Source organism: Streptomyces sp. BBFR25 (assembly GCF_044590125.1).
In the GTDB taxonomy this organism is placed as follows: domain Bacteria; phylum Actinomycetota; class Actinomycetes; order Streptomycetales; family Streptomycetaceae; genus Streptomyces; species Streptomyces canus_D.
The window spans coordinates 1,145,146-1,201,121 of the sequence record NZ_CP172447.1 but is presented as its reverse complement, the minus strand read 5'-3'; the positions used below and the strand labels follow the sequence as shown (position 1 = coordinate 1,201,121).

Here is a 55,976-nt window from a genome sequence, read left to right as displayed (position 1 = left end):
TCGTCGGAGTTCTCCGGCTCGTGCAGGGTGCGCAGCAGCAGGTCGCAGACCTCCTCCAGCGGGCGGTCCGGACCCTCCAGCAGGGCGAGGAGCGCGTCCAGCCGCTCGTCCAGCGGATGTCCGCGCGTCTCGACCAGGCCGTCCGTGTAGAAGACCAGCCGGTCGCCCGGCTCCAGGCCGACCTCGGTGGTGGAGAAGGCGACGCCGCCCACCCCGAGCGGCACCCCGGTGGGCAGGTCGAGCAGCTCGGGCGGGTGACCGGCCCGCAGGCGGACCGGGGGCAGGTGCCCGGCGTTGGCGATCAGGCAGCGCCGCCGGTGCGGGTCGTGGACGGCGTACAGGCAGGTGGCGATGGCCTGGTCGAGGCCCGCCGTGGTCCGCTCCAGGTGTCCGAGCAGCTGCGCGGGGTCCAGTTCGAGGGCGGCCAGGGTGTTCGTCGCGGTGCGCAGCCGCCCCATGGAGGCCGCCGCCGCGATGCCGCTGCCCATCACGTCGCCCACCACCAGCGCGGTCCTGCCGCCCGCCAGCTCGATCACGTCGAACCAGTCGCCGCCGACCTCGCTGGTGCCCCCGGCCGGCTGGTAGCGGGAGGCGACCTCGAGCCCGCCGGTCACCGGCGGATGGCTGGGCAGCAGGCTGCGCTGGAGGGTGAGGGCGGTGTCGCGGGCGTTCTGGTACCAGCGGGCGTTGTCGATCTGGAGCGCCGCCCGCGCCGCCAGCTCACGGGCCAGCAGCAGGTCGTCCTCGTCGAACGGCAGGGGGTTGGTGGTCCGCTTCAGGTCCAGGGCACCGAGCACCTCGCCCCGCGCGATCAGCGGCACCGCCAGGTACGAGTGGACGCCCGCCCGGCGCAGCAGCTCGGCCGCCTCCGGCGAGCGGGCGACGCGCCCCAGGTCCTCCCGTGCCACTCGCGCCATCATCACCGGCCGACCGGTGCGCACGCACTCGGTGACCAGGCGGTCCGGCCCGTACCGGGCGACCCGGCCGGGCGGGTCGGCCGCCCGCAGCGCGTCCCCGGAGTCGTCGTCGGCGCGCACGGCCAGCGCCCTGATCACCGCCGGTTCGGCGGGTCCCAGTGTGCTGGGCCGGCCCTCGACCACGGCGTCCAGCAGGTCCACGGCGGCGATGTCGGCGAGGCCCGGCACGGCCACGTCGGCCAGCTCGTACGCGGTGCGGTCCAGTCGCAGCGTGGTGCCGATCCGGGCGGAGGCGTCCGCGACGGCGGCGAGTCGGCGCCGCGCGCTCTCGGCCTCGGCCGCCGTCCGGTACTGCTCGGTGACGTCGACGACCGAGACGGCCACGCCCAGTACGGCACCCAGGGCGTCCTCCAGCCGGTACAGCGAGACCGACCAGACGTGCTCCTCGTCCGGATGGGCGGGGGTTCGCCCGGTCACGGGCCGGTCGACGACCGGCCGCCCGGTCTCCAGCACCTCGCGCGCCGCCCCCTCCATCGAGTCGGCGTCCACCTGCGGCAGCAGCTCACGGATCGTCCGGCCGAGGTGCTCCTCGGCGGGAATGCCGTTGAGCCGCTCCAGGGACGGGTTGACCGAGACGTACCGCAACTCGGGGTCCAGGACGGCCAGACCGATCGGGGACTGCATGATCACCCTGGTGGACAGGGCGACGTCCCGCTCCAGCCTGCGGACCATCGACTGGTCGGCCGCGAGCCCGAGGGCGTAGACGTCCCCGCGGTCGTCGAGCAGGCGCATGTTGCGGAACTCCACCAGCCGGGTGCCGCCGTCCTTGTGCCGGACGGGGAAGGCACCGGCCCAGCTCCGGCCGGTCCTCATGACGTCCTCGAACAGCTTCACCACCAGGTCGAGATGGCGTTCGTGGACCATGATGCGGGCGGCGTACCGCCCCAGCGCCTCCGGCGCGGTGTAGCCGAACAGCTCCTCGGCCTGCGGGCTCCACAGGACGATCCGGCCCTCGGAGTCCAGCACGATCGAGGCCACGTTCAACAGGTCGAGCAGCCCGCTGGGCCGCACCGGGCCGTGCGGCGACGGCTCGCCCTCGAACCCAGCAGACCCCGCTGCACTCATCCCACGCCCCGCCTTCGCCGTTCGACGCGGCACGCCCTGCCTTGCCGACCCCCTCGTTCTACCGCGTTCCACCGCGCACGGGGCCGGTCCGTCAGGGCGCCGCCGTCTCCTCCCAGCATCTCCCCGCGGGCCGGGGACCGCCGCACGAAGCGCGCCGAGCGGGGCCGGGGTCGTCTGGGAGGCGTCCGGCCTTGGTCTGTACATGACTCTGCGGACGGTCCAGACTGTGCGCCGAGTGCCTCACGCCCGTACGCCCTCACGCCCGCCCCTGCCGCCAGGCCACCCCCACCGAGGAGCCCCCATGCCCCTGCGTGCCCGGCAACGTTGTCACGCCGCCCTGACCGGTCTCGCCGTCCTCACCCTCTCCCTCTGCCTCGCGGGTCCGGCGACGGCGGAAACCCCGGCCCCCGCGGCCGGCGCCGCCGACACCTGGACCGAGGTGGGCTCCGACCGGGCCGACCCGCTGACCGAGAGCCAGGGCCTGGCCTCCGTGGAGGTCCCGGCGGGCAGCCCCAACCGCTACACCGGCATAGGCACCATCCCGCTCGGCCTCAGCACCCGCGGCTGGAACCACGTCGGCGACCCCGACGCCTCCTACGACGGCCACTACGTCGAGCCGTACCAGCGCGACGACGGGAACACGAAGATGTTCCGCGTGCAGGCACCGGACGGGACCTGGTCGGAGTACGTGCACACACTGAGCCCCGGCGAGGCGCTGAACAACTCGTGGTCCGCCGTCTCGCCCGACGGGCAGTGGATGCTGGCGGGGGAGTGGGGCACGATGAACCGGCTGCTGGTCTTCCCGAACCCCGGCGTCAACCCCGCCACCTCGCCCTCGGCGAACCTCCCGCAGGCGGCCACCGTCCACCTGGACCACGCCGTACGCGACGTCCAGGGCTGCGACTTCCTGGACGCCACCACGCTGCTGTGCTCCTCCGACGACCCGGAGGGCACGCTCTTCGGCATCACCAAGCCGCTCCTGCGGATCGACCTGTCGGCGGCGCCGAACGGCACCGCCGACGTCTCCGGACACGTCACCGCGCTGCGGCAGCTGCCCCTGCGCAGCGCCTGCTCCGGGAGCTTCGAGGCGGAGGGCGTCGACTACGACCGGCGTACCGGCACCCTGCGCGTGATCGTCGTGTCGCCCGGCTTCTGCGTGCTCACCGACAGCAAGACGTACCGGTTCACCAGGGGCTGACCCGGCCCCTTCGCGCCGGGCGGCCGGTGGTGCTTTTCTGGTGGTATCGGCGAGAGCGGTTTCGGCCATGACCACGAGAGGGAGCGATCACGATGGACGGTGAGCGACTGCATCCCGAGTCCGTCTCGGTGGAGCTGAGCGGATGCAGCAAGGAGGACGCCCGGACCGTGTTCGACACCCTGTGCGCGTGCTTCTCCTCCGACCGGCACGCCGGTGACGTGACCCGGGAGTACGACGAGGTGCGCCCGACCGTGTGGCTCGGCACCTTCGACGTGGCCGACGAGCAGCCGGGCGAGTGCGACCCCGCCCGGCTCGGGGCGTCCGTGGAGGCGGACGCGCAGGGCGGCTACTGGGCGGTCGAGAGGCTCCGCACCACCCTGGACTCCCTGTTCACCGTGCACGACCTGAGCCAGACCTCCGGGGACCAGGAGCGGGAACTGCACGTACGGCTCGAGAGCCGCTGAGCCGGTCCCGCCCGGTGCGGTGAGGCGTGCGCCACCCCTTTGTGCAACTAGTTGCACAAAGGGGTGGCCGTCCTCTACAACAGAGGCACGTCACCGCGCACGGAGGGGCCCGATGAGCCGTTACCCGCACCTGCTGAGCCCGCTCGACCTGGGCTTCACCACGCTCCCCAACCGGGTCCTGATGGGCTCCATGCACGTCGGCCTGGAGGAAGCGGAGCGCGGTTTCGAGCGCATGGCCGCCTTCTACGCCGCCCGGGCCCGCGGGGGAGTGGGGCTGATCGTCACCGGCGGCATCGCCCCCAACGACGAGGGCCGCCCGTACGAGGGCGGCGCCAAGCTCACCACCGCGGCGGAGGCGGACCAGCACCGGGTCGTCACGGAGGCCGTGCACCGCGAGGGCGGCCGGATCGCCCTCCAGATCCTGCACTTCGGCCGCTACGCCTACCACGCCGACCTGGTCGCCCCGAGCCCCCTCCAGGCGCCGATCAGCCCCCATGTGCCCCGCGAGCTGACCGACGCCGACATCGAGCGCACCGTCGACGACTACGTCCGCACCGCCCGCCTCGCCCGCGAGGCCGGGTACGACGGTGTCGAGATCATGGGCTCCGAGGGCTACCTCATCAACGAGTTCATCGCCGCGCGGACCAACCACCGCGCCGACCGCTGGGGCGGCTCCTACGAGAACCGCACGCGCTTCCCCGTCGAGATCGTCCGCCGGGTGCGCGAGGCGGTCGGCGAGGACTTCATCGTGATCTACCGCCTGTCCATGCTCGACCTGGTGCCCGGCGGCTCCACCCTCGACGAGGTCACCACCCTCGCCAAGGCCGTCGAGACCGCCGGAGCCACGATCATCAACACCGGCATCGGCTGGCACGAGGCCCGCATCCCCACCATCGCCACCTCCGTGCCCCGCGGCGCCTACACCTGGGTCACCAAGCGGCTGATGGGCCAGGTGTCCGTCCCGCTCGTCACCACCAACCGCATCAACACCCCCGAGGTGGCCGAGGCACTGCTCGCCGAGGGCACGGCCGACATGGTCTCCATGGCCCGCCCGATGCTCGCCGACCCCGACTTCGTCGCCAAGGCCGCGGCCGGCCGCCCCGAGGCCATCAACACCTGCATCGGCTGCAACCAGGCCTGCCTGGACCACACGTTCAGCGGCAAGATCACCTCCTGCCTGGTCAACCCGCGCGCCTGCCACGAGACCGAGCTGGTCCTGTCCCCGACCCGGCGGCGCAAGCGCGTGGCCGTCGTCGGCGCCGGACCGGCCGGGCTCGCCTGCGCGGTGAGCGCCGCCGAACGCGGCCACGAGGTCACCCTGTACGACGCCGCGAGCGAGATCGGCGGACAGCTGAACGTCGCCCGCCAGGTCCCCGGCAAGCAGGAGTTCGACGAGACGCTGCGCTACTTCCGCACCCAGCTCGCGGCACACGGCGTCGACGTGCGCCTGAACACCCGCGTCGGCGTGGACGACCTCACCGGCCACGACGAGGTCGTCGTCGCCACCGGCGTCACCCCCCGCACGCCGGACATCCCCGGCGTCGACCACCCCTCCGTCGTCGGCTACCTCGACGTCCTGCGCGACGGCGCCCCCGTCGGCGAGCGCGTCGCGATCCTCGGCGCGGGCGGGATCGGCTTCGACGTCGCCGAGTACCTCACCGACGGCGGCGACAAGGCGCACGAGGACCCGGAGACGTACTTCCGCCTCTGGGGCGTCGACACCGGCTACCGCGCCCCCGGCGGCCTCGCCGCGCCCGAACGTCCCGCACCGCCGCGCACCGTCCACCTGCTCCAGCGCAAGACGTCCAAGGTCGGCGCGGGACTGGGCAAGACCACCGGCTGGATCCACCGCACCGAGCTGAAGCACCGCGGCGTCACCATGGTCCCGGGCGTCCGCTACGACCGGATCGACGACGCCGGGCTGCACATCACCGTCGGCGACGAGTCCACCGTGCTGGAGGTCGACACGGTCGTCCTGTGCACCGGCCAGGAGCCGAGCCGGGGCCTGTACGACGACCTGATCGCCGCCGGACACAGCGCACACCTCATCGGCGGCGCCGACGTGGCCGCCGAACTGGACGCCAAGCGCGCCGTCAAGCAGGGCACCGAGCTGGCGGCGGCGCTGTAGGGCCGCGTGGGCCGGAAGGCGCGCGGGCCGTCCCTAGGATGAGCCCATGTCACTCCCGCACGCGATCCTCACCGCCCTGGTCGAAAAGCCGTCGTCGGGGCTGGAGCTGACCCGCCGGTTCGACCGGTCGATCGGCTACTTCTGGTCGGCGACGCACCAGCAGATCTATCGCGAGCTGGGAAAGCTGGAGGCACAGGGCCTGATCCGCGCACTGCCCGGCCGGCAGCCGGCCCGCGGGCAGAAGAAGTCCTACGAGGTCCTGCCCGCGGGCCGCGCCGAACTGTCCCGCTGGACCGCGACCCCGCAGGACCCCAAGCCCCTGCGGGACACGATGCTGCTGCGGCTGCGCGCCGCCGCCGTGGTGGGCACCGACGGTGTCGAGGCGGACCTGCGACGCCATCTGGAGCTGCACGAGCGGCAGTTGGCCGAGTACGAGGAGATCGAGGAGCGGGACTTCCCGCCCGGCAGGGACAGCGCCGAGGACCGGCTGCGCCACCTGGTGCTGCGGGCCGGCATCGACCTGGAGACGTTCTGGACCCAGTGGCTCAGGCACGCCCTGGCCCAGTTCGCCGAGCTGCCCGGCGACGAACCTGCCTGACCGGTCCCGCCCGACCGGTCCCGGCGTCCCCGTGGGCCCCGCTCAGAACCGGTACGGCTTCGCCCGGCGGCGCAGGAACCAGGCCGCGGCGATGACGCCGGCCCCCACCAGCGCGCCGCCCGCCACCAGGGTGGCCGTGCCGTAGTCCTGGACGGCTCCGCCCAGTCCGCCCATCACGCCGCCCGGCGACGCGGACGGGGCGGGGCTGGCGGAGCGGCTGGGCGAGGGCGACGGGGAGGGGGCCGAGGAGACGATGACCGTCTGGGTGCCGGCGGTGCTGTTGTTCGAGCACATGACGATCACCGTGTACGTCCCCGGCGAGATCCCCGACCAGGCCGCGGACTGGCCCGAACCGCTGCCGGACAGCGCCACCTGACGCCCCTGGGCGAAGTCCCGCTGACTGCTGGTGAGCAGCGAGGCGGTGCCCCAACTGCCGTTGAGCTGGGCGCAGGCCGTGGTCGTGACCGACACCGTGGTTCCTGTGGTGCTCACGGAGATCCCCGGTCCCGCCGCAGCCGGTCCGGCGGCCAGGGCGACGGGCAGCACGGCGGCGGCCGCCACGGTGGCACCGGAGCGGAGAAGTGGCGATGAGATGCGCATGTGGACTGCCCTCCGGCGGCACGGTCGGCGGTACATCCCTTGCGCCGCCGGGATCGGGGAGCCCGTGCCCCCTCTTGGTAGCCAACAGGGCGCCGGCCGGGCCCGCATGCGGAGCGCGACCGGCCAGGTGACGCGCTCCCCGTACCGGACGGGAGCCGGCCGGGCGTCAGGTCACCGGCCTGCTCCCGTGGTCACCTTCCGCTCCGCCGAGAAGCCGCCCCAGGTTCCGTCGGCCAGCCGCGCCCGGATCCGCACCCGGTGCGTGACCCCGGCCTCGCGCCCGGCGTAGAAGCTGTACTCGGCGCGGTCGCGCGGTGCGTCGGCGCCGTAGACCAGCGAGGTCGCCGGACGGCCGTCCAGGTGGATCTGGTACTCGGTCACCGGAGTCTCGGTGCGCGGCGGGATCCAGGAGAGGTCGAGGTAATAGGCCCCGTCGGCCCGGTGGGAGGCGGCGCGCAGCTCCGTGGGGGCGGTGGCGCGTCCGTCGTCGGTGCCCGGGGTGGTGAGCCGGACGACGGCGCCCGCGGGGGAGACGTTGTCGGCGGCGTCCCGCGCCCGCACGGTGAACGAGTAGCGGGTGCCCGCCCGCAGTCCCGTCACCACGGCAGCCGTCTGATTGCCACCGACACTGTGGACCTTCGCGTCACCCTGGTAGACGTCGTACGACACCACACCGCGGTCGTCCTTCGCGGCCGACCAGGTGAGCTGGACCGCCCGGCTGCCCGCCGCCCGGCCGTGGAGGCCCCCCGGGCGGGTCGGAGCGGAGTCGTCGGCCACCGCGGCGGGAGTGGTCGCCCGCACCTGACGGCTGCGCGGACCGAGCCGCCCGTCGGCGTCCCGCGCCCGCACGGTGAAGACGTACGCCGTCGAGGGGCGCAGCCGGGTGACGTCCACCATCCGCTCGGCCGCCGGCACCTCCTTCACCAGCGTGCCGCCGCGGTAGACCTCGTAGGTCTCGACGTCGTCGACCGCGTTCCACATCACGTGCACGGTGGTCGCGCTGCCGGCCTTCGCGGTGACGCCCGTGGGCACCGAGGGCAGCCCGCCCCCGTCGCCGCCACCGTCCTCGGCCGAGCCCCAGCCGCACGACGTGAGCAGGAGGAGCGCCCCGCAGAGCAGGGCGCAGCGGCGCGGGAGAGCGGGAACGGAAACCTGGCGCACGGCTCTGCCTCCCGGATGGCGCCGACTTCCGCGGCGTCGATTGTAAAGGTCCGGACCAATATGACGCTGTGACGCGATCACATCAAGAGGGCCGTGGGTGAAGCGCACCTGGACCGGTTACGTATGCTGGGTCACCTCACGGCCGAACTCCCGCGATGTCCACGGAAGTTCGGGCCGACGGCGCGTGGACCGCTGTCGTCGCCAACCCGCGCCGGCGCGGGCGGCCGGGCGGTCCGGAGCCGAACAGGCCCGGCCCGCCCGCCCCCGGTCGCACACCCCCGAGGCCACGGAGCGTGCGGCGCGCGTGCACCGTCTGGCCCTGCAAAAGGTGGGCGCGTGGGCGTTTCGGGGACACATGGGGCCGAGTGTCCGTCCATGTCCCCGAGGAGAGGCCCCATCGTGCGTGTCCAGTCGCTGACACTGGTCGCGGCCAGCGCCGCCCTGCTCGCCCCCACGACGTTCCCCGGCGCTCCGCCCCCGCCGCACCCCGACCCGCCGACGCGGATCCTGGTGCCCGGCGCCCCGGACCGGACCGGGAGCCTGCGCGCGGACCGGTCCGGAGTGCGGGTGGGCCCCGTTCCGCACCTTCCGGCCGGGCGGTCCGAACAGCCCTCGCGGGTCGGACCGGACTCCCGGGCCGGGACCCGTGCGCAGCCGGACCGGAGCGGGGAACCCGTCGGCGCCGCCGACCTGCTGGCCAAGGTGCGGGACTGCGCACCCGTCTCGCGCGGGCGCTACCGCAGCGACGCCGGAGCACCGGCGGACATCCCGGTGTGCGGCACACGGGACGCCGTGTACTGGAAGGCCGACCTGGACGTCGACTGCGACGGGCGGCCCGGCGACCGGTGCAACGCCCGCACCGACCCGCACTTCACCCCCGCCACCGCGTACACGGAGTCCGACGGCCGCCCGCTGGACGCCGAACGCCTGCCCTACGTCGTCGTGCCCGGGCCCAGCGACACCTGGGACCATCGCGAGGACGACGTCCGCGGCGGCTCGCTCGCGGCTCTTGTCCACGGGGACAAGGTGCGGTACGCGGTCGTCGGCGACGTCGGCCCGAGCGAGCTGATCGGTGAGGCCTCCTACGCCGCCGCACGCTCCCTCGGCATCCCGGCGGATCCCGAGGGCGGCGGCGTGGCCTCCGACGTCACGTACATCGTCTTCAAGGGCAGCGAGGTCGAGCCCATCGAGGACACGGCCGCGGCCAAGAAGGCGGGGGAGCGGCTGGCGCGGCGGTTCGTGGACGGGGGCTGAGCGGACGGACCGGGCGGGGCTCGCGCCCGGACCGCCCGGTCGATCTCCCGGTCGGACTCCCGGTCAGACCTTCCGGTCGGGCTCCCGGTCAGACCTTCCGGTAGGAGTACGCCTCCGCGGCCGCCGCCTCCACGGCCGCGAGGTCGGCGCCGGTCGAGGCCGTCACGACCGCCGCCACCGCGCCCTCGACGAAGGGCGCGTCCACCAGACGGGTGTTCTCCGGGAGTTCGTCACCCTCGGCGAGCAGCGCCTTGACGGTGAGCACCGCGCTGCCCAGGTCGGTGAGGACGGCGACGCCCGCGCCCCGGTCCACGGACGCGGCGGCGGCCGCGACCAGTTCCGAACTGGTCCCGAACTCCCCGGACGCGGTACCGCCCGCGGGCGCGACGGCCACCGCCCCGGCGCCGCCCGACAGGGCCTTCGCCAGCTCCGCCACCGACGCGGCGACCTCGGCGCTGTGGGACACCAGCACGACGCCCACCAGCTTCTCGTCACTCACCGGCCGTCTCCTTCAGCGCCTCGAAGAGCAGAGCGGCCGAGGTCGCCCCGGGGTCCTGGTGTCCGATGCTGCGCTCGCCCAGATAGCTCGCCCTGCCCTTGCGGGCCTGCATCGGCGTGGTCGCCTCGGCCCCGTCCACCGCCGCCGTACGGGCCGCCGCGAAGGAGTCGCCCAGGGCGTCCACGGCGGGCACCAGGGCGTCCACCATCGTCTTGTCCCCCGGGGCGGCACCGCCGAGCGTCCGGACCGCGTCCACGCCCGCCCGCAACGCCTCGGCCAACTGCTCCGCGCTCACCTCGGGGGAGTCCCCGAGCGCCTTGCCGGTACGGCGCAGCAGCGTCCCGTACAGGGGTCCCGAGGCGCCGCCGACCGTGGAGATGAGCTGCCGCCCGGCGCGGATCAGGACAGCGCCGGGGGTGTCGGGCGCTTCCTTCTCCAGCGTGGCGGCCACGGCCGTGAACCCGCGCTGGAGATTGCTGCCGTGGTCGGCGTCGCCGATGGGCGAGTCGAGGGCGGTGAGCCGCTCCGCCTCGCGGTCGACCAGCGCGGTGACCGCCGTCATCCAACGGCGGAAGAAGTCGGCGTCGAGCACAGGATCTCCTTGCCTGGTAGGTACGTCGCGATTCTTCCCCGGCTCGCCGTCACATGCCCCACCGCAGGCCCGGGGTGCTGACCGGCGCGTCCCACAGTCCGAGCAGTTCCTCGTCGATCTCGCACAGGGTGACCGAGGCACCCGCCATGTCCAGCGAGGTGACGTAGTTGCCGACGAGCGTGCGGGCGACGGCCACACCCCGCTCGCCGAGCACCCGCTGCACCTCGGCGTTGAAGCCGTACAGCTCCAGCAGCGGCGTCGCGCCCATGCCGTTGACCAGGACCAGGACCGGGTTGCGCGGGCCGAGGTCGGTCAGCACCGCGTCCACGGCCGCCTCGGCGATCTCGCCCGAGGTCATCATCGGACGCCGCTCCCGGCCGGGCTCCCCGTGGATGCCGATGCCCAGTTCCAGCTCACCGGCGGGGAGGTCGAAGGTGGGGCTGCCCTTGGCCGGCGTGGTGACGGCGCTGAGCGCCACCCCGAAACTGCGGGAGCTGTCATTGACCCGGTGGGCGATCGCCTCCACCTGCTCCAGCGGCCGGCCCTCTCGCGCCGCCGCCCCGGCGATCTTCTCGACGAACAGCGTCGCCCCCGTGCCGCGCCGTCCGGCCGTGTAAAGGCTGTCCGTCACCGCCACGTCATCGTTGACCAGCACCTTCGCCACCTGGATGCCCTCGTCCTCGGCCAGTTCGGCGGCCATGTCGAAGTTGAGCACGTCACCGGTGTAGTTCTTGACGACGAAGAGCACCCCGGCCCCGCCGTCCACGGCCGCCGCGGCCCGCACCATCTGGTCCGGCACCGGCGAGGTGAACACCTCACCCGGACAGGCGGCCGACAGCATCCCGGGGCCCACGAACCCACCGTGCAGCGGCTCGTGCCCGGAACCGCCTCCCGACACCAGGGCGACCTGCCCGGACACGGGGGCGTCCCGCCGCACGATCACCCGGTTCTCGACATCCACGTTCAGCTCGGGATGGGCGGCCGCCATACCGCGCAACGCGTCCGCGACGACGGTCTCGGGGACGTTGATGAGCATCCTCATGGGTATCTCCTAGACACATAGGCAGATGGGTCGGTGACCCGTGTTTTCGCTGGTGGGAGCAGGGTCGGGGCAGTTCGTGATCCTGGCGGCGACGAGAGTCCTACAGGGGCAGTATCGACCTTGCGACCACGAAGGTCACGCGAGGCGACCTCCGCAGAGGCCAGGGACTACCGATCTGGCAGACACGACCAGAGCACAGGACCTGTCGTACGCCGCCTCCTGCCTCAAGGGGCAATTTCGCAAGTCAGGAACGAAGATTCACCTGCTCACCGACCGGAACGGACTGCCGCTGTCCCTGGGTATCTCCGGGGGTATCTCCGGAGCCAACATGCACGAAAGCCAGGCCCTGGAACCGCTTGTGCGCGGCACCCCGCCCATTCGCTCCCGCCGCGGACCTCGGCGCAGACTCCCGGCGAAACTGGGCGGATGCCGTCGCCTACACCGCCGCCATGAACGCAAGCCCGAGCACTTCCCTGGGATCAGTCGGTGGTGAAGCTGGACAGTACCGCGGCCGGGTATCGGCTGCCCGCCGAGCCGTGGGGGAGGATCTCGGTGATGTGGGCCATGTCGGCGTCAGTGAGCTGGACGCTGTCCGCGCCGGCGTTCTCCTCGAGGCGCTTGGCACTGCGGGTGCCGGGGATGGGCACGATGTCCTGACCCCGGGAGAGGAGCCAGGCCAGCGCGAGTTGGGCGGTGGTGATGCCCTTGGCCGTGGCGAGTTTTTTGAGCTGTTCGGTGGCGCGGAGGTTGTAGGTGTAGTTCTCGCCCTGCCAGCGCTCGTCCCAGCTGCGCATGTCGTCCGCGGGGTATTCACTCGCGGGCTTGACCGCCCCGGTCAGGAAGCCGCGGCCGAGCGGGGAGTAGGGCACCAAGCCGATGCCGAGCTCCCGCAGGACGGGAAGGATCTCCTCCTCCACCTCCCGCTCGAAGAGCGAGTACTCGTACTGGAGCACCGAGAGCGGGGTGACGGCGTGGGCGCGTCGGATGTACTGGGGGCCGACGTTGCTCAGGCCGAAGTACTTCACCTTGCCTTCGGTGATCAGATCGCCGACCACGCCCGCGACCTCCTCGACCGGAATGGTGGGGTCGGAGATGTGCTGGTAGAAGAGGTCGATGTGGTCGCTCTGCAGGTAGCGCAGGCTGTTCTCGGCGACCTTGCGGATGTTCTCGGGGCGGCTGTCGAAGCCGGAGCCCAGCGGCTGGGTCGCCATGTCGAAGCCGAACTTGGTGGCGAGGACCACCTCGTCGCGGAAGTCGCGGACAGCCTTGCCCAGGAGGATTTCATTACTGCCGGTACCGGCGCCGTACAGCTCGGCGGTGTCGAAGAAGTCGATGCCGAGTTCGTGGGCGCGGCGGATGGTCGCGATGCTCTCGTCGTCGTTCGAGGCGCCGTAGGCCATGGACATGCCCATGGTCCCGAGGCCGAGCGCCGAGACGCGCAGACCCTGAGAGCCCAGATTGCGGTGCTGCATGGGTTCACTCCCTCGGTATTTCGTCGGTTCACCCACAGAGGCCAAACCGAACTGTTCTGTTTGACTGTACGCGCCGACCATCCCGACTGCCAAACCGAACGGTTCGGTGTTCTATCCTGGGCCTATGCCCCAGTCCAGCGGCTCCGGCCAGACCGCAGCGCCCACCGCCGGCGGTGACAGCACGCGCGAGCGCATCCTTGCCGCTGCCATGGAGGAGTTCGCCGGCCACGGCATCGCCGGCGCCCGCGTGGACCGCATCGCCAAGCTCGCCAAAACGAGCAAAGAGCGCGTCTACGCCTACTTCCGCAGCAAGGACGCGCTTTATGCCGCTGTTGCTGCACGGGAGTATGTCGTCATCGCCGAGGCCACCCAGATGGACCCGTCCGACCTCCCTGGCTACGCGGGCCGCCTGTTCGACTACTTCGCCGCCCGTCCAGACCACCACCGCCTGATCACCTGGGGTCGCCTCGAACTGCAGGGCACCACAGCCGGTGCCGACGATCCCGAGCAGGCGATGATCGCCCGCAAAATCGAGCAGCTCCGCAAGGTGCAGCAGGCTGGACAGCTCGACCCCGCCTGGGACCCGGCCGACGTCCTCGCCCTGGTCAACCAGATCGCCATGACCTGGGCGTCGCAACCCGAACTCAGCAAGGCCGCCGCCGCACACGCCGTGGACCCCACCGCCGCCGCCCGCCGTGCCGCGGTGGTGACCGCAGTCGAGCAGCTCTTCCCCCGAGCGGACTGAGTAACACCGGTTGCGGGCAGGGGACCTGCCCGCAACGGAGTACGTGCGCCCCTGACCGGAATCAGGCTCAGGATGCTGAGCCCCCGGGTATCCCTGCTCGCCGGGCATGTCTGTGCCCGCCACAGCGTGATCCACCGGATGGGTGCGGGGCTCGACGCTCCGCGAGTCGCACTGACACAAATCGTCAACTCGTTGATTCTCACGGGGCTGGTCGCTGTTCCGGTCCTGCGTAGGGTTCCAAGAAGGCGGCAGTGCGGCATTTTGCGCACTCGATCTGTTGCCGCGCCGAGTGCTGAGGCACACCCGCGAGAGAAGGAAACACACCCCCTATGCGCGCCCTTGTGGTCGATCACAGTGAGGCCGGACCCGTCCGGTTCGCCGATGTCGATGAGCCCGAACCGTCCACCGGTGAGGCGCTGGTGGAGATACGGCACATCTGTCTCAACTTCGGAGAGCTGAATTACGTGCACCAGTGGCCGGCCGGCGCCGTGCACGGTCACGACGCGGCCGGCGTCGTCGTGCGCGCCGCATCCGACGGCTCGGGGCCGCCCGAAGGCACACGCGTCGCCGTGGGAATGGCTCCCCACGCGTGGGCGGAGCGGGTGGCAGTCAGCCCCGCCTCGCTCGGCACCGTCCCCGAGGGCGTGGACCTGGCCGATGCCGCTGCGCTGGGGATCGCCGGAGTCACCGCACTCCGGGTGCTGCGCAAGCGTTCCCTGCTGGCGCGCAACGTGCTGATCACCGGCGCCAGCGGGGGCGTGGGGCACTTCGCCGTCCAGCTGGCGGCGCTGGCGGGCGCCCGGGTGACGGCACTCGTCGGTTCGCCGGAGCGGGCCGCCGGACTCCGTGAACTCGGCGCCGACAAGGTCCTGACCGACCTGGCCGAGACCGGGGACCGGTTCGACCTCGTCCTGGACACGGTCGGCGGGCCGCTGGTGGCCCAGGCGTGGAGTTCCCTCGCCGAGGGCGGCACCATCCACCTGGTCGGTTACTCCTCGGGACAGGAAACGACCTTCCCGTCAGGGGCCTTGTTCGGCTTCGGCGAACCCCGCAGCATCGCCACCTACGGCGACATGACGCCGACCAGCGCGGAACTGACGGACCTGCTGGGCCTCATGGCCGCCGGGAGGCTCTCGGCGCCGGTCGGACTGCGAGGCGACTGGCGGGATGTGGGCGACGCCGTCCAGGCGCTGTTCGCGCGGAAGGTGCACGGAAAGGCCGTCCTTGACGTGGCCTGAAGCTGTGGGCGAGGACACGTGCGCCTCGCCCGCCGGCGGGCGGTTCGCGGCGGTGGACGAGAATGGACCCATGGATGTGCTGGCGGAGGTCTTGCGTGTGTCCGGTGCGCGTGGGGCGCTCGGGGTCATGCTGAAGGCCGGAGGAACCTGGGGCCTGTGGCTGGACACCTACCCAGGAGCGGCACTGCACGTCGTCTCCCGCGGCACGATGTGGCTCCACGTCACGGGCGAGAAACCTCTTCAAGTGCAGGCCGGAGACGCCGTCCTGGTCTCGCCGGGCACCGCACACGGGATAGCCGGCGCCGCCGGCGTGACGATGGGTTCCTGCGACCGGGACGAGGCGGCCCGGGCTTTCGGCGACGGCCGAGCCCTGCGGCTGGGCTCGGAGCCGGTGCAGACGGAAGTGATCGTCCTGCACTACGAGCAGGACCCGGAGGTGCGCACACCGGTGCTCACCTCCCTCGCTCGGCCGATGCACGTCACAGCCCGGGAGAACGCGCAGCTCAGAAGGACCGTCGAACTTCTCGCTGCTGAGCTCGCACAGCCGCAGATCGGCACCACCGCCGCCATCAACAGCATCGTCGACCTCCTGCTCGTCCAGTTCGTACGCGCCTGGCTGGCCCGCCACCCGCAGGAGCAGTCCGGCTCATGGCTGGGAGCGATGCGCGATCCGGTCGTGCGCGACGCTCTGGCATGTGTCCACGCCCGACCGGAGCACCCCTGGACCACGGAGACCCTGGCCGCCGCGACGAGCGTCTCCCGGGCGACGCTGTCCAGGCGTTTCCGGTCCGCCCTCGGCCAGACGCCGGGCGCGTACGTGACGCAGTGGCGCATCGACCTGGCGTCCGTCCGGCTCCGCGACACCGATGAGCCGGTCGAGTCGATCTCCGGTGCGGTCGGATACGGCTCTCCGCACGCGTTCAGCCGAGCCTTCAGACGTGCCCGAGGGACGGCCCCGGGCGAGTACCGTTCCCGACTTCGCAAGTGATTCTGGCTCGGGAGAGGTCAGCACCAGTCGGGTGCAGGCGAGTGAAGGGGACGCTGGCGGCGGGGTCGAGGGCCGTTGGTCCGACGGCGGTGACCCGGGCGACCAGGCGTGCCGGGTGCGTTGCGCCCCACGCCGCCGTAGACCTTGCCGGTCCCGTCCAGCACCCGGCCCAGTCGCACCGGATCGGCCAAGGCGTACTGGGCTTCCGCGCAGGGCCCGCGAGTCGTCCTCACGGTAGGTGGGGTGGCTGACCGGTGGAGCCACGTAATTCCGAGAGGCGTGCCAAGGCGCTGGGGTTGCCGGCGTCCGCGGCGGTGCGGGCGAGTTGCTCGGCCTGACGCTTGTCTCCCGCGAGCTCCAAGATGATGGCCATGCGTGCCATGGCCATCGTGTCCCCTGCGTCGGCGGCGAGGCGAGTCATGTTCTCGGCCCCTTCTTGGTCGCCTTTTGCTTCGCGTATGTCGGCCAAGCGCATCAGTGGGGTGGTACATCCCCGCTCGGCAGCCTCCTGGGCGAGCCGTGCGGCGTCTTCATGGCGTCCAGCGTGTTCGCGCATCTCCGCCAGCCGCGTGAAGACGCTGATGTCACCGGCGTCAGCCGAAAGCCGTGCCAGCCCTTCGGCTTCCTCACGATGTCCGGCCACTTCTTTGAGATCAGCCAGTCGTGCCGCGGCGTTGGCATTGCTCTTCTCCGCCGCCTCCTTGGCGAGGCACTCCGCTCCGTAGAGATCTCCTTGGTCGACTTGCAGCTCTGCCAATCGGGCCACCGCTGTGGGGATGCCTGCCTCGTCGGCTTGCCGCAACAGGCGCTCAGCTCCCGCTGCATCACCGGCCGCTCTGCGGAGCGCTGCGATCCGAACCAGAGCGAACCGGTGACCGGCACCGATCGCCTGCTGTGCCAGCCTTTCGGCCTCCTCGTGCGCGCCGGCTGCCTCGCGCATCTCGGCCAGCCGCACCAGGGCGAAGGACTGACCTGCTCGTGCGGCTCGGCGGGCGAACTGCTCTGCTTCCTCTCGACGACCGGTTGCTTCCCTCGTCGCCGCCAGCCGGGCGAGTGCGCTGGCATTGCCCACCCGGCCCGCGAGCTGGTAGAGGCGCATGGCATTGGTGCTTGCTGTCGGGCCCTTGCCTTCCTGGATGACTGCCAGCCGGACGAGAGCCGTGGTGTCGCCTGCCTTGGCGGCCAGTTGACCCAGCCGCTCGGCTCCCTGGGTGGCCCCTGCCAGTTGCCTCATCTCAGCGAGTCGGACCAACGAGCTCGTGTCCCCGGCGGCGGCAGCACGAGTGGCCAGTTCTTCCGCCGCCCTGCGAAGCCCTTGGTTCTCACAGATCTCCGCGAGCTGCACCAGTCCCTGGGGATCTCCCGCATCGGCGGCCTGCTGGGCGAGATCCTCTGCCTCGGAGATGTGGCCGACTCGGTGACGTGCCACGGCCAGCCGGATGAGAGCGGTGATGCTTCCCGCGTCCGCGGCCTGCCGGAGAAGCAGGTCGGCCTCTCCCCAGTCTCCGCCGGCCCGTCGGATCTCGGCGAGTTCCGCCAAGGCGTCGACACTGCCTTGGTCTGCGGCCTGTTGGGCGAGTTGTTCGGCCCAGCCGAACCGGTGACGGATCCTGGCGGCATACGCGAGGTTGAGTAGGCTGTCGGAGGTGAGATGCCCCTGTGCCGCCTGCCAGAACGACTTCGGTGGGCACAGGCGGGCACGGCCCCGGCGCCCGTGTTGCTCCAGGTAGTCGGCAAGTCGGTAGCACGCTGAAGTGCCGGTCATGGTCCCGGCGTTTCTCTGGGAGGAGCGCGGGCGGACGCGTCGCAGGGGAGCAAGTCGGCCATGGACGGGCACGGTCACGTCGGCGAATGCCTCGTCCAGCCAGTTGTCGGTCAGATCGTCATAGTCGTCGTCGTTGAGGTAGTCCTCCACGGCCTGTTCGAGGAAGCCGACCGGCAGATGCACCGCGGCGCCGAGACGTCGCGCGTCTATGGCGACATCGAGCAGGGCTCGGGCCGGCGGACCTGCCGTCTCGTAGCGGCGCACCAGCTCGGGTGCTCCCGCGAGGAACTGTGTCAGTCGGCCACTGTCAGTGTGGTGCAGAGCGTGGGCGAGCTGTCGGTCACCGGCTGTCGCGAGGACCTTGGCCTTGCTGAGGGCGATGTGGTCGAACCGGTCCGGCAGCGTGATGAGGCGCCCAGCCAGCAGAGACCGAACCTGCGGATGCGCATCCGGTGTGCCGGGACGCGGCAGGGTCATGTAGTCGTCCTGGTACTCAGGCCACATTGTGCCCAGAACCAGTACGGGGCTGCGCGACACGTCGGTGAGCAGTCGGTGAAGGGCGGCCGCGATCCGCTCGCCGTTCTCTCCCCCGAAGTACTGCTGGGCATCGTTCAACCAGACCACTGTCCGTGTTTCCACCCGATGCAGATCAGCAAGCGCGGCTTCGGGGCGCGTGGGGTCGAAGGGATGCCACAACCGCCATCCGTATGCGGTCAGCGGTTGAATCGCCTCCCAGCAGGCGCGCGTCTTGCCCGTCGAGGAAGGCCCCACCAGTACGGCCATGCCGCTGTGGCCCTCGCACGCGGCCTCGACGACCGTGGCGAGATGCTCGTCATGAGGGCGGCCTACGTACGCCGGCAGCCTCCCGGCCCGCCCCCGCCGACTTCCCTCCCGTGAGCCGTTGGAACCGGAGGACGTGATGGGCGCCTCGACGGCGTAGTGCACCTCCAGATCGTGGGGGTCCCACAGGCGGATCGTTGTGCCCGGCGCTCCCGTGCCGCCCGCGGCTTGACCGCGCCCGCAGGCCGTCTCCAGCAGTTCCAGGAGAGCATCCGTGTCCAGGCGCAGGGCACGGGCCAACGCCCCGACCGTGTCCGCCGAGGGGCCCGGCGCCGCGGGGCTGAGTGCTCGGCTGACCGTGGTGCGACCCAGTCCCGCGACGTGGGCGAGTTCGGTCTGGTTGAGCCCCCGAGCTATCCGTCCCGACTCGAGCCGGGCCCGCAACTCCCTCAGGGCCGCAGCGTCGCGCACCTCTTCCAAGTCTCCCCCTGGACAACCCCACGTGTTCGTCCGTGTTCATCTTCGCCCACCGCACCATGACGAACACGGTCTTCCGCAAGGTCACTGCCACGACAGCACTCGCACCGACCCACAGGGAAGGCCAAAACATGTCCAACCACGCTTCCGTCATCGTCCTGACCTGCCTGGTAGCGCTCTTGACCGGCACCCTGGTGGCAGCGGCGGCCGGCTACCTCGCCCGCCGTGACAACGCTTCGTATCCAGCGGCGATCACTCGGGCAGCGGTGGCCTTCGCTGCCACGCTCACCTTTGCCACGGCACTGGCAACAGCACTCAACACGGCCACGGGGCAGTAAGAGGGTCTTGATCGGCGCTGGCTCGTTGCGCCGGGCATGGACATAGTCGGGCGGCTGGTGCCGGACGGGCTGTGGGAGATCCACCAGAGGGTGGCGCCGGAGCCGCCGGTACGCGCCCAGGGTGGAGCCGGGCGGCGGTGTGACGACCACGCGGTACTGGCCGTCTAGATGACCGGCGGGCGGCCCAGGCGCGTCATCCGTACCACGGTCGCCCACCGCATCGGCCGGCGCGGGCCGCCTGATTCACGGACACCCTCGGCAAAGCCGCCCGCCCAAGCGCGGCATCCGTCCCACGACCGCGTCCGCACCACGGTCAGCAGGGCCCATACCCCGAGATAAGCGGGGACCAGGGGAGCGGGCAGGTGTCGCTTGGCCAGCCACACCCGGTTGCGGGCCGTCATCCGGTAGTAGACCGCGTGCCGGGCCGGTGAGGTCCACGGGTGCCGCAGCAACAGCGACGGCTCGTACACCACCCGCCACCCGTCATCCAGCGCCCGCCAGGCGTCCGGAACGACACGATTCCCAGCCGCTCATCGGCCTCGTACATCGAAGCCAGGTGGGCGAACACGCCGGTGTCCAGGAGCAGCCCGTCGTCGTCCAGATCGACGACGACGTCCACGTCCCCACACGCCCGCAGGTGCTCGATGGCCACGTTCCGGCCGCCGGACACGCCCAGGTTCTCCTCCAGCTCCACCCCGTCCACGCCTGCGGGCAGCTCCGGCAGCGGGCTGCCGTTGCCCACCACCACGATCCGCGTGGCCGGCAGCGTCTGCCGCGCCACCGACTCCAGCAGCGCCTTCAGCTCCGCGGGCCGGTTGCCCATGGTCAGGACCGCAATCCCCAGGCGTGGACGACTTACAGGGAGCCGGAGAACCTCGTCGTCCTGAATGGTCAGGCAGCCACAGCTTCTTTTCTTGAGCGTCTGATCCAGATCGGTTAGGGTGAGGTCATGGCAAGGACCCGGGAGTTCGATACCGAGGCGGCGGTGAGCCGCGCGATGGAGCTGTTCTGGACGCGCGGCTACGAGGCCACCTCGGTACGCGACCTGACCGGGCACCTGGGGATCGGGCAGGGGTCCTTGTATGCCGCGTTCGGCGACAAGGACGGCCTGTACCGGGCGGCCCTGGAGCACTACCGCACCACCCTCGCGGCGGCCGCCCTACGCAGCCTGGAGGAGGGGGCGGACGCCCGGTCGGCGATCCGCACCATGCTGGTCGAGCGGGTCCGGATCGCCGTGGAAGGCGACGGCCGGGGCTGCCTGGCGGTCAACGCCGTCTGCGAGCGCCTGCCGGAGGATGCGGCGACCCGGCGCACCGTGCGCGACATGCAGGACGCCAGCCGGGACGCGCTCGCCGAAGTGCTGCGGGTCGCGGCGGAGCGGGGCGAGATCGCGCAGCGGCACGACCCGCACACCCTCGCCGCCTTCCTCGTCACCTTCCTCAACGGATTGCTGGTCTCCTCGAAGATCACGCCAGACGCCCGCGCCCTCGAACCCCTCGTGGAGGTCGCGCTGGCCGCCCTCGACTGACTTTTTCATGCCCGGAATCTGTATCAGTCGATCCAGAAACGTCGCCGATGCCAGCTCGGACACGGAATCCGGCGACCCCACCCCGCTTCATTCGAAGACTCCGGAGGCCCCATGCTCCCCGCACCCACCCCGAGTACGCCCGCTCTCGGCGGAAGCCGCTGGAACACCTTTCCCGCGACCGGCACCGCCCTGAGCGCCCGTCACTTCTTCACCGCCACCGAGCCGCTGCTCCAGGGCATCATCGACGACAACGCCCTCACCAGTGCCGACATCGAGGTGCTGGAGGACCAAATCCGCGCGACCCTGGCCCTCGGTACCCGGGAGACCTCCCTCCCGCTGCCTCTCGGCCCGGACAGTGCCTCGGCAGCGCGCGAACTGGGCGCACAGGCCGAGGCGATCGGCCAGGAGCTCGCCTCTTGGTCCAGCGAGGCGCTGGAGAGGCTGCTCACCGATCCGGTACCGCTGCCCGCCGGCCCGCTGGTCGTCCGCAGCCACTGCTACGGCCACCTGCTCACCCCTCCCGCAGCCGATCTGCTCCTCGGACGTCGCGGTGGACCGGTCACGATGCAGCTCTACAACGAGTGGCTCCACCAGATCGTCCTGCTGCGCGACGCCCTGCTGCCCTTCACCAACTGGCAGGACGTTCCGCTCCTGATCACCCCGACCGGACTACGGCACACCGCACCGGACCGCGACACGTTTCTCACCGAACTCCTGGTACGGCAGATCCGTCACACCAGCATCGTGGCCTTCGCCCGCAAGGTCGTCACCGGCGCCTCCGGCCCGGCCGGTTACGGCTTCGAGGCGGGTGGCGGCACCGCCCTGCCCGCCGTCCTCGGCCAGCCGCCCCTGACCGCCCCCCGGTACCTGTTGACCTGGCGCCCCGACCCGGCCGTCGGTGAAGCCGTCACGTATGTCCCGGAGGTACAGGACTACTACGCCGCGCCTCGCACCCTCGTCGAGGACCTGCCGCCCGCCGTCACCACATCCGGCCCGCTCACTGCCCGTACCCGCACCGCGCCGGTCGTCGACGGGTCCCGTACCGCCCGCATCGAGGTCACCCACGACGGCACCACCGCCCACGTCGACCTCGGCCAAGCCCTGCGCGGCCACCGCTTCGCCCAGCGCGCGCACTCCGCCCCAGGCGACGCATCCAACACCGTCAACGCCTGGTCCGCGCTGCGCGCGCCGGGACTGGTGTGGACGCAAGCGGGTGACGTCGTCCTGGACGCCACCGGTCAGGACGACCTCGTCGTACTGGCCCTGCTCGGCCGGCTCTACCCGGAGAACGTCATCCTGCGCCCCGCCGGCCGCCCCACCGTTCCGACGCCCCCCGGCGGCAGCGGACCGAGCCACCTGGTGACCCGCGTCGACCCTCCGCAAGTCCACTGACAGCCACGCCACGTCGCAAAGCACACGAGGAAGTTGGAAAACCATGATGTTCGACCATGACGGAACGCCCGTCCGCACGGGCCGAGCCGCCGTCAACGGAACGAGTCTGCACTACCGCACCGCCGGGTCCGGCCCCGCCGTGGTGCTCCTGCACGGTGTGCCCAAGACCGGCTACCACTGGCGTCATCTCGTCCCGAAGCTGACGCCCCGCTACACCGTCGTCGTCCCGGACCTTCGCGGTCTCGGCGACTCCGCCCGCCCGTCGGACGGCTACGACTCCGCGACGATGAGCGACGACATCGCCGAGTTGATGAACGACCTCGGACACGAGACGTACGCCGTGGTGGGCGAGGACTGGGGAGCGGTGATCGGCTACCAGCTCGCCGCCCGTCACCGCGACCACGTCACGGCTCTCGTGTTCGCCGAGGCACTGTTCCCCGGGTTCGGCTTCGAGGATCACACGGCCCTCACCCCCGAGAACGTCTCCAGCGGCATGCACCTGTGGCATCTGGGCTTCTACTTCCAGCCGGACGTTCCCGAGATGCTGATCGCCGGTCACGAGCGTGAGCTGATCACCTACATGATCAAGTCCGAGCGCAGCCGGCCCGACAGTGCCACCGCCGACGCGGTCGACGAGTACGTGCGCTGCTACTCGATGCCTGGCGGCATCCGCGCGATGCTCTCGGTCTACCGGGCGATGCTCGTGGACGCCGAACAGAACCGGCAGGCCTCGCAGAAGAAGCTGGACATCCCGGTCCTGGCGCTCGGTGGCGCCGCGTTCATCGGCGACCGCAACGAGTCCCAGATGCGGCTCATGGCCGACGACGTCACCGGGCACGTGTTCGACGCAGGCCACGACCTTGCAGAAGAAGTACCCGACGAGATGGCCGACGTTCTCCTGCCTTTCCTGGAGACGCACCAGTAGGGCACGACTCCGCCGAGTCGGAGGGCACCCTCGATCTCGCTGAGCTTCGCCGCGGACAGGGCGCCCGCCCGCTCGATCAGGTGGCCCCGGGACACCGCAGCACGCCTTCGAAGGGCAGTCCTTCGAAGGCGTGCTGCAGTTGGTGCTCGGCCTGCTGCTGCGTTCCCCTTCGGACCCGAAGCCACGAGAGGTCGGCCTGTCAGAAGCCGAATGACCGTTGTGAGCGGGTGGGCGCTTCGTGTCTCACTCGATCGGCATCTTCGGTCTCACCGAGTTCGGTAAGTACGGGAATCCGACTCGTTCGTCATGGCGGACAAGCGTAGGCCAGCGGGCCGGGCCGCGGTGCAGGAACAGCGCGGGCGCAGTCTTCTTGGTGACGGACTTGGTGATTGAAGACGGCATCCAGCGGGCGGCTAGAGACCTGGTTGACCGTCACACGGCCAGGCCGCGCCGCGGACGGTGGCCGGGGGACGCCGATCTGGCAGATACGACCAACGCACAGGATCCGCTCGCCGCGGATCAGGTTCCTCGCGCTGGGAGGTGCTGCGCCCGTGGACCGAGGTGAGGACTCGAGGCCCTGGGCCAGTGGCTTGAGGAACGGGTGACCGGGCACGGCGAACGGCAGCGCGGCGAGCAGCGCCACGCCCGCGAACAGCATTGCCAGGCGCGTGATGTTGGAGCCGACCTGCGAGCTGATCAGCCGGGCGAAGCGCCATCCCGCGGAAGCTCGGCGTGCCGGCGGTTGCTGTGCCCGGGCTGTACGCGCGCACGAGCTCGTCGTCGTACCGGCCCGTCCCCGGCCACCCTGCGGAGTCGTGACCGACCCGGCCCGAGGCGGGGCTCATGTTCGCGGCGCCGCGCGCCCGGTCTCAGCCCGCTTCGGCGCTGCGCGCGGTGAGGATGCGGACGGTGCGTTCACCGGTGTGGCCGTCCCGGCCGTGCCAGCAGCGGTAGTTGTCGAGGACCAGGATGTCGCCCTCGTCGAGACGCAAGCGCGGCAGCGACGGTTCGATGCCGTGCACGGCATCGTCCAGGCGGGCGAGCTGGTTGCGGATGTGTTCCGTGTCGGGGTCGCGGTGAAGCGGCAGGGCTCCGTCCGTGCGGCGCACGACGCGCCGCCCGGTCCGGGTGAACTCGACGTGCCGCCCGACCCGGGGCTCGCGGGCAGCCCGCGCAGGTCCGCCCAGGCGCCGTACAGATCGACGTCGGAGCCGTGGAGGAAGGAATGGAGAGCGGGGTCGGTGGAGGCGAGGGCGTCGACGAAGGCGTAGGCGTCCAGCACGAAGGAGTCGCCCCCCTGGAGGACCGACCGGACGCACTGGACGAGGGCGAAGTCCTCGTCGGGGTGCCGACGCCGGTGGGGTACTCCGCCGATGTCGACGACGAGGTCGAAGCTGTCCGCGTGCAGGTGGACGGGACCGCCGTCGTGCGAGGTGCGGACGCGGTGCGGGTACAGCTCACGGAGGCGGTCGCCGATCACCTGGGCCGCCGCCACCACCAGGGCGTCGGAAGCGTTCTCGTGGCCGGTGAGCACCACCGCCCCGTCGCGGCGGAGCAGTTCGCGTGCCTCGTCGGCCCGTTCCCGAGGGACGCGGGCGGGGGAGACGCCTGGGTCGGAGGCGGCGGAGTCCTCCTGCGGACGGTGCGCATGAGCGTGTGGGTGCATGACTCAAGGCTGCCCCTGCCGGGGAGGAGTTGCCTCGCTGCGGCCGTCAGTGGGCGTTGTCGCAGCCCCGTGCGACGGAGAAGGCGCGGGCACCGTGCGCCAGGGCGGCGATGGCGGGCGCCGCGAAGCAGACGAGCGCGCAGCCCGCGAGGACCGCCCTGGCGCCGAAGGCGTCGATGGCGGGGGCGATGAGGGCGAGTCCGAGCGGGGCGAGGCCGTAGGACAGCAGGAAGTCCAGGGAGGAGACCCGGGCCAGTTTGTCCGGAGCGACCTCGCGCTGCGCGGCGGTGAACCAGGGCACGTTGAACAGCTCGATGCCGACGCCCGCCACAGCGTAGGCGGCCGTCACGACGACCGGGTGCACGGGGAACACCAGGCTCAGCGGAGCGAAGCCGTACGCGGCCAGGCCGGCCAGGGCGGCCCAGCCGGGGAAGCGCGGACGCCAGCGGGCCATGAGCAGGGCGCCGCCCAGTGCTCCGGCGGTGTAGGCGGTCATGGCGCCCGCGAGTACGACCTCGGTCCCGTACTCGTCCCGGCTGACCATGGGAAGGGCGACACCGGTCGCGGAGTAGCCGGTGGCTATCACGGCCGTCAGCGCGCCCAGACCGGCGAGGAACCACGGGTGCCTGCGCGCCTCGCGGACGCCCTCCGCGAACTCGCCCAGGAAGGACGCCCGGACCGCTGGGGCCGAAGACTCCGGCGATACTTCCGCGACCCCGGGCCGTGCACCGGCCACGGGTGCGCAGGCCGCGACCAGCCAGAGCAGCCCGATGCCCACCAGCAGGGCCCAGATGTCCAGGAAGACGGCGAGCAGCGCGGCCGAGGAGGGGCCGACGAGTGTGGTGACCCGCACGGCCAGGGTCATGGCGGCGTTGGCCTGCTGCCTGCGCCCGGCGTCGACCACTTCGGCGGTGAGGGCCTGGTAGGCGGGTCGGCAGGCACCCTGGCCGGCCCCCGACACCGCGGCCGCCGCCGCCATCAGTAGCACCGAGCGCCCCAATCCGGCCGCGATCACCGGTGCGGCGGCTCCGGCGGCCAGCCCCGCCCACAGCACGACGCCCCGGCGGGAGTGCCGGTCGGCCAGCACCCCGGCCACGGGCACCGCGGCGAGGAATCCGACGGTGCGCGCCGCGAGCAGCAGGCCGAGGTCGGTGGCGGCCAGGGTCCGGTCGAAGACGGCGAGGCCGAGGACGAAGGGCAGGGCCCAGGTGGCCAGGCCCGACGCGGTGGCGCCCGTCCAAAGGCGCAGGAAGGCCAGGTCCCGCAGGACCGAGGGCTGCTTCGCGGGAGGGGACTCGACGGCGGTGGGAGGGGCGGAGGAAGTGGGCACGAGGGAGTGCTCCTGTCCTGTCGGCGGCGACGGATCGGACGCGTGTCGGCCGCAACAGCCGTGCCCAGCAGTCGAGTTGAGCGACGAGACCGGCCGTGGCACCGGGCGGGCAGCGCGACGCGGCACCACACTATCGCAGTGATAATCATTTCCATTAGAGTGCTACCGGTCGTCGTCCTGCGAGGAGTGTGGGGTCCGCGTATGAACTTGTGTTCCATTAATGAGGAAAAATGAAGGTACCTCCCATGCCTCCGTCCTCGGCCTCCGTGACCTCGGACGACGGGGACCCGGTGGACCCGGTGGACCCCGTGGGTCCGGTGGAGGGGGCGGCGCCTCGGCCCCCGGCGGCCGAAGCGGCTGTGCGAAGCCGACTCGCGTCCCGGAGAGTGCTGCTGCTCGGCTGCGCGGCACTCGCCGCCCTCCTTCTGGTGTCCGTCGTCGTCGCCATCGGGCTCGGCCCGGCCGTCGTCACCCCGGGGGAGACCGCCCGCCATCTGTGGGCCGCTCTCAGCGGCGGGCGCATCGGCCCCGACGAGGTGACGACGTATCAGATCATCTGGCAGATCCGTACGCCGCGCGTGCTGCTGGCGGCACTGGTGGGGGCCGGGCTGAGCGCGGTCGGAGTGGCGATCCAGGCCATGGTCCGCAACGCACTGGCCGACCCCTTCGTCCTCGGGGTCTCCTCGGGCGCGTCCGTAGGCGCGGTGGGTGTCACCGTCACCGGAGGACTCGCGGTACTCGGCATCCACGCCGTCTCCGTCGGCGCCTTCGTCGGCGCGCTCGTCGCCTCGCTTCTGGTGTACGCGGCCTCCTCCACCAGGGGCACGCTGTCACCGCTGCGCCTCGTGCTGACGGGGGTGGCCATGTCGCTGGGATTCCAGGCTGTCATGAGCCTGATGATCTACTTCGCGCCGGACAGCGAGGCGACGAGCATGGTCCTGTACTGGACGATGGGCAGTTTCGGCGCCGCGACCTGGGGTGCGTTGCCGGTCGTCGCCTTCGTGGTGCTGGCCGGACTCGCGGTCCTGTACCGGTACGGGCGGGTCCTCGACGTCCTCTCCCTCGGCGACGAGACCGCCGCGAGCCTCGGCTTCGACCCCGACCGGAACCGCAAGGTGCTGCTGGTGCTCGTATCACTCGTCACGGGCGTCATGGTCGCCGTCAGCGGCGCCATCGCCTTCGTCGGGCTCGTCATGCCGCACGTGGTGCGGATCGTCGTCGGCGCCACCCACGCGCGCGTGCTCGCCGTGGCTCCACTGGTCGGAGCGATCTTCATGGTGTGGGTCGACCTGGCGGCACGGACCCTCGTGGCCCCGCGCGAGCTGCCGCTCGGCGTCATCACCGCGCTCGTCGGGGTGCCCGTCTTCATCGCCCTCATGCGGCGCAGGGGCTACACCTTCGGAGGCCGCTGACGTGGACCTGAAACTCGATGAACTCACCGTGGTGACGGACGGCCGAAGTCTCGTGCGCGGGCTGTCCCTGGAAGTGCCGGACGGGCAGGTCGTCGGGCTCGTGGGACCCAACGGAAGCGGCAAGTCCACCGCGCTGCGGTGTGTGTACCGGGCCCTGCGGCCCAGCTCCGGAACCGTCTGGGTGGGGGAGCGGGACCTGACGCGGATCCCGCTGCGCGACAGCGCCCGCACCGTCGCGGCCATGACCCAGGACGGTGGCGTCGACTTCGACTTCACGGTCGAGGAGGTCGTCGCCCTCGGACGCGCGCCCCACCTCCGCGGGAACCAGCCGCTCAGCGGCCGGGAACGCGGCCTGTGCGAGCGGGCGATGGACCGGCTCGACATCGGGCACCTCGCGCACCGGGGCGTTCTGACACTGTCGGGCGGTGAGCGCCAGCGCGTCCTGCTGGCCCGCGCACTCGTCCAGGAACCGCGGATCCTCGTCCTCGACGAGCCCACCAACCACCTGGACGTCCGCCACCAGGTCGACCTGCTCTCGCTCCTGCGGGGGTCCGGACTGACCGTCCTCGTCGTCCTGCACGACCTCAACCTCGCCGCGGCGGCCTGCGACCGCATCGGCGTCCTCTCCCAAGGCCGCCTGGTCGCCTCCGGCACACCCGAGGCCGTGCTCACCGCACAACTCGTCGGCGACGTCTTCGGTGTCACGGCCAGCGTCGTCCCCCACCCGCTGACCGGCGGTCCCCAGCTCCTGTACTCGCTCAACCCCACCCGCTGAAAGGCTGCTCACGCATGCGTACAACCCGAACCCCCGGCGCCCTTGGCCGACCTGCCGCTCTCGGCTCCGTCCTGGCGGCGGCCCTCGTGCTCGGCGGATGCGGCGCCGAGGTCGAGTCGGACGCCAAGGAGTCCGACAGGGTCACCGTCAAGCGTTGCGGTGAACCCGTCGCGTACACGGTGCCCGAGCGGGCCGTCGCCTACGAAGGCGGCAGCGCGGACAAGCTGTTCGCCCTCGGCCTCACGGAGCACGTGCACGGCTATGTGATGCCTCCCGCGAACCCGCCGGTGAGCGAGTCCCCTTGGGCGTCCGAGTACGCGAAGGTCGAGATGCTCAGCGACGACCTCCTGAACAAGGAGGTCGTGGTCGAGGCCAAGTCCGATCTCGTCGTGGCCGGCTGGAACTCCGGCTTCAAGGACGAGCGGGGCATCACGCCCGAGATCCTGGACAAGCTCGGCATCCAGAGCTTCATGCACACCGAGAGCTGCTTCAACTACCCGGGGCACCCCGAGAAGATGAGCCCCTTCGAGGCGCTCTACACCGACCTCGAACGCCTCGGCGAGATCTTCCGGGTCGAGCAGAAGGCCGGAGAAGTCGTCGACGGGCTGAAGAAGCGCGTGGCGGCGGTCGAGGCCCAGGCCCCCGAGGGCGATCCGGTGCCCGTCTTCCTCTACGACTCCGGCACCGACCAGCCGTTCACCGCGGGCAACCAGGTGCCCCCCAACGACATCATCAAGTCGGCGGGCGGCAGGAACGTCTTCGACGGCCTCGACGAGCGCTGGACCCAGGTCAACTGGGAATCCGTCGCCGAGGCCGAGCCCGAAGTCGTCGTCATCCTCGACTACGGCGACCAGCCCGCCCAGGAGAAGATCGACTTTCTGCGGAAGTCCCCGCACACCAAGGGGCTCCCCGCCGTGCGGAACAACAACTTCTTCGTCCTCGACTACAACGAGGGCATCAGCGGGCCCCGCAACATCGACGGCCTGGAGAAGTTCGCCACCTACCTGCGCGAACACCAGGGCTGAGCCACCGCGCCACCACCCCCTCGTACCGACCGTACCGACAAGGAAAGGACCCCATGGACCGCCACGCGATCGGCCAGGCTCTCGTCGAACAGCTGCCGCCACCACTGCCAGCCGACCGGATCATCGCCCTCAACCAGCCCAAGCAGGACCTGCACACCACCCGTTCCTACGAGTGGAACGGCTGGACGTTCGACGTCCCGCCCGGTGTCTTCATACCCGGCTGGACCAGCCGCCTGATCCACGAGCGGGTGCTCGACGGCCGTATCGAGACCCGCGGCCTGCGGTACGCCGCCATGGGGGTCGGCCTGGGCGTTGAGGCGGTGGCGGCAGGCATCCGGGGCGCTCGGGAGATCCACGCGCTCGACGTCCACCCGCAGAGCGTGGCCGCCGCCACCGGTCACTACCGCCGCCTGGTCGGCGAGCGTCCGGACACCACGTTCCGCCCCGCGGTGAGCGACGTCTTCGACGCTCTCCCCGAGGACGTCCAACTGGACGTCGTCACCTTCAACCCGCCCGCCGTCAGCCAGACCGTCAGCGACGACCCCGATGTCGTACGCAACGTCTGCGTGGGAGCACCGCTGCTGGCCAAGTTCTTCGCCCAGGTCGCGGAGAAGGACCTGCTGGCCCCCGGCGGCGAGATCCACGTCATCGCCTCCAACACCGCGGACCTGCGGGCCCTGGTCCAACACGCCCTGGACCACGGACTCAGCCCCCGGATCGACCACCTCCACGACTGGCGGGACGGCGTGCTGACCATCCTCTTCCGTATCACCCACGACACGCCCCGCACCGGAGGACGGCGATGAAGCACACCGCGGACCTCCTGGCCGCCGTCCTCGCGGGCGAGCACGGGCCCCGCCCCGCCGACCTCGTCGCCACCAGCGTGTTCTGGGTGCACCACGGCACCCGGCTGGCCGGCGGCAACACCACCTACCTCAACCAGTACGTGCTCGTACGCCTGGGCGACTCCTTCGGCGGCTGTGCCTTCGAGGCCGGCGAGGTCGACCCGTCCCTGTGCCGTGACGCCTCCGGAGCCGCCCTGGACACGCTGCTGGGCGATGTGCCCCGGCCCCTGCTGATCGCGGCGCTCGACGCCTACCTCAGCTCCGTCCGCCCGCACCGGGCGGCGGCCGAGGCCGAAGCGGTCACCCTGCCCGCCGGGACACCCGAGACCCGGGCACGGGCCCGGGACGCGGCCATCGCCGGACTCCTCGACATCGACGCCGGGGCCAGGGTCGGTCTGATCGGGGTGGTCAACCCGCTCGTCGCCGCGATCCGCGAGCGCGGCGGCGACCCCCTGCTCTGCGACTTCAACCTGCGCACCACCCAATGGGGCGACCCGGTGACCGACGACATGCACGAGGTCCTCGACACCGCCGACGTCGTCGTGGCCACCGGCATGACCCTCGGCAACGGCAGCTTCGACACCGTCCTGGCCCGCTGCCGTGAACGCGGCGTGCCGCTGGTGGTCTACGCGCAGACCGGCAGCGCCGTGGCGCGCGCCTTCCTCGGACGGGGCGTGACCGCTCTGTCCGCGGAGCCCTTCCCCTTCTCCCAGTTCAGCGCCGAACCCACCACCCTGTACCGCTACCGGGTGGCGGCCGACGCATGACGGCCACCACCCGCCCGCCGGAGGCCGCCGCCCGCGGCAGGGAGGGCATCGGAGACGGCACGGACGGCACCGGACGTGGCACGGAGGGCACCGGACGCGCCGCCTGCCATCACGGCGAGATCCTGCAGGGCGTCTTCCTCGACGAGCGGCGCCGCCCCGTCCAGGGACTGGTCACGCTGCCGATGAACGGACCGGGCAGCACCGCCCGGTTCGCGCACCGGCCCGGCAGCCCGCCGGACGAGGTGACGGTGACACCCGCCGGCCGGACCAAGGCGCGGGCGGCCGCCGTCCTCGCCGTACGGGAGTGCGCGGCGCACCACGACGCGAAGCCCTGCGGCGGGGACCTGGCCCTCACCGGGGACCTCCCGGTCGGACTGGGCATGGGCTCCTCCACCAGCGACGTCATCGCCACCGTGCGGGCGGTCGCCGACGCGTGGGGCGTGCTGCTGCCGTCGGAGACGATCGCCCGGATCGCGGTGCGCGCCGAAGGTGCCAGCGACCCCCTGATGCACGGCTCACGCCCCGTGCTCTTCGCACAGCGCGAGGGCCGGGTCCTCGAAGTGCTGGGCTCCGCCCTGCCGCCCGCCGTGGTGGTCGGGTGCACGCTCGCCAACGGCGCGCCGGTCGACACCCTCGCCCTTCCCGCCCTCCAGCACGACGACGACCTCGCCGCCTACGCACACCTGCGCGGGATGCTCCGCCGCGCGGTGACCACCGCCGACACCGCCCTGCTCGGCCGGGTCAGCACCGCCAGCGCCCGCCTGCGCCAACGCGTCCTGCGCCACCGGGAGTTCCCCACCCTCACCGCCGTCGCCGACAGCACGGGCGCCGTCGGCGTGCAGATCGCCCACAGCGGCAACGTGGCCGGTCTCCTCTTCGACCCCCGCGCGCCCGGCCTGCACCGCGGGCTGCGCCGCTGCACCCGTGCCCTGGAGCGCGCGGGCATCACACCGACCCGGACCTTCACCACCTTCGCGTCCCCCATCAGCGAGGAGTTCCCGTGGACGAACACATCTCGGACGCCATCGGCCGCCCGGACCTGATACGCCTCGACGACGGCCTCCTGTGCCTCCGCTTCGAGACCATGAAGGTCGTCTCCGCCCTCGCCGCCGTACGCCACCTGCTCGACACCGGAGCCGTACGGCGCGGAGACACCCTCGTCGACAGTTCCAGCGGCATCTACGCCTACGCCCTCGCCCTGGCCTGCCACCGCTACGGCATGCGCTGCCACATCGTCGGCTCCACCACCGTCGACGACACCCTGCGCACCCAACTCGACATACTGGGCGCCCACCTGGAGCAGATGCCGCCCAGCAGCAGCCTCGAACTCGACCAGAACCGCCGTGTCGCCCGCGTCCGCGAGATCCTGCGCGAGCATCCGCACTACCACTGGATGCGCCAGTACCACGACGACGTCCACTACCTCGGCTACGAAGCCGTCGCCGAACAGATCGACGACGGGATCGGCGGCGGCTGCCTCACCTTCGTCGGAGGAGTGGGCTCCGGAGCCTCCACCGGCGCGCTCACCCACTACCTGAGGAAACGCTCCGTCGACGTACGGCTCGTGGGCGTCCAGCCGTACGGGAGCGTCACCTTCGGCAGCGAGCACGTCGCCGACCCGGAGATCATCATCGCCGGCATCGGCAGCTCCATCCCCTTCGGCAACGTCCGCCACGACCTCTACGACGTCCTGCACTGGCTCGCCTTCGACGCCGCCCTCGCCGGCAGCGTCGACCTGCTGCGCCGGCACGCCGTGTTCGCGGGCCTGTCGACCGGGGCCGCCTATCTCGCCGCCCAGTGGGAACGCCGTGAAGAGCCCGGTCGGCCGGTGCTGTTCATCGCCGCCGACACCGGACACCGGTACGTCGACACCGTGTTCGCCCGGCACCGCGAGGCCGCCCGGATCGATGCCCTGGCCCCCCGGCCGGTGGGCGACAGGCGCGAACTGGCCCTCCCGTGGTCACGCATGAGCTGGAACGGGTCGCCCGCGCCGGAGGGAGCGCTCGCCGGACAGGACACCACGACGTGACGCGCTCCCGGGCTTCGGGGCCTCAGACGTGCAGCTCGGTGGGAAACCCGGTCCAGCGCAGCTCGGCGGCCAGGTGCCGCATGTCGTTCGAGAGGAGGACGGAGGCGGCTCGGCCGGGCGCGTAGCGGATGACGGTGAGCGCCGCGTTGGCGTGGTTGAGACCGAGCCACCGCCACTTCGGCGCGTGCATGGCGTCGCGGACGAGCCAGGCGATGAGGAAGTTGTGGGTGACGACCAGTTCGTGCCGGTCCTGATCGCCCTCCGCCACCGCCCCGGTGAAACGACGCACCGCCTGACGGGCGAGTTCGGGACCACGCCTGCGTTCCTCCTCCGTGGCACCGGCGAGGAAGTCGAGGTAGAAGTCGGCCGACCCGGCCGGGAGCTCGTCCCGTTCGGGCAGGTGGGGCACGTAGTCACCGGCGCACTCCGCGACGCGCGCGGTGACACCCTCCAGTTCGTCCGTGACCAGACGCGCGGTCTCTTCAGCCCGTGGCAGGGGGCCGTGGTGGACGGCGGTCAGGGGAACGTCGCGGAGGCGTCGGCCGAGCAGGGTGGCCTGTCGCCGCCCGGCGTCCGTCAGCCCGCTCTCGTCCGGGGAGGCCTCGCCGTGCCGCGCTAGATAGAGGTAACGGGTGGCCGTTCCGGTCATCTCGAATTCCTCGGGGCGCTGGGGACCTTGTCCATCCACGGACGTCGGACCCCCGCGCCCCGGTTCCCTTCACCCCGCGAGCCACGCGAGCCGAGCGCACCGCACGAGCCGAGCGGACGTACGGTCCCGCAGTCGCCTCAGCGCACGACCTCCGCCCAGACCACCTTGCCGGTGTCCGTCCACCGCACTCCCCACCGGCTGGTGAGCCGGTGCACCACGTGCAGGCCGCGGCCCCCGTCGTCGAGGAGACCGCCCCGGCCCAGCCGCGGTCTGCCGTTGCCGGTGTCGCCGACCTCGCACAGCAGGCCGGGGCCGGCCCTGATCAGCCGTACCGTGATGGGGCCGCCGGCGAACCGGACCGCGTTGGTGACCAGTTCGCTGACCAGGAGCAGCACACTGTCCCGGGTGCCGTCCCGGGTGCGCCACTGCCGCAGCAGCGCGGCGACCAGCGCCCGGGCCCGCGCGGCCGCGTCGTCGCGGGCGGGCAGCCGCCAGGTCGCGGTGTCGCCCTTGCGGTAGCCGATCATGCGCGCGAGCAGCAGGGTCACGTCGTCGCGCTGGCGCGTCGGCATCACCTCGGAGACCACCCGCCGCGCCGCCTGCTGCAGCGTGTCCCAGGGATGCACCGCGGACACGGCCGCCGCCAGCCTGCCGATGCCCTCGTCGATCGGCACGGCCGGGTCCTCGACCAGACCGTCGGTGTAGAGAGCGAGCAGGGAGCCCGGGGGTGCAACGAACGTGTGCACGGCGAACGGCTCCCGCAGCGCGAACTCGGCGCCCAGGCCGGGATGCGGGTGGACCGGGAGAGGGGCGGCGCGTCCGTCCGGCGACACCAGGATCGGCGGCAGGTGGCCCGCGCTGGACAGCGCCAACCGGTGGCTGACGGGGTCGTAGACGGCGATGCAGCAGGTCGAGCCGAGGGCGCTGTACCCGGCCGCCAGCCCGGACTCCGAGTCGTCCAGGAGCGTCACCGTCTCGTCCAGGTGCTCCAGCACCTCGTCGGGGGCCAGTCCGGCGGACAGCAGCGCGCGGGCCTCCATGCTCAGCTGGCCCATGGTCGCCGCGGCCCCCAGGCCGTGCCCGACGACATCGCCGACGACCAGTGCGGTACGACCGTCCGGCAGCGGAAAGCTGTTCACCCAGTCACCGCCGACGCCCGCACTGTCGGGAGTGGTGGGCTGGTAGACGCTGGCGGTCTGCACGGTTCCGCCGGCCGAACGCGGCAGCAACCGGCGTTGCAGGGCCAGCACCTGGGTGTGCTCGCGCTGGTGCTGGCGGGCCAGGTCGACGTGGTGGGAGGTTCGGGCCACCAGTTCCTGGAGGTCGAGCAGCTCGCTGTCGGCGAAGGGGCGGTCCGCCCGCCGCCAGACCTCCGCCACGCCCAGGACGACGGGCGGATCGCCCTCCAGGACCAGCGGTACGCAGGCCACACCCGCCGACCGGTCCCCGGGCACCAGGGCACGCACCAACCGCGGGCTGCCGAGCACCCGCTCGATCGCCTCGCGGTCGGGCAGGACGATGTACTGCGGGGCGTCGGCGCGCCGTATCGCCTGTGACAGCAGGCGGCTCGCGTCGCTGGGAAGGTCTTCGCCGAGCGTCACATAACCCTCGGGCCACGCCCGGTCCGGCACCAGGGCCGCCCGCCGCAGCCGGATGCGGCCCTGCGCCCGCTCGGCGACCCCCTCGCCCGTCCACACCGCGAAGTCGAGATCGACGGCGGCCACGTCCCCCCACGCCAGCAGGGACTCCGCCAGCGACTGCGCCGTCTCGCCGATGTCCAGCGACGTGCCGATCGCGGTCTCGGCGGCGTACAGGTGCAGCCTCCTGGCCATGGCGATCAGGGAGACGGTCAGGCCCTCCTGGGGCGCCGCCGCGGGCAGGATGCTCATCGAGACCACCAGCTCCGACCCGTCGCGGCGGCGCAGGCGCTGGACCCGGGCCACGTGTGCCTCGCCGGTGTCGAGGACCTGGCGCAACCGCCGGGTGACCGTCGGGACGTCACCCTGGGGCAGGAGATCGACGAACGGGCTCCCGATCACGGCATCCAGTCCCGCGAAGACGGGGGCTTCGAGATTGCGGTCGGTGACTCTCAGCTCCCGGTCCAGATTGACCGCGCCGAGAATCCGTTCCGGCGGGCCCGCTGCCGGATGATCGTGCTCCGGTTGATGCCCGGCGGGGTCGTCCGGCGAGTCGGCGGGATCGGCCCCCGCCGCTCCGTCACGCGGGATGTACCGCCCCAGGGCACTGCTGACCAGGTCGAACGGCGACGAGGACGAAGGGGAGGGTGTGGAGTCCATGCGGCTCCCTCAGCTCGCTCGCCAACCCCGGCACAGTGCCGGGGCCGTACCCGAACCCGTGCGGAAGAGCCCCGAGGATCCCGACCGCACACCCCATTCAATAACACCGGCGGACGCTTCGCCCACACCAGCGGACCGCACCGTGACCACGGACGGTGACCGTGGAGGGGCCTAGAGCCACTCCCCTTCCAGAGCGGTGGCCGTGAGGCCGGGGGCGGCCGCGTAGAGGACGGCACGGCTGCCCGCCTTCTGCCCGGCGTCGTGCGCCCGGCGCAGGATGTCGAACACGGCGGCGCCCCCGCGGTTGCCGCTGGTGTAGCTGTCCCGGCTGTACTCCAGCAGCCCCGACGGCCACTCGTCGGGCATCGTCTGCTCCATGTACTCCAGCACCCGGGTCCCGCCGGGGTGCGCGAGCAGGACGTCGGGGTGCCAGGAGGCGGGGTCGTCCTCGTAGCGGACGCGGAGCCACTCCCACATCGCGGTGACCGTCTCCTGCACCGCCCGCGGCCCGCGCCGGTCCATCACGAAGTGCGTGCCGTCCGCCCGCGTCTCCAGGCGGTGCAGGTCCCGTGTGCCCGGCAGGGTGTGGTGCCAGGCGGCGTCCAGCCGGAGCACCGACTCGCGCCTCGGGCGGCCGGTGACCACCGCGGCGACCGCGGTGTCCGCGAACAGCAGCCGGACGATCAGGGACTCCAGGGTGTCGTCCGCGGGCTGGTAGGTCGTGCTCAGCGCCTCGGAGATCACCACCAGGACCACCCGGTCGGGGTCGGCCGCCACCAGGTCCGCCGCCAGTGCCAGGGAACGGGTCCCGGCCACGCAGGCCCACTGGGTGGCCGGCAGCAGCATGGCGTCACCGCGCAGCGGCAGCCGGTTGGCCAGGGCCACGTCCAGTCCGGGCAGTGCCGGGGTGGTCGAGTTGCTGGTGATCAGGCAGTCGACGTCCGCGGCGTCCAGCCCGGCGATCTGCAGGGCCCCCCGCGCCGCACGTTCCCCGTAGGCCTGGACGGCCTCCCAGGCCGGGGCGGTGCGCTCCTGGACGGTCTGCGGGGCGGGTGCCGCCGCGAGGGCGGCGATCGCACGGTCCGCGTCCTGCTCGGTGAACCCGTCACGGACCAGCGCCGCCCGGGCGGCCCCGAGGTCGGCGGCCCCCAGGGCGCCACCTTCGCCGGGCGCGACGGCGGCCTCCAGGGGAAGCATCCAGCCGCGGGACTCGATGCCCGTACTGGCCGCTATGCCGTCGATCCGCGGCGCCCACGCCGCATCCGGATGCCGGTCGCGCACTTCCGCCACGATCTCGCTGGTCTTCACGGAATGCTCGCCATGTATCACGGCGGGAGCGCACAGGTAAGCGGCCACGTTCGGCACCTTTCTACGGGTTCTGCGGTGAGCGGGGGAGCAGGTGGGGGAGGGGAGAAAGGAAGAGCGGTGCGGGGGAGGAGGGCCCGCGTCACGAGCGCTGTGGCATGGCTCACCAGACTGCGACGCGACCAAGTCGACGGCGCTGCGCGCGACTTCGCGCGGCGCCTCTCACGTCGAGCATGGAGGCGAAAGGGGCATTTGCGCAGTGACCCACGCAACTTGGGCAGGCGTGGGATGCGTGAGACGGCGCACACGCCGAAGGCCGCCCGCCCGGCGGCCCGTCGTGTCCGGTGCTATCGGCCGGGCCGGTGAAGTGCCGTGATACCGGCCAGGACGAGGGTGATCCCGGAGAGGAACTGCTCACGGTCGTCGTGACCGCGCACCTGGTCCGCCACGGCCCGGGTGAAGGGGTACTCCTCCGGGTCGAGCCCTTCCCACGCCGTCGACACGGTGTCCAGGAACTCGTCCCGGTCCACGTCGCCGTGCCCCGACGGGCCGGCGCTCGCGGAGTTCGCCGTGTTCTGGCCGGCGGCGCCGAGGATGTAGTGCATCAGTGCCGAGGACGCCGTGAACCAGTCGGCCTCGGGGACGCCCATCGCCCGGACCTGGCGGCCGAGGCTCTCGAAGATGCGCGGCGCCACCGTCCCCCAGGGGCTGCGGGACAGCTGTGTCGCGAGCTGCGCGGCCAGCCACGGGTGCGCCTCGGTCGCGTCGAACAGGCCGAGGGCGACGGCGCGGATCGCGTCCTGCGGCGAGTCGGCGGGGTCGGCGGTACCGGCTGGGTCGGCGGGGTCGGCGCTCACGGCGTCGGCGACGACCGCGTCCGTGGCGGCGGTGAGCAGTTCGGCCTTCCCCGTGATGTGCCAGTAGATCGCCCCGGGGCCGGTCGAGAGGCGCTCGGCCAGCGCGCGGAAGGTGAGGCCGCGCTCTCCCACGGTGTCGAGGAGTTCGACGGCGGCCTCGACGATGCGCTCCCGCGAGAGGGGTTCCTGCCGCCGTTCCGGGCGACGCGACCTGGTTGCCATGGCCTCATCCTAAACCGCCTGGAACACCGTTCCAGCTTGACAGGGTCTGGAACGACGTTCCACTCTGGACATGCTGGAACACCGTTCCAGTCCCTTGTCGGTCCGTCCGGCCCCCGGTCCCGTGGGTCGCGATCAGGAGGTACGCACCATGACCACACACGTCACGATCGTCGGCGCCGGACTGGGCGGCCTCACGCTCGCCCGCGTTCTGCACGTCCACGGAATCCCGGCCACGGTCTACGAGGCCGAGACCTCCCCGACGGCCCGCGCGCAGGGCGGGATGCTCGACATACACGACCACAACGGCCGGCCCGCCCTGCGGACCGCGGGGCTGTCCGAGGAGTTCCGCGGTCTCGTCCTGGAGGGCCGTCAGGCGAGCCGGGCCCTCGCCCCGGACGGGACGGTCCTGTACGAGGAGGGCGACGACGGCACGGGCGGCCGCCCGGAGGTCATGCGCGGCGAACTGCGGCGGCTGTTGCTCGACTCACTCCCGGCCGGCACCGTCCGCTGGGGCCACAAGGTCCGTGCCGCCCACTCCCTCGGCGACGGCCGCCACGAGGTGGTGTTCGCCGACGGCACCTCCGTCGTCACGAGCCTTCTGGTCGGCGCGGACGGCGCGTGGTCCCGGGTGCGACCGCTGGTGTCCGACGCCACGCCCGAGTACGTCGGCATGTCGTTCGTCGAGACCTACCTCTTCGACGCCGACGTCAGGCACCCGGCCACCGCGAAGGCGGTCGGCGACGGCGCGATGTTCGCCCTCGCGCCCGGCAAGGCGATCCAGGCCCACCGGGAGAGCGGCGGGACCCTGCACGCCTACGTGGCCCTGCGCAAGCCGCGGGAGTGGTTCGACGGCATCGGTCTCCCCGGGGCGGCGGGCGCGGCGCGGGTGGCGGGGGAGTTCGCCGGATGGGCACCGGAGTTGACCGCGCTGATCACCGACGCCGACGCCGCACCGGTCCTGCGCCCGCTCCACACCCTGCCCGGCGCGCACCGGTGGGAGCGGGTGCCCGGAGTGACCCTGCTCGGCGACGCGGCCCACCTCATGCCCCCGTCCGGCGAAGGTGCCAACCTGGCCATGTACGACGGCGCCGAACTCGGCAGGGCCCTCGCCGCGCACCCCGGTGACGCGGAGGCCGCGCTCGCCGCGTACGAGCGCGACCTGTTCCCGCGTGGTGCGGAGGAGGCCGCCGACGCGTCCCGACTGCACGCGCTGATGTACGGCGACGACGCACCGTACGGCCTGATCGACATGTTCACCGGACAGGAGCAGGCGGGCGGCGCGGTGGTCCCGGGCTGACCACCGCTCGGTTCCGGTCGGGCCCGCCCGGGTTCAGGCGGACGTCGGCGTGTCCGTGGGCAGCGTCCGGGTGGTCCGTCGGCCGTCGTCACCCCGCCGTGGGCGGAGGCGGGAGGCCAGGCTCCAGCGGCCCGGACCGAGGGCGGCGACCAGGAGGAACGACCAGCAGAACATGGCCGCCGACTCCCCGCCGTTCTGGATGGGGAAGAGCCCGTCGGGCTGGTGCTCCACGAAGTAGGCATACGCCATGGATCCGGAGCACAGGATGGCCGCGGTGCGGGTGGCGAGGCCGCACAGCACCAGTGTGCCGCCGACGAGTTGCACCACGGCGGCCCACCAGCCGGGCCATGCGGCGAAGGCGGGGGCGGCTCCGTGCGGGCCGCCGAGGACGTCGAACAGGGTGGCGGCTCCGTGGCAGGCGAACAGCAGGCCTACGACGATGCGGAAGAGCGCGATCACGTGTTCCCTGCGTTTTTCCAGCGCTTCCAACGGTGGTGCTCCTCTCTTGCGCAGCGGCCGCGGGTCGCAACCGGGCGGCCGGTGGGGATGGTGCGCAGCACGGGGGCTGGGTCCGAGAGCGTCCCGAGGGAGGGGGGAGACGCACGACCCATTCGACCTTTAACCATCGCCCCGACCCTTGTCTAGACCAATAGCGCGACGAGTTGCGCGCCGGGGTCGTCGCGTCAAATGGGCTCCGCCTCTTGGCGGTTGATGGTGCGCAGACCCTTGACCGGACCGGCTTCGCCGCTATGGTCTAGACCTGAAGCCGTCAGGTCTAGACCTGTATCCGAAAGGGGCACGACATGCGCACCAAGAGACGGGTGGCCTTCGCGGTCGGGGCGCTGGTCGCTCCGCTGCTTGCCGTCAGCCTTCCGGCGAGCACGGCCAACGCCCACGGGTGGGTGACCTCGCCCGGCAGCCGGCAGGACCAGTGCGCCGCGGGGATCGTCGACTGCGGTCAGATCAAGTACGAGCCTCAGAGTGTCGAGGGCCCGAAGGGCCTGAACAGTTGCAGCGGCGGAAACAGCCAGTTCGCCGAACTCGACGACGACGGCAAGGGCTGGCGGGTCACACCGGTCGGCACCACACACACCTTCACCTGGCACCACACGGCGCGGCACGCCACCGCCAACTGGCAGTACTTCATCGGCAACCAGAAGATCGCCGAATTCGACGGCCGCGGCGCACAGCCCGCCCCGGACGTGAGCCACCAGGTGGACTTCGGCGCCTTCACCGGCCGTCAGAAGGTACTGGCCGTCTGGAACGTGGCGGACACCGGAAACGCCTTCTACTCCTGCATCGACGTCAACATCGGCGGCAGCGGCGGGGGTGACGGCGGCGGGGACGGCGACCCGGGCGCCTGCGACGGGCCGGCGTGGAACGCGGGCAGCGTCTACAGCGGCGGCGACACCGTCTCGTACGGCGGCCACACCTGGCGCGCCAAGTGGTGGGTGACCGGCGAGGAACCCGGCACCACCGGCGAATGGGGCGTCTGGGAGGACCTCGGAGCCTGCGCGGCCACCTGACCGCGTGACCGCGGTGGGCCGGCGCGCACCGACCGCGCCGGCCCCGGGCGCAGGTGCTCGCCGTTTCCGGACAGGTCCCCTTTTCGGAAAAGCCGGTAAAATAATTCAAAAGCGGAAAGGGGGCCGTGATGGATCCGTGGCTGATCTGGCTGATCGTTTCGGCGGTCCTGATCGTGGCGGAGATCTTCACCCTGACCGCCGCGCTCGGAATGCTGGGAGTGGCCGCGCTGATCACATCCGGATCGGCGGCGGCCGGGCTTTCCACGCCTTTTCAATTCCTCGTGTTCACGGTCGTCTCCGCGGTCACCCTCCTCTTCCTCCGCCCCGTCGCACTGCGCCACCTCGTCCAGCCCCAGAGTCAGCGCTTCGGAGTGGACGCCCTGATCGGGCAGGCCGCCTACGTCGTCGCCGACGTGACCGGAAGGGAAGGCCGGGTCCGTATCGGCGGTGAGGAATGGACGGCCCGTTCCTATGACGAGACGCTGGTGATCCCCCGGGGTGCGACCGTCGACGTTCTGGAGATCAGCGGCACCACCGCATTCGTCTATCCCCGGGAGTGACCATGGAAGCCTCGGCGTTCCTCATCGCCGGTGTGATCGTCGCGCTTCTCGCCGTTTTCACCGTGGTGCGGGCGGTGCGCATCGTGCCGCAGGCCCGCGCCCGCAACGTGGAACGGCTCGGCCGCTATCACCGCACGCTGAAACCCGGGCTCAGCGTGGTCATCCCGTACATTGACCGCGTCTATCCGGTGATCGACCTGCGCGAACAGGTGGTCTCCTTCAAGCCCCAACCGGTCATCACCGAGGACAACCTGGTCGTCGAGATCGACACCGTGCTGTACTTCCAGGTCACCGACCCGCGAGCGGCCTTCTACGAGATCGCGAACTTCCTCCAGGCGGTCGAGCAGCTCACCGTCACCACCCTGCGCAACGTCGTGGGATCCATGGATCTGGAGAAGACCCTCACCTCGCGCGACACCATCAACAGCCAACTGCGCGGGGTGCTCGACGAGGCCACCGGGAAATGGGGGCTGCGGGTGAACCGGGTGGAGATCAAGGCCATCGACCCGCCGCAGTCCATCAAGGACGCCATGCAGAAGCAGATGCGGGCCGAGCGGGACAAGCGGGCCGCGATCCTCGGAGCGGAGGGCCAGCGCCAGTCGCAGATCCTCACCGCCGAGGGCGACAAGCAGGCCGCCGTCCTGCGCGCCGAGGGCAACCGCACCGCCGAGATCCTCAAGGCGGAGGGACAGTCCCGGGCCATCGACGAGGTCTTCCAGGCCGTGCACCGCAACGACCCCGACCCCAAGCTCCTCGCCTACCAGTACCTCCAGGTGCTGCCGCAGCTGGCGCAGGGCTCGGGCAGCACGTTCTGGGTCATCCCCAGCGAGGTCACCTCCGCGCTCCAGGGAGTGTCCCGCGCCTTCACCGAGGCGCTGCCGCAGTCGCCGGCCACCCGGGAGAACCCGACGGACGACGGGGCCGCCCAGGCGGCCAACGACACGGCGCAGGCCGCCGAGGCCGCGGCACAGGCCCTCGCCGACGCGGCCAGGGCCAACGGCGTGCCCACCGAGGCAATGCGCTCGACACCCGTGGCCGAGGACCGCTGACAACCCCCAGCGCGCGGACGCGCTTTCCGGGCCTTCCCAACGTAAGGTAAAGTGAAGGCAAAGAGACCTTCAATGGATCTCACGAGCGTGGGTGTGGGCATCATGAGCAGTCACACGCAGAAGACGAAGACACCACGGCAGGTCGACGCGGCGTACGAGGACATCTGCCCGACCTGCGGCCACCGTGTCCCCGCCGAGATCCACCGGCACAAGACGCTGGGGATCAACGTTCCGGTCTGGGGCCCCGGCACCTGCCGGAACCCGGACTGCGGAAAGCGCGACGGCGACACCGTCAGCCGACCGCAGGGCCGGTGACGGCGCGACCGTCGGCGTCGTAGGGCCAGACGTTGGTGCGGCAGCCGTGCAGGCCCTTGATCTGCTGCATCATCACCGGCGCCGGACGTCCGGCCCCGGGGCAGCCCTCATGGCCGTGGCCGAGGAAGTGCCCCACCTCGTGGTTGATGATCAGCGCCCGGTACGACGTCACGTCGTCCGCGTAGTACTGCGTGGCCAGCAGCCACCGCTTCAGGTTCACCATGACGTCCTGGCCCACGTTGCAGTTGACCTCGCCGCCGGTGTCCAGGCCGTACTGACCGCATATGTCGTCCACCGTTCCCGCCGTGGCGAGCCGTACCCGGAAGTCGGACGCGCCCCCGGACACCCGCCGGAACCCCACTTTCCCGTCGGCGGTCCAGCCCCGCCCGTCGGCCAGGATGCGCTCCACCTCGGCCGCCACGTCCTGTGCCGGGATGCCGATGCCGTCCTCGACCTGCACCGTGTAGGTCAGCGTCCGCGCGCTCCCGCCGACCCGGTCACCGCCGCCGCCCGCCGTGGCGAACGTCCCGGGCCCGGACGACGGAATCGAGTCGGGGTCCGGCTTCTCCTGCTTCCCCTTCCCCTTCTCGTCCTCCTTCTCCTTCTCCGTCTCCCGCTCCTTCTCCTTCGCCGGGGCGGCCTGGGACCCGTCCTCCGGTGCCTTCTCCGTCCCACCAGCCGCGGACGACTCGGACGCCGGGGCCGCCGAGGGAGCACCGGCCGTGTCGGTGGAGGAGCCGGAGGGCTCCGTGGCCCCCTTGAGGGCCAGACCGCCGGCGAGCACCAGGACGGCCCCGGCCGCGAGCCCCGGCCACAGCAGACGGGGCCGGCCGCCGCGTCGGCGCCGGGAGCGGCCGGCGCGGCGTCGGCGGCCCGTGGCGGAGGTCGGCGGGGGAGTCGGTCGACGGCGCTGGTTCATGATCACAAAGGGTGCCCCGGGCGTGTGATCGTCCGTGGACGGCTTTTGGACCGCTGTGTAACAGCCGTCACCCGCGCGTGGTCTCCCCCCTGTGCACGCGCATACTGAGCTGCATGCCACGGGTCCTGATCATCGAAGACGACCGCGCCGTCCGGGACGGTGTGCGCCTGGCCCTGCGCCGACAGGGGCACGAGGTCGCCGCGGCCGCGACGGGCGAGGACGGACTGGAGCAGCTCCGGTCGTTCCGTCCCGACGCGGTGGTCCTCGACCTGATGCTGCCGGGCATGTCCGGCCTGGAGGTGTGCCGCCGCATACGCGTCCACGACCAGGTGCCGATCATCATGGCCACCGCCCGCGGCGACGACACCGACATCGTCGTCGGACTGGAGTCCGGAGCCGACGACTACGTCGTCAAACCGGTCCGCGCCCGCGTGCTGGACGCCCGCATACGCGCAGTGCTGCGCCGCGTGGGCGGCACGGCGGACGACCAGGGCACCGCGCGCACCGAACACCACGGCGACCTGGTCATCGACCGGGCCGGACTGACCGTCACCCACCAGGGACGGCCCGTCGCCCTCGGCCCCTCCGAACTGCGGCTGCTGCTCACCCTGTCGGCCTCGGCCGGGCAGGTGTTCAGCCGCCAGCAACTCCTGGAAGCGGTGTGGGAGCACAACTACCACGGGGACGCGCGGCTGGTGGACGCCTGCGTCAAGCGACTGCGGTCCAAGATCGGTGAGCCGCCGGGCAGTCCGCGTTACGTCCACACCGTGCGCGGCTTCGGCTACCGGTTCGGGCCCCGGTGAGAGTTCCCCGGATCTTGCGGGCGCTGATGGGGCTGCGCCTGAGGCTGGTGGTGACCTTCACCCTCGTCGCGGTCGTGGCCACGGTCACCACCGGCGCGCTGACCTTCCGCGAGGCACGGACCGGGGTCCTGCAACAGAGCCAGGACACGGTGATCGAGGATTTCCGGCACCGCGTCAACACCCTGGTGCCCAACTACCGGTTCCCACCCGACGCGGCCGGGCTGGAGTCGTTCGCCGCCGACGTCTCCAGGGGCGGGCGCTCCCAGCCGTGGCGGGTGCTGGTCGTGTACCGGGAGGCGAGCGCCACGTCCGTCCCCGGGGACGCCTTCGGCGAACTGTCCCCGGCGATGCGCGAGTCGGTACGCTCCCGCCTGGCCACCGTGTTCCAGCGGGTGTCGCACGACGGCCGCTCCTCGCTGGTCGTCGGGATGCCCGTCACCTTCGCCGGCCAGTACAGCACCGAGCGAGGCGCCTCCGGCCTCGAGGTCTACCTCACGGTGCCGCAGCAGGAGGAGCAGGGTTACGTCGACGCGCTGGTCACCGCCATCGAACGCGCCACCGTACCGGCCCTGGTCCTGGCCGTCCTGATCGCCCTCCTGGCCGCCCGCGGCGTACTGCGTCCGGTGCGGGCACTGCGCCGGGCGACCCGGAGCATCGCCGAGGGGCGGCTGGACACCCGGCTCGCGGTGCACGGCTCCGACGAACTCGCCGATCTCTCCCGCACCTTCAACGAGACCGCCGCGGCACTGGAGGGCTCGGTGGCGGAACTGCGGCGCATGGAGGCCGGCGCCCGTCGCTTCGCCGCGGACGTCTCCCACGAACTGCGCACCCCGCTGGCGGCGATGTCGGCGGTCACGGACGTGCTGGACGAGGACGCGGCCGGACTCGACGAGGACACCGCCATGGCGGTACGCCTGATCAGTACGGAGACCACCAAACTGGCCGAGCTGGTGGACGACCTGATGGAGATCTCCCGGTTCGACGCGGGCGCGGCCGCCCTGCACCTGGACGAGATCGACCTCGCCGAGTCCCTGCGCCGCACGCTCGCCTCCCGCGGCTGGCAGGACACCGTGGAGACCGGCCTGCCGGAACCGGGCGCGCTGCGCGGCCGCGTCGACCCGCGGCGCCTCGACGTGATCGTGGCGAACCTCGTCGCCAACGCCCTGAGGCACGGCGCGCCCCCGGTCCGCCTGGACCTCCACGCCCAGGACGACCCCCACGCCGGAAGGCAGGCCGTCGTCACGGTCCGCGACGGCGGGGGCGGCATCCCCGAGAGCGTCCTGCCCCACGTCTTCGACCGTTTCTACAAGTCGGCCGACGCCCGCGCCCGGAGCGAGGGCAGCGGCCTCGGCCTGGCCATCACCACGGAGAACGTCCGCCTGCACGGCGGTACCGTCCGGGCGGCCAACCACCCCGAGGGCGGCGCCGTCTTCACGGTCGTCCTGCCGCTCAGGCCCGACGCCGGCCAGGACCGGACGCCGACCCCGGCGAAGGAGGACCGCACATGAATCCGTCCGCCCGCGCCTTCCCGCTGCTGCTCGCGGCGCTGCTCCCGCTCTCCGCGTGCGGCATCCCCGGGACCGGAGTGGTCGAGGCGGGCGAACCCGCGACCGGCGTCCTGGACCCGGGCGTCACCTCCGCGCCCTCGGAGTCCGTGCCCGAGGCGGTGCCCCTGGTCAAGGTCCCGCTCTACTTCGTCGAGGACGGTTCCCTGGTCGCGGTGGACCGCACGGTGCCGGGCTCGACCGACCTCGGCAGCACCGTGCTCATGCTGTTCAAGGGGCCCGACGACCAGGAACGCGGGAATGGGCTGACCACCGAACTCCCGCCAGCCACCGAGGCTCCCACCATCCGCACCGACGGCACCGGCGTCAGCGTCCGGCTGCCGCGCAGCGCCGGGAGCCTCAGCGACACGGCCGTCGACCAACTGGCCTGCACCGTCGCCGTCGCCCGGCTGCGCCAGGACCCGGCACTGGGGAGCGCGCAGGTGACCGTGGAGCAGCCCGGCGGACGGCTGGCCGGCCGGTCCAGCGAGGACTGTCCGCTCGACACGGTGACGCGTAGGACGCCCTCGGTCCCCGGGACCGCGGCGAACCCCCGGACCGGCACGAGCACCGGCGGAACCGGCGGCTGACGGCTCACAGGCAACCCCAAGGATCTTCCTCCCCTCCTCCAACCGGGGGCGTCCGCACGGACGTTGCCCCCGACCGAGGTACCCCCGAGGTATTGAGGAGCGGATTCTTGATACGCGCTCGAACGATATGGGCCGCCGCGACAGCGGCCCTGACACTGGTGGGCGTCGCGCCCGCCGCGGCCCAGGCCGCACCGGAACCGCCCGGCCAGGCCGCGTCCCTGCGAGCGGCACCGGACGGCACCGCCGACCTGCCGCCCGGCTGGCGGATCACCGGCACCGGTACCGCGAGATCCCTTGAGTGGCGCTCCCCGCGGACCGTCCCGCCCGGTGACGCACGGGTGGAGTTCCACTCCGGCGGCCGCCTGCTGGGCGTACCCGAACCGGATCGCGACGGCGGGACCTTCCGCTTACCCCTGGACGAGACCCGGCCGACCGCACGCCACGGGCTGACCGACCTCCAGGTCCGCGCCGCCGGCCGCAGGCTGGACCAGGAACCGGGAGCCGCCGCCCGACAGCGCCGCCCCGCCGAAGCGCCCCCGGCGAAACTCCCGCCCCGCCTCCCCGCCGCCACCGTCGACCCGGGCAGACCCGGCCGGTTCGCCACGACCACCGGCGAGTACACGCTCGACCCGGTCCGGCTGCCCGGACTGGCCGCCCCGGTCGAGATGCGCGGCCTGGTCGTCGCGCCGAAGGACGCCACCGGCAAACGCCCCCTCGCGCTCTTCCTGCACGGCCGGCACGCCACCTGCTACGTCCCCGGGCAGGGCGAGGAGGCCGTCACGATCGACTGGCCCTGCGCCGACGGCGCCAAGCCCATCCCCAGCCACCGCGGCTATCTCCAGGACCAGAAACTGCTGGCCTCCCAGGGCTATGTGACCGTCTCGATCTCCGCCAACGGCATCAACGGCCAGGACGGCGACCTCGAGGACGGCGGCGCCCAGGCCCGCTCGTCCCTGGTCCGCTCCCACCTGGCCCGCTGGGCCGACTGGGCCGCCGCGGCCTCCACCGCCCCGGACGCCGTGCGCCGTGGCCCGAAGGCCGACCTGTCCCGCGTCCTGCTCGTCGGCCACTCCCGCGGCGGCGAAGGCGTCGACCGGGCGGCGATGGACAGCCTGTACCCGCCGCCCGCGGACCAGGACGGCGGTCGGGGCCCGGCCCGCTGGCACATCCGCGGCACCGTACTCATCGGCCCCACCGCCTTCGGCCAGAACCCGGTGCCCGACGTGCCGTCCCTGACGATCCTGCCGGGCTGCGACGGCGACGTCTCCGACCTCCAGGGGCAGCTCTACGTCGACGGCACCCGCGGCGTGAGCCGGGGCCGCGCGCTGCACAGCGCGGTCCATGTCACGGGCGCCAACCACAACTACTTCAACAGCGAATGGACGCCCGGCCAGGCCGCGGCTCCCGCCTCCGACGACTTCTGGGAGGACCCCGAGGACCCCGACCCGGTCTGCTCGGTGGACAGCCCCACCCGGCTCACCGCCGAACAGCAGCACCGGGCGGGCGCGACCTACATCGCCGCCGCCGCGCGGCTGTTCGTCGCCGGTGACGACCGGGTGCGCGAGCTGGTCGACGGCACCGGCCGCCGCGCCCCCTCGGCCGACCCGGCCCGGGTGCTGACCCACGCGGTCGGCGCGGGCCGCGGCGCCGGGTTCCTGCCGGACGGCGGCGTGAAGGTGACCGGCGGCGGCCGCCTGTGCTCCGCGGTCGACCCCGACCCGGGCGTCGCCTGCCTCGGCGAGGACGCGCACGGCTCCTCGCCGCACTTCGCGTACTGGTGGCCGGAGCGCGAGACCGGCCGCGGCGCGATCGCCCTGGACTGGTCGGCCCCCGGCACCGCGACCCGGGTCCGTCCCGGCGCCCCCGTCTCCCTGAACGGCGCGAAGAGCCTCGCCCTGCGCGTCATCGTGCCGCCGGGCAGCACCGGCACCCGGCTCGACGTGTCCGTCACCGACGCCGCCGGCCGGCGTGCCACCCTCGGCGCCGTCCGCGCCGACGGCCTCCCGGGCAGCGAACGCACCGCCTCCTACTGGGCGCAGGAACTGCGCGTACCGCTCACCGCCGCCACCCGCGCCGGAGTCGATCTGCGCCGCGTCACCACGCTGGAACTGACACCCCGTTCCCGGGCGGGCAAGGCCTGGCTGATGGACGCCTACGCGTGGCAGCCGGGCACACCTCCGGTACGGCCGGCCCCGCTGGCCCGCGTCGACGTCGGCCGGACGACGGTCGAGGAGGGCGACGCGGGCGTGCGCACCTACCACGTCCCGGTGCGGGTCTCCGGCAAGGGCACCGGCACGGTCCGGATGTACGTCATGGAAGGGTTCGGCCCGGCGGTCGAGGAACGCGTGGTCACCGTGCGCTCCGGCAAGCCCTTCGTCGACGTGCGCGTCAAGGTGACGGGCAACAAGCGCTACGGCGGCGACTCGACCCGCGACCTGCTGGTCAAGTCGGTGCACGGCTCCGTCGTCGGCTCCTACGCCGGTGGTGTGACGGTCCGGGAGGACGACCCGATGCCGGAGATCGGCGTGACGCCCGTCGCGGACCGGGTCACCGAGGGGCAGCCGCTGCGCTGGCGGGTCTCGCTCTCGGAGCCCGCCGACGTGGACCTGGGCACGGTGCTGGTGCCGGTCCCCGACGACACGCGCCCCGAACTGTCCACCAAGGATGTCGACCACGACTGGCTCCTGGAGACGGTGGGGGAGGTCCCCGACGGGGAGGTTCCGCTCTCCCGGCTGGACTACTTCGCGCTCTGGGTCTCGGTCCCGGCCGGTGAGACGGACGCCGAGGTGACGGTGCCCACCGTCGCCGACGAGGTCGCGGAGCCCACGGAGTACGTCGGATTCCGGAACACCGACGATGCCGGCGAGCCGCAGGGCCCGGTGCTGACCGGCACCGTGCTCGACGCCCCGTAACCCGACCGCCGCGCGCGGGTGCGGGTCCGGCACCGTCCGGTCCGCGCCCGCGTGCGCCAGGTGGCCCATCCGCCGGACGCCCGGCGCCGGCGTCGGCGTGGTCGTGGGCCTGGGCCCACAGGGCCTGGGTACTCTCCGCCGCATGGCGGTGGACAGAAGAACCGGGTCGCCGCGCCGGACACCGGCTCGGCAGCGGACCAACCGCACGCTGGGCCGGGCACTGGTGCGGTGGGCCACGACGACCGATCACAAGGTGATCGGCCATCTCTACCTGGCGACGTCGTTCGGCTTCTTCCTCTTCGGCGGCGTATTGGCCATGCTGATGCGCAGTGAACTCGCCCGGCCCGGACTGCAGTTGTTCAGCAACGAGCAGTACAACCAGCTGTTCACCGTGCACGGCACCATCATGATGCTGCTGTTCGCGACACCGCTGTTCGCCGGGTTCACCAACGTCATCATGCCCTTGCAGATCGGCGCCCCCGACCTGGCGTTCCCCCGGCTGAACGCGCTGTCGTACTGGATGTACCTGTTCGGCGGCCTGATGGTCGTGGCGGGGTTCCTGACACCCGGGGGAGCGGCCTCGTTCGGCTGGTTCGCCTACGCGCCGCTGAACAGCGCCACCTTCAGCCCGGGGCCCGGAGGTGACCTGTGGACGATGGGCCTGGTGGTGAGCGGCGTGTCGACCACGCTCAGCGCCGTCAACTTCATCACCACCATCATCTGCCTGCGCGCCCCCGGCATGACCATGTTCCGGATGCCGATCTTCACCTGGAACATCCTGTTCACGTCGATCCTGGTGCTGCCCGCCTTCCCCGTGCTCACCGCCGCGCTGCTGATGCTCGAGGCCGACCGGAAGTTCGGCGCGCACGTCTTCGACGCGGCGGGCGGCGGGGCGCTGTTGTGGCAGCACCTGTTCTGGTTCTTCGGCCATCCCGAGGTGTACATCGTCGCGCTGCCGTTCTTCGGCATCGTCACCGAGATCATCCCGGTCTTCAGCCGCAAGCCCATCTTTGGCTACGTCAGCCTGGTCGGCGCCACCATCGCCATCACCATGCTCTCCGCGGTGGTGTGGGCCCACCACATGTTCGCCACCGGCGCCGTGCTGCTCCCGTTCTTCTCCCTCATGTCGTTCCTCATCGCGGTGCCGACCGGGGTGAAGTTCTTCAACTGGATCGGCACCATGATGCGCGGCTCGCTCTCCTTCGAGACCCCCATGCTGTGGGCGTGCGGCTTCCTGGTGACGTTCCTGCTCGGCGGCATGAGCGGCGTCCTCATCGCCTCACCGCCCCTGGACTTCCATCTCACGGACTCGTACTTCATCGTCGCCCACCTGCACTACGTGCTGTTCGGCACGGTCGTCTTCGCGATGTTCGCCGGCTTCTACTTCTGGTGGCCGAAGTTCACCGGCAAGCTGCTCGACGAACGCATCGGGAAGATCCACTTCTGGACGCTCTTCGTAGGCTTCCAGACCACCTTCCTCGTCCAGCACTGGCTCGGCGAACAGGGCATGCCGCGCCGCTACGCCGACTACCTGGCCGCGGACGGCTTCACCACGCTGAACACCATCAGCTCCATCGGCGCCTTCCTCCTCGGGCTGTCCACCCTGCCGTTCCTCTACAACGTGTGGCGCACCCACCACTACGGGAAGAAGGTCGAGCAGGACGACCCCTGGGGCTACGGCCGTTCCCTCGAATGGGCCACCAGCAGCCCGCCGCCGCGCCACAACTTCACCTCGCTGCCCCGGATCCGCTCCGAGTCCCCGGCGTTCGACCTGCACCACCCCGACGTCAGCCGACACGATCAGAGGCATGTGCAGTGAGGACCGAATCCCGTCTGTTCACCGGTGTCGCGGTCTTCTTCGGCGCCGAGGCGGCGCTGTACGGCTGGTGGTCGCGCGAGCCCGCCGGCACGGCCGCGCTCGTCCTCGCCTTCCTCATGGCCCTGCTCGTCGCGTTCTTCCTGCGCGTGCAGTACCGCAAGCGCGGTCTGCGGGCGCAGGACCGCGGTGACGGCGAGGTCGTGGACACCGCGGGCCCGCTCGACTTCTTCCCGCCGCGCAGCGCCTGGCCGATCACGATCGCGCTGGCTGCCGTGGTGCTCGCGTTCGGCATCGTCTTCGGCCTGTGGCTGGCGCTGATCGGCTTCGGCCTGCTCGCCATGGGGGTCGGCGGACTGGTCTTCCAGTACGCCGACCGGGGCGTTCAGCGCTCCGGCTCGCCCGAGTAGGAGTCCCGTCCCGCCGCTTCCGGCGTCGAGCCTTGCTCCGGCTGCGTCTCCCCGACGTCGACCCCGTCGCCGTAGTACCACTCGCTGAGCGTCGCCCGCAGCCGGCTCACGTGCGGAGCGTCGCCCTCCTTCGGGGACGGCGCGAGCGGCTCGGGCTGCCCGCGGGTCCACAGCACGTACCGCTCCTCGGGGTCGAGGGGGCCGTGGCTCTCGGCGTAGCCGCCCGCGAGGGTCTGGTGCACCTCGCCCGTCTCCTCGCCCCCGGTCAGACGCTCGCGGTCGTGTTCCTGCAGCGCCAGGCAGACGCGCTTGGTCACGACGAAGGCCAACGGCGGCGCCAGGATCAGGGAGACCCGGAAGATCCAGGTGAGCAGGTTCAGCGAGACGTGGAAGGTGTGGGCCAGGATGTCGTTGCCACCGGCCAGCAGCAGCACACCGTAGAAGACGATCGCGGCGACGCCGAGCCCGGTGCGCACCGGCTTGTCCCGGGGCCGGTCGCACAGGTGGTGCTCCTCGTGGTCGCCCGTCACCCACCGTTCGAAGAACGGGTAGGCGTACAGCACCGCGAACAGGGCGCCCGGCAGCAGGACCGCCGGCACCAGCACGTTCCACATGACGGTGTGGCCCGCCACCGCCGTCTCGAACGGCGGCATCAGCCGCAGCGAACCCTCCAGGAAACCGACGTACCAGTCCGGCTGCGAGCCCGTGGAGACGATGTCGGGGCGGTAGGGGCCGTACGTCCAGATCGGGTTGATCTCGGCCACCGCCGCCAGCACCGTCAGGAGACCGAAGACCATGAAGAACAGGCCGGTGGAGTTCGTCATGAACTGCGGGAACATCGGCTTGCCCACCGCGTTGCGGTTGGTGCGCCCGCGGCCCGCCCACTGGGTGTGCTTCAAGTAGAAGACCAGGATCAGATGGAGCGTGACCAGCGCGACCAGCAGCGCGGGGAGCAGCAGGATGTGCACCGAGTACAGCCGCGGGACGATCTCCTCGCCCGGATACTCGCCGCCGAACACGAACATGCTGACGTACGTCCCCACCACCGGGACGGACAGCATGATCCCCTGGGCGATGCGCAGCCCCGTCCCGGACAGCAGGTCGTCCGGGAGCGAATAGCCGGCGAAGCCCTCGGCGAGCGCCAGCACGAAGAGCGTCACACCGATCAGCCAGTTGACCTCACGCGGTCGGCGGAACGCCCCGGTGAAGAAAATCCGCAGCAGATGCACCCCGATGGCCGACAGGAACACCAGCGCCGCCCAGTGATGCACCTGCCGGATCAGCAGCCCGCCGCGGACGTCGAAACTGATGTCCACCGTCGAGCGGTAGGCCTCCGACATGCTCACGCCCAGCAGGGGCTCGTACGAGCCGTCGTAGACGACCTCCGTCATCGAGGGCTTGAAGAACAGCGTCAGCCAGACCCCCGTCAACAGCAGCACGACGAAGCTGTACAGGGCGATCTCGCCCAGCAGGAACGACCAGTGCTCGGGGAAGGCCTTGCGCAGCAGCCGCCCGCCCTCGGAGACGGGGAGCCGCCCGTCGGCCCAGTCGACGGTGTGTTCGCCCGCGCGACGGGCCCGCGCACCGGCGCGGGCCCTTCTCCTCTGCAACAGCACGGCGCATGGGTTCCCCACCGCCCGTGCCGGAAACTACGCTCCGGTCGGGTACGGTCACCCTCCGACTTGCCCGCCGGTCCACAGCACCGTGCGGGTCAGCGTCCGCCCGGGCCGCCGCTGCCGAAGGAGCCACTGCTGCCCTCGTCCCAGCGACGCCGCTCCTGGTCGGAGGCGGTACGGCTGCCCTGGTGCCCCATCTCGTGCGGCAGCGTGCGCTCGTCGCTGCGCGGCATCTCGTCGGGCTCCCGACGCTCCCGCTCCTCGTGGACGGGGCCGCCGTCGGGCATACGGGGCTGTTCCTCGGGGCGCGGGGGCGGCGACTCCCGGCGCTTCTGCCGACTGCCGAAGGCGAACGCGCCGATCAGTACGGCCACCACCACCACGGCCGCGATGATCAGCCAGACGGGAAAACCGCCGGAGCCGTTCGCGGCCAGGTCCATCCATGCGTTGGTCATGGAGCGCGGGTACCCCCGGCCCCGCGTGACCAACCTGCTCACCGCGCCCGCGGTCCGGAGCCCTTGGAAACACCGGGCCCGCCGGTTTGGCGGCGCGACCGGCGGCAACCCGCGCGGTGTGACATCGACGACGACTTCCCAGCAGGAACTGTTCCGCTTCCTCGAGGACCGCTTCGCGTGCGCGCAGGCGTGCACCGAGTGCGCCCGGGCCTGCGCCCTGCGGGCGAGCCTCGTGGACCCGGACGGGACCGAGAACCAGGAACTCGTACGGCGCAGGGGCATCATGTGCGCGGAGGTCTGCGACGCGACCTGCCGGGTGCTGTCCGAGCAGAACCAGGTGGACGAGTCCGCCATCCGCGCCCAGCTGGAGTGGTGCCGCCAGGTGTGCCTGGAGAGCGCGCACGTCTTCGACGGCCACCCCGGCGCCGAGGAGAGCGCGCGGGCCTGCCGCGACTGCGCCCGCGCCTGCGGAGAGTTCCTCGCCACCCTGCGCTGAGGCCCTGGGACCGCGAGGCGCGACGCGCTAGCCTGCCCGTATGGCGGCGACGGACGGCGACCCGGGGCTCTTCGGTCCGAGTTCCGTGACCTGGCAGGCGCACGGCGACCCGATGATGTGGGTGGCCGGCATCCGCGCCCTCTACCTCCAGGCCCTGCACCCGCGGGCCGTGCGCGGCGTGATGCAGAACAGCGACTTCCGGCGCGACGCCTGGGGACGCCTGATGCGCACCGCGGGCTTCGTCGGCACCACCACGTACGGCACCACCGAGGCCGCCGAGCGGGCCGGCGCCCGGGTACGGAAGATCCACCGCATGCTCGGCGCCACGGACCCGGAGACGGGGGAGCGCTACGGCGTCGACGAGCCCGCGCTGCTGCTGTGGGTGCACTGCGCCGAGATCGGCTCCTACCTGCATGTCCTGCGCCGCTCCGGATTCCCGCTCACCGACGCCCACGCCGACCGCTATCTCGCCGAACACCGGCACAGCGCCCGTCTCGTCGGTCTCGACCCCGCCTCCGTGCCCGCGGACCAGAGCGAGCTGGCCGCCTACTTCGCGCGGGTGCGGCCCGAACTCGAAGCGGGAGCGGAGGCGCGCGAGGTGGACGACTTCCTGCTCCGCCCGCCCGTCCACCCCCTCCTGGTCCCGGCCCGCGAGCTGCTGTGGCGGCGGGTCGCCTCTCTCGCGTACGACTCACTACCGCCTTACGCGCACCAGCTCTACGGCCGACCGGCGCCCGCCCCCGCCACCGTCACCCGCCGACTGCGCGCCACCGGCGCCCTGCTGCGCCGGGTCCCGGCACGTCTGCGCTGGCAGCTGCCGCCCAAACACATCCTGCGCGCCATGGCACGGCTCGGCCCGGCCGCGCGCCCGGCGCCATACAAAATCGGACGACAAGCGGCCATACTGGACCGGCCAGGGGAGGGCGGGGCGGACTGAACCACGGGGGCGGGGCGAAGTCATGGGGGACGACACGCTGATCCACGGCCGGTACCGGCTGCTCGAAAGGATCGGGCGCGGTGGCATGGGCGAGGTGTGGCGGGCGCGGGACGAGTCACTGGGCCGCCGCATAGCCGTCAAGTGCCTCAAACCGCTGGGCACGCAGCACGACCACTCCTTCACCCGCGTCCTGCGGGAGAGGTTCCGGCGCGAGGCCCGGGTGGCCGCCGCGCTCCAGCACCGCGGGGTGACCGTCGTCCACGACTTCGGCGAGTGGGACGGCATGCTCTTCCTGGTGATGGAGCTGCTGGAGGGGTACGACCTGA

Annotated in this window: 51 protein-coding genes and 3 pseudogenes (2 of these 54 only partly in view); 34 read left to right on the top strand and 20 right to left on the bottom strand. The window is 71.9% G+C overall.

Translation table 11 applies throughout. The features are described from left to right. A protein-coding gene (locus tag ACGH52_RS05290; protein ID WP_399937926.1) for a SpoIIE family protein phosphatase crosses the window boundary here: on the bottom strand, window positions 1–2,042 show its 5' portion. Its footprint begins 70 nt before the window's first position; only the first 2,042 of its 2,112 coding nucleotides appear in the window; its start codon is at window positions 2,040–2,042; its stop codon lies off the left edge, out of view. 301 nt (window positions 2,043–2,343) lie between these two features. Between ACGH52_RS05290 and ACGH52_RS05285 the strand changes: the two genes are divergently transcribed. From ACGH52_RS05285 to ACGH52_RS05270, 4 genes are all read left to right on the top strand, one after another. Beyond that, a complete protein-coding gene (locus tag ACGH52_RS05285; RefSeq protein WP_399937924.1) occupies window positions 2,344–3,240 on the top strand; it encodes a hypothetical protein in 897 nt (298 codons plus the stop codon). A gap of 92 nt (window positions 3,241–3,332) precedes the next feature. Further along, complete coding sequence (locus ACGH52_RS05280; RefSeq protein WP_076973064.1) at window positions 3,333–3,704, top strand: hypothetical protein; 372 nt, start codon at window positions 3,333–3,335, stop codon at window positions 3,702–3,704. 112 nt (window positions 3,705–3,816) lie between these two features. Further along, on the top strand, window positions 3,817–5,832 hold the full coding sequence (locus tag ACGH52_RS05275) for an FAD-dependent oxidoreductase (RefSeq protein WP_399937922.1): 2,016 nt from the start codon (window positions 3,817–3,819) through the stop codon (window positions 5,830–5,832). A gap of 46 nt (window positions 5,833–5,878) precedes the next feature. Beyond that, the gene (locus ACGH52_RS05270; protein WP_059297352.1) at window positions 5,879–6,430 is read left to right on the top strand and encodes a PadR family transcriptional regulator; all 552 of its coding nucleotides are present in this window, start codon (window positions 5,879–5,881) and stop codon (window positions 6,428–6,430) included. Window positions 6,431–6,472: 42 nt separating this feature from the next. Here ACGH52_RS05270 and ACGH52_RS05265 read toward each other — a convergent pair whose 3' ends face one another. Beyond that, complete coding sequence (locus ACGH52_RS05265; RefSeq protein ID WP_210975442.1) at window positions 6,473–7,030, bottom strand: hypothetical protein; 558 nt, start codon at window positions 7,028–7,030, stop codon at window positions 6,473–6,475. A 171-nt stretch (window positions 7,031–7,201) separates the two neighbouring features. After that, window positions 7,202–8,191 carry a fibronectin type III domain-containing protein gene (locus ACGH52_RS05260; protein ID WP_399937920.1) on the bottom strand — a complete coding sequence of 330 codons (990 nt, stop codon included), beginning with the start codon at window positions 8,189–8,191 and terminating at the stop codon, window positions 7,202–7,204. A 399-nt stretch (window positions 8,192–8,590) separates the two neighbouring features. On the opposite strand from ACGH52_RS05260, the gene ACGH52_RS05255 reads away from it, so the two are divergent. Beyond that, a complete protein-coding gene (locus ACGH52_RS05255; protein ID WP_210975444.1) occupies window positions 8,591–9,445 on the top strand; it encodes a glycoside hydrolase family 75 protein in 855 nt (284 codons plus the stop codon). An 88-nt stretch (window positions 9,446–9,533) separates the two neighbouring features. Here the strand turns inward: ACGH52_RS05255 and ACGH52_RS05250 are convergent, their stop codons facing one another. The 3 genes from ACGH52_RS05250 to dhaK are packed head-to-tail and all read right to left on the bottom strand — an operon-like array spanning window position 9,534 to window position 11,578. Continuing rightward, window positions 9,534–9,944: a PTS-dependent dihydroxyacetone kinase phosphotransferase subunit DhaM gene (locus ACGH52_RS05250; protein ID WP_030182406.1), complete on the bottom strand. Its 411-nt coding sequence runs from the start codon at window positions 9,942–9,944 to the stop codon at window positions 9,534–9,536. Continuing rightward, window positions 9,937–10,536 carry a dihydroxyacetone kinase subunit DhaL gene (gene dhaL / locus ACGH52_RS05245; RefSeq protein ID WP_210975446.1) on the bottom strand — a complete coding sequence of 200 codons (600 nt, stop codon included), beginning with the start codon at window positions 10,534–10,536 and terminating at the stop codon, window positions 9,937–9,939. Before dhaL ends, ACGH52_RS05250 begins: the two co-directional genes overlap by 8 nt. A gap of 49 nt (window positions 10,537–10,585) precedes the next feature. After that, window positions 10,586–11,578 (bottom strand): dihydroxyacetone kinase subunit DhaK, encoded by a 993-nt coding sequence (gene dhaK, locus ACGH52_RS05240; RefSeq protein ID WP_399937917.1) that lies wholly within the window; start codon window positions 11,576–11,578, stop codon window positions 10,586–10,588. 181 nt (window positions 11,579–11,759) lie between these two features. On the opposite strand from dhaK, the pseudogene ACGH52_RS05235 reads away from it, so the two are divergent. Continuing rightward, window positions 11,760–12,071: pseudogene (locus tag ACGH52_RS05235) on the top strand (IS5/IS1182 family transposase); the annotation flags it as partial. Here ACGH52_RS05235 and ACGH52_RS05230 read toward each other — a convergent pair. Beyond that, the gene (locus ACGH52_RS05230; RefSeq protein ID WP_399937915.1) at window positions 12,058–13,050 is read right to left on the bottom strand and encodes an aldo/keto reductase; all 993 of its coding nucleotides are present in this window, start codon (window positions 13,048–13,050) and stop codon (window positions 12,058–12,060) included. The pseudogene ACGH52_RS05235 and the gene ACGH52_RS05230 sit on opposite strands and share 14 nt — an antisense overlap. Before the next feature lie 124 nt (window positions 13,051–13,174). Between ACGH52_RS05230 and ACGH52_RS05225 the strand changes: the two genes are divergently transcribed. From ACGH52_RS05225 to ACGH52_RS05215, 3 genes are all read left to right on the top strand, one after another. Beyond that, the gene (locus tag ACGH52_RS05225; protein ID WP_399937914.1) at window positions 13,175–13,795 is read left to right on the top strand and encodes a TetR family transcriptional regulator; all 621 of its coding nucleotides are present in this window, start codon (window positions 13,175–13,177) and stop codon (window positions 13,793–13,795) included. 329 nt (window positions 13,796–14,124) lie between these two features. Continuing rightward, window positions 14,125–15,033, top strand: coding sequence for a zinc-binding dehydrogenase (locus ACGH52_RS05220; RefSeq protein ID WP_399937912.1), 909 nt, complete (start codon window positions 14,125–14,127; stop codon window positions 15,031–15,033). A 70-nt stretch (window positions 15,034–15,103) separates the two neighbouring features. Further along, entirely contained in the window at window positions 15,104–16,021 is a 918-nt protein-coding gene (locus ACGH52_RS05215; RefSeq protein WP_059297768.1) for an AraC family transcriptional regulator, read from the top strand. Between the two features lie 229 nt (window positions 16,022–16,250). On the opposite strand, the gene ACGH52_RS05210 is transcribed toward ACGH52_RS05215, so the two are convergent. Continuing rightward, a complete protein-coding gene (locus tag ACGH52_RS05210) occupies window positions 16,251–19,037 on the bottom strand; it encodes a helix-turn-helix domain-containing protein (RefSeq protein ID WP_399946637.1) in 2,787 nt (928 codons plus the stop codon). 41 nt (window positions 19,038–19,078) lie between these two features. Between ACGH52_RS05210 and ACGH52_RS05205 the strand changes: the two genes are divergently transcribed. After that, window positions 19,079–19,381, top strand: a complete 303-nt coding sequence (locus tag ACGH52_RS05205) for a hypothetical protein (RefSeq protein ID WP_399937910.1) — start codon at window positions 19,079–19,081, stop codon at window positions 19,379–19,381. A gap of 164 nt (window positions 19,382–19,545) precedes the next feature. Here the strand turns inward: ACGH52_RS05205 and ACGH52_RS05200 are convergent. Continuing rightward, window positions 19,546–20,204, bottom strand: a pseudogene (locus ACGH52_RS05200) (glycosyltransferase family 2 protein). 126 nt (window positions 20,205–20,330) lie between these two features. Between ACGH52_RS05200 and ACGH52_RS05195 the strand changes: the two are divergent. From ACGH52_RS05195 to ACGH52_RS05185, 3 genes are all read left to right on the top strand, one after another. Further along, on the top strand, window positions 20,331–20,909 hold the full coding sequence (locus ACGH52_RS05195; protein ID WP_210975451.1) for a TetR/AcrR family transcriptional regulator: 579 nt from the start codon (window positions 20,331–20,333) through the stop codon (window positions 20,907–20,909). Between the two features lie 111 nt (window positions 20,910–21,020). Beyond that, the gene (locus tag ACGH52_RS05190) at window positions 21,021–22,301 is read left to right on the top strand and encodes a hypothetical protein (protein WP_399937908.1); all 1,281 of its coding nucleotides are present in this window, start codon (window positions 21,021–21,023) and stop codon (window positions 22,299–22,301) included. A gap of 43 nt (window positions 22,302–22,344) precedes the next feature. Next, window positions 22,345–23,226: an alpha/beta fold hydrolase gene (locus ACGH52_RS05185; protein WP_399937906.1), complete on the top strand. Its 882-nt coding sequence runs from the start codon at window positions 22,345–22,347 to the stop codon at window positions 23,224–23,226. Window positions 23,227–24,095: 869 nt separating this feature from the next. On the opposite strand, the gene ACGH52_RS05180 is transcribed toward ACGH52_RS05185, so the two are convergent. From ACGH52_RS05180 to ACGH52_RS05170, 3 genes and pseudogenes are all read right to left on the bottom strand, one after another. After that, window positions 24,096–24,335 (bottom strand): hypothetical protein, encoded by a 240-nt coding sequence (locus ACGH52_RS05180; protein ID WP_399947056.1) that lies wholly within the window; start codon window positions 24,333–24,335, stop codon window positions 24,096–24,098. 167 nt (window positions 24,336–24,502) lie between these two features. Next, a pseudogene (locus ACGH52_RS05175) lies at window positions 24,503–24,892 on the bottom strand (hypothetical protein); the annotation flags it as partial. 46 nt (window positions 24,893–24,938) lie between these two features. Beyond that, window positions 24,939–26,222 carry an MFS transporter gene (locus ACGH52_RS05170; protein WP_399937904.1) on the bottom strand — a complete coding sequence of 428 codons (1,284 nt, stop codon included), beginning with the start codon at window positions 26,220–26,222 and terminating at the stop codon, window positions 24,939–24,941. Window positions 26,223–26,614: 392 nt separating this feature from the next. Here ACGH52_RS05170 and ACGH52_RS05165 point away from each other — a divergent pair, with 392 nt between their 5' ends. The 7 genes from ACGH52_RS05165 to ACGH52_RS05135 are packed head-to-tail and all read left to right on the top strand — an operon-like array spanning window position 26,615 to window position 33,075. Then, window positions 26,615–27,634, top strand: a complete 1,020-nt coding sequence (locus ACGH52_RS05165) for an iron ABC transporter permease (RefSeq protein ID WP_076973386.1) — start codon at window positions 26,615–26,617, stop codon at window positions 27,632–27,634. A 1-nt stretch (window position 27,635) separates the two neighbouring features. Next, window positions 27,636–28,409: an ABC transporter ATP-binding protein gene (locus ACGH52_RS05160; protein ID WP_076973048.1), complete on the top strand. Its 774-nt coding sequence runs from the start codon at window positions 27,636–27,638 to the stop codon at window positions 28,407–28,409. A 14-nt stretch (window positions 28,410–28,423) separates the two neighbouring features. Then, the gene (locus tag ACGH52_RS05155; protein WP_399937902.1) at window positions 28,424–29,434 is read left to right on the top strand and encodes an ABC transporter substrate-binding protein; all 1,011 of its coding nucleotides are present in this window, start codon (window positions 28,424–28,426) and stop codon (window positions 29,432–29,434) included. 53 nt (window positions 29,435–29,487) lie between these two features. Then, window positions 29,488–30,240 (top strand): methyltransferase, encoded by a 753-nt coding sequence (locus ACGH52_RS05150; RefSeq protein WP_399937900.1) that lies wholly within the window; start codon window positions 29,488–29,490, stop codon window positions 30,238–30,240. Next, window positions 30,237–31,046, top strand: coding sequence for a Rossmann-like domain-containing protein (locus ACGH52_RS05145; protein ID WP_399937898.1), 810 nt, complete (start codon window positions 30,237–30,239; stop codon window positions 31,044–31,046). Before ACGH52_RS05150 ends, ACGH52_RS05145 begins: the two co-directional genes overlap by 4 nt. After that, a complete protein-coding gene (locus tag ACGH52_RS05140) occupies window positions 31,043–32,089 on the top strand; it encodes a GHMP kinase (RefSeq protein WP_399937896.1) in 1,047 nt (348 codons plus the stop codon). Before ACGH52_RS05145 ends, ACGH52_RS05140 begins: the two co-directional genes overlap by 4 nt. Next, on the top strand, window positions 32,047–33,075 hold the full coding sequence (locus tag ACGH52_RS05135; RefSeq protein WP_210975459.1) for a pyridoxal-phosphate dependent enzyme: 1,029 nt from the start codon (window positions 32,047–32,049) through the stop codon (window positions 33,073–33,075). Before ACGH52_RS05140 ends, ACGH52_RS05135 begins: the two co-directional genes overlap by 43 nt. Before the next feature lie 22 nt (window positions 33,076–33,097). Here the strand turns inward: ACGH52_RS05135 and ACGH52_RS05130 are convergent, their stop codons facing one another. The 4 genes from ACGH52_RS05130 to ACGH52_RS05115 all read right to left on the bottom strand — a co-directional run bounded on the left by ACGH52_RS05130 (window position 33,098) and on the right by ACGH52_RS05115 (window position 38,405). Continuing rightward, the gene (locus ACGH52_RS05130; protein WP_399937894.1) at window positions 33,098–33,724 is read right to left on the bottom strand and encodes a histidine phosphatase family protein; all 627 of its coding nucleotides are present in this window, start codon (window positions 33,722–33,724) and stop codon (window positions 33,098–33,100) included. A 137-nt stretch (window positions 33,725–33,861) separates the two neighbouring features. After that, complete coding sequence (locus tag ACGH52_RS05125) at window positions 33,862–36,021, bottom strand: SpoIIE family protein phosphatase (protein WP_399937892.1); 2,160 nt, start codon at window positions 36,019–36,021, stop codon at window positions 33,862–33,864. Window positions 36,022–36,192: 171 nt separating this feature from the next. Then, complete coding sequence (locus ACGH52_RS05120; RefSeq protein WP_399937890.1) at window positions 36,193–37,377, bottom strand: type III polyketide synthase; 1,185 nt, start codon at window positions 37,375–37,377, stop codon at window positions 36,193–36,195. A gap of 296 nt (window positions 37,378–37,673) precedes the next feature. Next, the gene (locus ACGH52_RS05115) at window positions 37,674–38,405 is read right to left on the bottom strand and encodes a TetR/AcrR family transcriptional regulator (protein WP_399937888.1); all 732 of its coding nucleotides are present in this window, start codon (window positions 38,403–38,405) and stop codon (window positions 37,674–37,676) included. 148 nt (window positions 38,406–38,553) lie between these two features. On the opposite strand from ACGH52_RS05115, the gene ACGH52_RS05110 reads away from it, so the two are divergent. Beyond that, entirely contained in the window at window positions 38,554–39,702 is a 1,149-nt protein-coding gene (locus tag ACGH52_RS05110) for an FAD-dependent oxidoreductase (RefSeq protein WP_399937886.1), read from the top strand. A 33-nt stretch (window positions 39,703–39,735) separates the two neighbouring features. Here the strand turns inward: ACGH52_RS05110 and ACGH52_RS05105 are convergent, their stop codons facing one another. Next, window positions 39,736–40,191, bottom strand: coding sequence for a DoxX family protein (locus tag ACGH52_RS05105; protein WP_076973038.1), 456 nt, complete (start codon window positions 40,189–40,191; stop codon window positions 39,736–39,738). Window positions 40,192–40,505: 314 nt separating this feature from the next. Here ACGH52_RS05105 and ACGH52_RS05100 point away from each other — a divergent pair, with 314 nt between their 5' ends. From ACGH52_RS05100 to ACGH52_RS05085, 4 genes are all read left to right on the top strand, one after another. Next, complete coding sequence (locus ACGH52_RS05100; RefSeq protein ID WP_399937884.1) at window positions 40,506–41,228, top strand: lytic polysaccharide monooxygenase; 723 nt, start codon at window positions 40,506–40,508, stop codon at window positions 41,226–41,228. Between the two features lie 128 nt (window positions 41,229–41,356). Continuing rightward, the gene (locus ACGH52_RS05095; RefSeq protein WP_076973036.1) at window positions 41,357–41,788 is read left to right on the top strand and encodes an NfeD family protein; all 432 of its coding nucleotides are present in this window, start codon (window positions 41,357–41,359) and stop codon (window positions 41,786–41,788) included. 2 nt (window positions 41,789–41,790) lie between these two features. After that, on the top strand, window positions 41,791–42,837 hold the full coding sequence (locus ACGH52_RS05090; RefSeq protein ID WP_171987013.1) for an SPFH domain-containing protein: 1,047 nt from the start codon (window positions 41,791–41,793) through the stop codon (window positions 42,835–42,837). A 102-nt stretch (window positions 42,838–42,939) separates the two neighbouring features. Beyond that, window positions 42,940–43,152, top strand: coding sequence for a hypothetical protein (locus ACGH52_RS05085; protein ID WP_076973384.1), 213 nt, complete (start codon window positions 42,940–42,942; stop codon window positions 43,150–43,152). On the opposite strand, the gene ACGH52_RS05080 is transcribed toward ACGH52_RS05085, so the two are convergent. Further along, entirely contained in the window at window positions 43,130–44,071 is a 942-nt protein-coding gene (locus ACGH52_RS05080; protein ID WP_121701211.1) for a DUF3152 domain-containing protein, read from the bottom strand. The two genes, ACGH52_RS05085 and ACGH52_RS05080, sit on opposite strands and share 23 nt — an antisense overlap. Before the next feature lie 113 nt (window positions 44,072–44,184). Between ACGH52_RS05080 and ACGH52_RS05075 the strand changes: the two genes are divergently transcribed. The 6 genes from ACGH52_RS05075 (at window position 44,185) to ACGH52_RS05050 (ending at window position 52,146) form a co-directional block, all read left to right on the top strand. After that, on the top strand, window positions 44,185–44,874 hold the full coding sequence (locus ACGH52_RS05075) for a response regulator transcription factor (protein ID WP_076973034.1): 690 nt from the start codon (window positions 44,185–44,187) through the stop codon (window positions 44,872–44,874). A 26-nt stretch (window positions 44,875–44,900) separates the two neighbouring features. Then, window positions 44,901–46,382 carry a HAMP domain-containing sensor histidine kinase gene (locus ACGH52_RS05070; protein ID WP_193777486.1) on the top strand — a complete coding sequence of 494 codons (1,482 nt, stop codon included), beginning with the start codon at window positions 44,901–44,903 and terminating at the stop codon, window positions 46,380–46,382. Next, the gene (locus tag ACGH52_RS05065) at window positions 46,379–47,008 is read left to right on the top strand and encodes a GerMN domain-containing protein (protein WP_121701210.1); all 630 of its coding nucleotides are present in this window, start codon (window positions 46,379–46,381) and stop codon (window positions 47,006–47,008) included. Before ACGH52_RS05070 ends, ACGH52_RS05065 begins: the two co-directional genes overlap by 4 nt. Before the next feature lie 107 nt (window positions 47,009–47,115). Next, the gene (locus ACGH52_RS05060) at window positions 47,116–49,920 is read left to right on the top strand and encodes a hypothetical protein (RefSeq protein ID WP_399937880.1); all 2,805 of its coding nucleotides are present in this window, start codon (window positions 47,116–47,118) and stop codon (window positions 49,918–49,920) included. A 97-nt stretch (window positions 49,921–50,017) separates the two neighbouring features. Beyond that, window positions 50,018–51,739 carry a cytochrome c oxidase subunit I gene (gene ctaD, locus ACGH52_RS05055; RefSeq protein ID WP_059297319.1) on the top strand — a complete coding sequence of 574 codons (1,722 nt, stop codon included), beginning with the start codon at window positions 50,018–50,020 and terminating at the stop codon, window positions 51,737–51,739. Continuing rightward, window positions 51,736–52,146, top strand: a complete 411-nt coding sequence (locus tag ACGH52_RS05050; RefSeq protein WP_076973030.1) for a cytochrome c oxidase subunit 4 — start codon at window positions 51,736–51,738, stop codon at window positions 52,144–52,146. The genes ctaD and ACGH52_RS05050 overlap by 4 nt, the downstream gene beginning before the upstream one ends. Here ACGH52_RS05050 and ACGH52_RS05045 read toward each other — a convergent pair. Both ACGH52_RS05045 and ACGH52_RS05040 read right to left on the bottom strand, forming a co-directional pair. After that, window positions 52,122–53,762: a cytochrome bc complex cytochrome b subunit gene (locus ACGH52_RS05045; protein WP_399937878.1), complete on the bottom strand. Its 1,641-nt coding sequence runs from the start codon at window positions 53,760–53,762 to the stop codon at window positions 52,122–52,124. The two genes, ACGH52_RS05050 and ACGH52_RS05045, sit on opposite strands and share 25 nt — an antisense overlap. 95 nt (window positions 53,763–53,857) lie before the next feature. Continuing rightward, window positions 53,858–54,217: a DUF6479 family protein gene (locus ACGH52_RS05040; RefSeq protein ID WP_059297316.1), complete on the bottom strand. Its 360-nt coding sequence runs from the start codon at window positions 54,215–54,217 to the stop codon at window positions 53,858–53,860. Window positions 54,218–54,335: 118 nt separating this feature from the next. Here ACGH52_RS05040 and ACGH52_RS05035 point away from each other — a divergent pair, with 118 nt between their 5' ends. The 3 genes in view from ACGH52_RS05035 to ACGH52_RS05025 are tightly spaced (at most 40 nt apart) and all read left to right on the top strand, a layout consistent with a single transcriptional unit that may run on beyond the window. Beyond that, window positions 54,336–54,713: a four-helix bundle copper-binding protein gene (locus ACGH52_RS05035; protein ID WP_030182460.1), complete on the top strand. Its 378-nt coding sequence runs from the start codon at window positions 54,336–54,338 to the stop codon at window positions 54,711–54,713. A 40-nt stretch (window positions 54,714–54,753) separates the two neighbouring features. Then, a complete protein-coding gene (locus ACGH52_RS05030; RefSeq protein WP_399937876.1) occupies window positions 54,754–55,650 on the top strand; it encodes an oxygenase MpaB family protein in 897 nt (298 codons plus the stop codon). 22 nt (window positions 55,651–55,672) lie between these two features. Continuing rightward, window positions 55,673–55,976, top strand: the start of a protein-coding gene (locus ACGH52_RS05025) for a tetratricopeptide repeat protein (protein ID WP_399937874.1). It continues 1,949 nt past the right edge of the window; only the first 304 of its 2,253 coding nucleotides appear in the window; it begins with the start codon at window positions 55,673–55,675; its stop codon lies beyond the right edge, outside the window.

Excerpts from the sequence above, each read along its gene's own strand:
- ACGH52_RS05285 (WP_399937924.1), top strand. The coding sequence starts at position 2,344 with ATGCCCCTGCGTGCCCGGCAACGTTGTCACGCCGCCCTGACCGGTCTC.
- ACGH52_RS05280 (WP_076973064.1), top strand. The coding sequence starts at position 3,333 with ATGGACGGTGAGCGACTGCATCCCGAGTCCGTCTCGGTGGAGCTGAGC.
- ACGH52_RS05275 (WP_399937922.1), top strand. The coding sequence starts at position 3,817 with ATGAGCCGTTACCCGCACCTGCTGAGCCCGCTCGACCTGGGCTTCACC.
- ACGH52_RS05270 (WP_059297352.1), top strand. The coding sequence starts at position 5,879 with ATGTCACTCCCGCACGCGATCCTCACCGCCCTGGTCGAAAAGCCGTCG.
- ACGH52_RS05265 (WP_210975442.1), bottom strand. The coding sequence starts at position 7,030 with ATGCGCATCTCATCGCCACTTCTCCGCTCCGGTGCCACCGTGGCGGCC.
- dhaK (WP_399937917.1), bottom strand. The coding sequence starts at position 11,578 with ATGAGGATGCTCATCAACGTCCCCGAGACCGTCGTCGCGGACGCGTTG.
- ACGH52_RS05230 (WP_399937915.1), bottom strand. The coding sequence starts at position 13,050 with ATGCAGCACCGCAATCTGGGCTCTCAGGGTCTGCGCGTCTCGGCGCTC.
- ACGH52_RS05225 (WP_399937914.1), top strand. The coding sequence starts at position 13,175 with ATGCCCCAGTCCAGCGGCTCCGGCCAGACCGCAGCGCCCACCGCCGGC.
- ACGH52_RS05220 (WP_399937912.1), top strand. The coding sequence starts at position 14,125 with ATGCGCGCCCTTGTGGTCGATCACAGTGAGGCCGGACCCGTCCGGTTC.
- ACGH52_RS05215 (WP_059297768.1), top strand. The coding sequence starts at position 15,104 with ATGGATGTGCTGGCGGAGGTCTTGCGTGTGTCCGGTGCGCGTGGGGCG.
- ACGH52_RS05195 (WP_210975451.1), top strand. The coding sequence starts at position 20,331 with ATGGCAAGGACCCGGGAGTTCGATACCGAGGCGGCGGTGAGCCGCGCG.
- ACGH52_RS05190 (WP_399937908.1), top strand. The coding sequence starts at position 21,021 with ATGCTCCCCGCACCCACCCCGAGTACGCCCGCTCTCGGCGGAAGCCGC.
- ACGH52_RS05185 (WP_399937906.1), top strand. The coding sequence starts at position 22,345 with ATGATGTTCGACCATGACGGAACGCCCGTCCGCACGGGCCGAGCCGCC.
- ACGH52_RS05155 (WP_399937902.1), top strand. The coding sequence starts at position 28,424 with ATGCGTACAACCCGAACCCCCGGCGCCCTTGGCCGACCTGCCGCTCTC.
- ACGH52_RS05150 (WP_399937900.1), top strand. The coding sequence starts at position 29,488 with ATGGACCGCCACGCGATCGGCCAGGCTCTCGTCGAACAGCTGCCGCCA.
- ACGH52_RS05145 (WP_399937898.1), top strand. The coding sequence starts at position 30,237 with ATGAAGCACACCGCGGACCTCCTGGCCGCCGTCCTCGCGGGCGAGCAC.
- ACGH52_RS05140 (WP_399937896.1), top strand. The coding sequence starts at position 31,043 with ATGACGGCCACCACCCGCCCGCCGGAGGCCGCCGCCCGCGGCAGGGAG.
- ACGH52_RS05130 (WP_399937894.1), bottom strand. The coding sequence starts at position 33,724 with ATGACCGGAACGGCCACCCGTTACCTCTATCTAGCGCGGCACGGCGAG.
- ACGH52_RS05125 (WP_399937892.1), bottom strand. The coding sequence starts at position 36,021 with ATGGACTCCACACCCTCCCCTTCGTCCTCGTCGCCGTTCGACCTGGTC.
- ACGH52_RS05115 (WP_399937888.1), bottom strand. The coding sequence starts at position 38,405 with ATGGCAACCAGGTCGCGTCGCCCGGAACGGCGGCAGGAACCCCTCTCG.
- ACGH52_RS05110 (WP_399937886.1), top strand. The coding sequence starts at position 38,554 with ATGACCACACACGTCACGATCGTCGGCGCCGGACTGGGCGGCCTCACG.
- ACGH52_RS05100 (WP_399937884.1), top strand. The coding sequence starts at position 40,506 with ATGCGCACCAAGAGACGGGTGGCCTTCGCGGTCGGGGCGCTGGTCGCT.
- ACGH52_RS05095 (WP_076973036.1), top strand. The coding sequence starts at position 41,357 with ATGGATCCGTGGCTGATCTGGCTGATCGTTTCGGCGGTCCTGATCGTG.
- ACGH52_RS05090 (WP_171987013.1), top strand. The coding sequence starts at position 41,791 with ATGGAAGCCTCGGCGTTCCTCATCGCCGGTGTGATCGTCGCGCTTCTC.
- ACGH52_RS05085 (WP_076973384.1), top strand. The coding sequence starts at position 42,940 with ATGAGCAGTCACACGCAGAAGACGAAGACACCACGGCAGGTCGACGCG.
- ACGH52_RS05080 (WP_121701211.1), bottom strand. The coding sequence starts at position 44,071 with ATGAACCAGCGCCGTCGACCGACTCCCCCGCCGACCTCCGCCACGGGC.
- ACGH52_RS05075 (WP_076973034.1), top strand. The coding sequence starts at position 44,185 with ATGCCACGGGTCCTGATCATCGAAGACGACCGCGCCGTCCGGGACGGT.
- ACGH52_RS05070 (WP_193777486.1), top strand. The coding sequence starts at position 44,901 with ATGGGGCTGCGCCTGAGGCTGGTGGTGACCTTCACCCTCGTCGCGGTC.
- ACGH52_RS05065 (WP_121701210.1), top strand. The coding sequence starts at position 46,379 with ATGAATCCGTCCGCCCGCGCCTTCCCGCTGCTGCTCGCGGCGCTGCTC.
- ACGH52_RS05040 (WP_059297316.1), bottom strand. The coding sequence starts at position 54,217 with ATGACCAACGCATGGATGGACCTGGCCGCGAACGGCTCCGGCGGTTTT.
- ACGH52_RS05030 (WP_399937876.1), top strand. The coding sequence starts at position 54,754 with ATGGCGGCGACGGACGGCGACCCGGGGCTCTTCGGTCCGAGTTCCGTG.